The 57,671-nt window shown below is 64.2% G+C and carries 46 protein-coding genes and 1 riboswitch (1 of these 47 only partly in view); of the genes, 28 read left to right on the top strand and 18 right to left on the bottom strand.

Going from position 1 to position 57,671, the window contains the following annotated elements:
• Positions 1–337: the 5' portion of a UDP-glucose 4-epimerase GalE gene (galE, locus tag CZ375_RS06455; RefSeq protein ID WP_077598426.1), read on the bottom strand. Its footprint begins 719 nt before the window's first position; only the first 337 of its 1,056 coding nucleotides appear in the window; its start codon is at positions 335–337; the stop codon falls past the left edge of the window.
• A gap of 220 nt (positions 338–557) precedes the next feature.
• On the opposite strand from galE, the gene CZ375_RS06450 reads away from it, so the two are divergent.
• The 5 genes from CZ375_RS06450 to CZ375_RS06430 all read left to right on the top strand — a co-directional run bounded on the left by CZ375_RS06450 (position 558) and on the right by CZ375_RS06430 (position 8,230).
• Positions 558–1,256 carry an AzlC family ABC transporter permease gene (locus CZ375_RS06450; protein ID WP_200799714.1) on the top strand — a complete coding sequence of 233 codons (699 nt, stop codon included), beginning with the start codon at positions 558–560 and terminating at the stop codon, positions 1,254–1,256.
• The gene (locus tag CZ375_RS06445; protein WP_077598425.1) at positions 1,253–1,585 is read left to right on the top strand and encodes an AzlD domain-containing protein; all 333 of its coding nucleotides are present in this window, start codon (positions 1,253–1,255) and stop codon (positions 1,583–1,585) included. Before CZ375_RS06450 ends, CZ375_RS06445 begins: the two co-directional genes overlap by 4 nt.
• A 206-nt stretch (positions 1,586–1,791) precedes the next feature.
• Complete coding sequence (locus CZ375_RS06440) at positions 1,792–2,388, top strand: TlpA family protein disulfide reductase (protein WP_077598424.1); 597 nt, start codon at positions 1,792–1,794, stop codon at positions 2,386–2,388.
• Positions 2,389–2,423: 35 nt separating this feature from the next.
• A complete protein-coding gene (locus tag CZ375_RS06435; RefSeq protein ID WP_077598423.1) occupies positions 2,424–3,257 on the top strand; it encodes a CPBP family intramembrane glutamic endopeptidase in 834 nt (277 codons plus the stop codon).
• A 155-nt stretch (positions 3,258–3,412) separates the two neighbouring features.
• The gene (locus CZ375_RS06430; protein WP_077598422.1) at positions 3,413–8,230 is read left to right on the top strand and encodes a SpaA isopeptide-forming pilin-related protein; all 4,818 of its coding nucleotides are present in this window, start codon (positions 3,413–3,415) and stop codon (positions 8,228–8,230) included.
• Between the two features lie 137 nt (positions 8,231–8,367).
• Here CZ375_RS06430 and CZ375_RS06425 read toward each other — a convergent pair whose 3' ends face one another.
• Positions 8,368–9,276 carry a 4Fe-4S binding protein gene (locus CZ375_RS06425; RefSeq protein ID WP_077598792.1) on the bottom strand — a complete coding sequence of 303 codons (909 nt, stop codon included), beginning with the start codon at positions 9,274–9,276 and terminating at the stop codon, positions 8,368–8,370.
• A gap of 9 nt (positions 9,277–9,285) precedes the next feature.
• Positions 9,286–9,456, bottom strand: a complete 171-nt coding sequence (locus CZ375_RS06420) for a CD1871A family CXXC motif-containing protein (protein ID WP_077598421.1) — start codon at positions 9,454–9,456, stop codon at positions 9,286–9,288.
• Positions 9,457–9,587: 131 nt separating this feature from the next.
• Here CZ375_RS06420 and CZ375_RS06415 point away from each other — a divergent pair, with 131 nt between their 5' ends.
• Both CZ375_RS06415 and CZ375_RS06410 read left to right on the top strand, forming a co-directional pair.
• Positions 9,588–10,268 (top strand): response regulator transcription factor, encoded by a 681-nt coding sequence (locus CZ375_RS06415; RefSeq protein ID WP_077598420.1) that lies wholly within the window; start codon positions 9,588–9,590, stop codon positions 10,266–10,268.
• A complete protein-coding gene (locus tag CZ375_RS06410) occupies positions 10,265–11,368 on the top strand; it encodes a sensor histidine kinase (RefSeq protein ID WP_077598419.1) in 1,104 nt (367 codons plus the stop codon). Before CZ375_RS06415 ends, CZ375_RS06410 begins: the two co-directional genes overlap by 4 nt.
• 45 nt (positions 11,369–11,413) lie before the next feature.
• On the opposite strand, the gene CZ375_RS06405 is transcribed toward CZ375_RS06410, so the two are convergent.
• Positions 11,414–15,142, bottom strand: a complete 3,729-nt coding sequence (locus CZ375_RS06405) for a phosphoribosylformylglycinamidine synthase (protein WP_077598418.1) — start codon at positions 15,140–15,142, stop codon at positions 11,414–11,416.
• Positions 15,143–15,328: 186 nt separating this feature from the next.
• Between CZ375_RS06405 and CZ375_RS06400 the strand changes: the two genes are divergently transcribed.
• Positions 15,329–16,675, top strand: coding sequence for a transglutaminase-like domain-containing protein (locus CZ375_RS06400; protein WP_077598417.1), 1,347 nt, complete (start codon positions 15,329–15,331; stop codon positions 16,673–16,675).
• 13 nt (positions 16,676–16,688) lie between these two features.
• Here the strand turns inward: CZ375_RS06400 and CZ375_RS06395 are convergent, their stop codons facing one another.
• The 3 genes from CZ375_RS06395 to CZ375_RS06385 are packed head-to-tail and all read right to left on the bottom strand — an operon-like array spanning position 16,689 to position 19,874.
• Entirely contained in the window at positions 16,689–17,492 is an 804-nt protein-coding gene (locus CZ375_RS06395) for an energy-coupling factor transporter transmembrane component T family protein (RefSeq protein WP_077598416.1), read from the bottom strand.
• Positions 17,492–19,276: an ABC transporter ATP-binding protein gene (locus CZ375_RS06390; protein WP_077598415.1), complete on the bottom strand. Its 1,785-nt coding sequence runs from the start codon at positions 19,274–19,276 to the stop codon at positions 17,492–17,494. The genes CZ375_RS06395 and CZ375_RS06390 overlap by 1 nt, the downstream gene beginning before the upstream one ends.
• 13 nt (positions 19,277–19,289) lie before the next feature.
• Complete coding sequence (locus CZ375_RS06385; protein ID WP_077598414.1) at positions 19,290–19,874, bottom strand: ECF transporter S component; 585 nt, start codon at positions 19,872–19,874, stop codon at positions 19,290–19,292.
• 4 nt (positions 19,875–19,878) lie between these two features.
• Positions 19,879–20,021: riboswitch (FMN riboswitch) on the bottom strand.
• Positions 20,022–20,198: 177 nt separating this feature from the next.
• On the opposite strand from CZ375_RS06385, the gene murB reads away from it, so the two are divergent.
• Positions 20,199–21,119 (top strand): UDP-N-acetylmuramate dehydrogenase, encoded by a 921-nt coding sequence (gene murB / locus CZ375_RS06380; RefSeq protein WP_077598413.1) that lies wholly within the window; start codon positions 20,199–20,201, stop codon positions 21,117–21,119.
• Between the two features lie 85 nt (positions 21,120–21,204).
• On the opposite strand, the gene CZ375_RS06375 is transcribed toward murB, so the two are convergent.
• From CZ375_RS06375 to CZ375_RS06360, 4 genes are all read right to left on the bottom strand, one after another.
• Positions 21,205–22,569, bottom strand: a complete 1,365-nt coding sequence (locus tag CZ375_RS06375) for a PFL family protein (protein WP_077598412.1) — start codon at positions 22,567–22,569, stop codon at positions 21,205–21,207.
• Between the two features lie 138 nt (positions 22,570–22,707).
• Complete coding sequence (locus CZ375_RS06370) at positions 22,708–23,058, bottom strand: cupin domain-containing protein (protein WP_077598411.1); 351 nt, start codon at positions 23,056–23,058, stop codon at positions 22,708–22,710.
• A gap of 57 nt (positions 23,059–23,115) precedes the next feature.
• Complete coding sequence (gene lsrK / locus CZ375_RS06365) at positions 23,116–24,687, bottom strand: autoinducer-2 kinase (RefSeq protein ID WP_234966909.1); 1,572 nt, start codon at positions 24,685–24,687, stop codon at positions 23,116–23,118.
• A gap of 19 nt (positions 24,688–24,706) precedes the next feature.
• Positions 24,707–25,621: a sugar-binding transcriptional regulator gene (locus tag CZ375_RS06360; RefSeq protein WP_077598410.1), complete on the bottom strand. Its 915-nt coding sequence runs from the start codon at positions 25,619–25,621 to the stop codon at positions 24,707–24,709.
• A gap of 422 nt (positions 25,622–26,043) precedes the next feature.
• Between CZ375_RS06360 and CZ375_RS06355 the strand changes: the two genes are divergently transcribed.
• The 6 genes from CZ375_RS06355 (at position 26,044) to CZ375_RS06330 (ending at position 34,675) form a co-directional block, all read left to right on the top strand.
• Complete coding sequence (locus CZ375_RS06355) at positions 26,044–27,621, top strand: sugar ABC transporter ATP-binding protein (protein ID WP_234966908.1); 1,578 nt, start codon at positions 26,044–26,046, stop codon at positions 27,619–27,621.
• Positions 27,621–28,664, top strand: coding sequence for an ABC transporter permease (locus tag CZ375_RS06350; protein WP_077598409.1), 1,044 nt, complete (start codon positions 27,621–27,623; stop codon positions 28,662–28,664). The genes CZ375_RS06355 and CZ375_RS06350 overlap by 1 nt, the downstream gene beginning before the upstream one ends.
• Entirely contained in the window at positions 28,665–29,708 is a 1,044-nt protein-coding gene (locus tag CZ375_RS06345) for an ABC transporter permease (RefSeq protein WP_097677390.1), read from the top strand.
• A 29-nt stretch (positions 29,709–29,737) separates the two neighbouring features.
• Positions 29,738–30,862, top strand: a complete 1,125-nt coding sequence (locus CZ375_RS06340) for a substrate-binding domain-containing protein (RefSeq protein WP_077598408.1) — start codon at positions 29,738–29,740, stop codon at positions 30,860–30,862.
• A gap of 75 nt (positions 30,863–30,937) precedes the next feature.
• Positions 30,938–31,819: a 3-hydroxy-5-phosphonooxypentane-2,4-dione thiolase gene (gene lsrF, locus CZ375_RS06335; RefSeq protein ID WP_077598407.1), complete on the top strand. Its 882-nt coding sequence runs from the start codon at positions 30,938–30,940 to the stop codon at positions 31,817–31,819.
• A 345-nt stretch (positions 31,820–32,164) separates the two neighbouring features.
• The gene (locus tag CZ375_RS06330; protein ID WP_077598406.1) at positions 32,165–34,675 is read left to right on the top strand and encodes a phosphoketolase family protein; all 2,511 of its coding nucleotides are present in this window, start codon (positions 32,165–32,167) and stop codon (positions 34,673–34,675) included.
• Positions 34,676–34,773: 98 nt separating this feature from the next.
• Here the strand turns inward: CZ375_RS06330 and CZ375_RS06325 are convergent, their stop codons facing one another.
• Positions 34,774–36,297: an isopeptide-forming domain-containing fimbrial protein gene (locus tag CZ375_RS06325; RefSeq protein ID WP_077598405.1), complete on the bottom strand. Its 1,524-nt coding sequence runs from the start codon at positions 36,295–36,297 to the stop codon at positions 34,774–34,776.
• A gap of 241 nt (positions 36,298–36,538) precedes the next feature.
• On the opposite strand from CZ375_RS06325, the gene CZ375_RS06320 reads away from it, so the two are divergent.
• The gene (locus tag CZ375_RS06320; RefSeq protein ID WP_143803088.1) at positions 36,539–37,660 is read left to right on the top strand and encodes a hypothetical protein; all 1,122 of its coding nucleotides are present in this window, start codon (positions 36,539–36,541) and stop codon (positions 37,658–37,660) included.
• A gap of 267 nt (positions 37,661–37,927) precedes the next feature.
• Here CZ375_RS06320 and CZ375_RS06315 read toward each other — a convergent pair whose 3' ends face one another.
• Complete coding sequence (locus tag CZ375_RS06315; RefSeq protein WP_077598403.1) at positions 37,928–39,088, bottom strand: toxic anion resistance protein; 1,161 nt, start codon at positions 39,086–39,088, stop codon at positions 37,928–37,930.
• Between the two features lie 149 nt (positions 39,089–39,237).
• Between CZ375_RS06315 and CZ375_RS06310 the strand changes: the two genes are divergently transcribed.
• The 8 genes from CZ375_RS06310 (at position 39,238) to CZ375_RS06275 (ending at position 46,503) form a co-directional block, all read left to right on the top strand.
• Complete coding sequence (locus tag CZ375_RS06310; RefSeq protein ID WP_159438387.1) at positions 39,238–40,104, top strand: DegV family protein; 867 nt, start codon at positions 39,238–39,240, stop codon at positions 40,102–40,104.
• A 2-nt stretch (positions 40,105–40,106) separates the two neighbouring features.
• The gene (locus CZ375_RS06305; protein ID WP_077598401.1) at positions 40,107–40,781 is read left to right on the top strand and encodes a phosphoribosylanthranilate isomerase; all 675 of its coding nucleotides are present in this window, start codon (positions 40,107–40,109) and stop codon (positions 40,779–40,781) included.
• A gap of 2 nt (positions 40,782–40,783) precedes the next feature.
• Positions 40,784–41,839, top strand: coding sequence for a Gfo/Idh/MocA family protein (locus tag CZ375_RS06300; protein ID WP_077598400.1), 1,056 nt, complete (start codon positions 40,784–40,786; stop codon positions 41,837–41,839).
• A 145-nt stretch (positions 41,840–41,984) separates the two neighbouring features.
• Complete coding sequence (locus CZ375_RS06295; RefSeq protein ID WP_200799711.1) at positions 41,985–42,614, top strand: GTP pyrophosphokinase; 630 nt, start codon at positions 41,985–41,987, stop codon at positions 42,612–42,614.
• Positions 42,611–43,309: a response regulator transcription factor gene (locus CZ375_RS06290; protein ID WP_077598399.1), complete on the top strand. Its 699-nt coding sequence runs from the start codon at positions 42,611–42,613 to the stop codon at positions 43,307–43,309. The genes CZ375_RS06295 and CZ375_RS06290 overlap by 4 nt, the downstream gene beginning before the upstream one ends.
• Before the next feature lie 8 nt (positions 43,310–43,317).
• Entirely contained in the window at positions 43,318–44,550 is a 1,233-nt protein-coding gene (locus tag CZ375_RS06285; RefSeq protein WP_077598398.1) for a sensor histidine kinase, read from the top strand.
• Between the two features lie 27 nt (positions 44,551–44,577).
• Positions 44,578–45,156 carry a xanthine phosphoribosyltransferase gene (locus CZ375_RS06280; protein WP_077598787.1) on the top strand — a complete coding sequence of 193 codons (579 nt, stop codon included), beginning with the start codon at positions 44,578–44,580 and terminating at the stop codon, positions 45,154–45,156.
• 327 nt (positions 45,157–45,483) lie between these two features.
• The gene (locus CZ375_RS06275; RefSeq protein ID WP_143803086.1) at positions 45,484–46,503 is read left to right on the top strand and encodes a hypothetical protein; all 1,020 of its coding nucleotides are present in this window, start codon (positions 45,484–45,486) and stop codon (positions 46,501–46,503) included.
• Between the two features lie 220 nt (positions 46,504–46,723).
• On the opposite strand, the gene CZ375_RS06270 is transcribed toward CZ375_RS06275, so the two are convergent.
• Complete coding sequence (locus tag CZ375_RS06270) at positions 46,724–48,394, bottom strand: OPT/YSL family transporter (protein ID WP_077598396.1); 1,671 nt, start codon at positions 48,392–48,394, stop codon at positions 46,724–46,726.
• 153 nt (positions 48,395–48,547) lie between these two features.
• Here CZ375_RS06270 and CZ375_RS06265 point away from each other — a divergent pair, with 153 nt between their 5' ends.
• On the top strand, positions 48,548–49,411 hold the full coding sequence (locus CZ375_RS06265) for a type III pantothenate kinase (protein WP_077598395.1): 864 nt from the start codon (positions 48,548–48,550) through the stop codon (positions 49,409–49,411).
• A gap of 23 nt (positions 49,412–49,434) precedes the next feature.
• On the opposite strand, the gene nrdG is transcribed toward CZ375_RS06265, so the two are convergent.
• Together nrdG and nrdD are read right to left on the bottom strand one after the other, a co-directional pair.
• Entirely contained in the window at positions 49,435–49,992 is a 558-nt protein-coding gene (nrdG, locus tag CZ375_RS06260) for an anaerobic ribonucleoside-triphosphate reductase activating protein (protein ID WP_077598786.1), read from the bottom strand.
• A gap of 147 nt (positions 49,993–50,139) precedes the next feature.
• Positions 50,140–52,362, bottom strand: coding sequence for an anaerobic ribonucleoside-triphosphate reductase (gene nrdD / locus CZ375_RS06255; protein WP_077598394.1), 2,223 nt, complete (start codon positions 52,360–52,362; stop codon positions 50,140–50,142).
• 374 nt (positions 52,363–52,736) lie between these two features.
• On the opposite strand from nrdD, the gene CZ375_RS06250 reads away from it, so the two are divergent.
• Genes CZ375_RS06250 through CZ375_RS06240 form a run of 3 tightly spaced genes read left to right on the top strand, consistent with a single transcriptional unit; the run spans position 52,737 to position 54,714 of the window.
• Positions 52,737–53,315 carry a sugar O-acetyltransferase gene (locus CZ375_RS06250; protein ID WP_200799710.1) on the top strand — a complete coding sequence of 193 codons (579 nt, stop codon included), beginning with the start codon at positions 52,737–52,739 and terminating at the stop codon, positions 53,313–53,315.
• Complete coding sequence (gene msrA / locus CZ375_RS06245) at positions 53,312–53,875, top strand: peptide-methionine (S)-S-oxide reductase MsrA (RefSeq protein ID WP_077598393.1); 564 nt, start codon at positions 53,312–53,314, stop codon at positions 53,873–53,875. The genes CZ375_RS06250 and msrA overlap by 4 nt, the downstream gene beginning before the upstream one ends.
• Before the next feature lie 44 nt (positions 53,876–53,919).
• Complete coding sequence (locus CZ375_RS06240; RefSeq protein ID WP_077598392.1) at positions 53,920–54,714, top strand: Cof-type HAD-IIB family hydrolase; 795 nt, start codon at positions 53,920–53,922, stop codon at positions 54,712–54,714.
• A 21-nt stretch (positions 54,715–54,735) separates the two neighbouring features.
• Here CZ375_RS06240 and CZ375_RS06235 read toward each other — a convergent pair whose 3' ends face one another.
• Positions 54,736–56,628, bottom strand: a complete 1,893-nt coding sequence (locus CZ375_RS06235) for a heavy metal translocating P-type ATPase (protein WP_077598391.1) — start codon at positions 56,626–56,628, stop codon at positions 54,736–54,738.
• A gap of 157 nt (positions 56,629–56,785) precedes the next feature.
• Positions 56,786–57,671 (bottom strand): glycoside hydrolase family 25 protein (locus CZ375_RS06230; protein ID WP_159438386.1); only part of this gene is annotated, 886 nt, incomplete at its 5' end.

The following is a 57,671-nucleotide window of genomic DNA, read 5'->3' as shown; positions in this document are numbered from 1 at the left end:
TGTTGCCGTAGTACTCGATGGGCTTCTTGACGGACTCGCCCACGGCCTTGTAGCCGGCGAAGTGGATCACAGCGTCTATCTGGTTGTCGTCGAAGATCGCCTCGAGGGCGTCTCGGTCTCCGACGTCCGCGCGGTAGAAGGAGAGGCGCGCCGCACGCTCCTCGCCCACGATGGCGTCGATGCGGTCGAGGACCTTCTCGGAGGCGTTGGAGAGGTCGTCCACGATGACGACCTGATAGTCCTTCTCGAGCAGCTCCACGACGGTGTGGCTGCCGATGAAGCCGGCACCGCCGGTGACGAGGATGCAGCTGTCCTGGGGGTCCCTCTTCTGGCTCATATCTGCTCCTTGCTGTCGCCTGGCATGGCCCAAAACGGGCGCATGGCTCTCGGAAGTATACATGGGACGGATGTGTGGGGCGTGACGGGGCCTCTCTGCCGTGGGAAGGGGCTCCAGGCGAACGCCGCGAGAAGACATCGCGCGCCGCCCTTCCGTCCGTCGCCCATACGCGCTAGTCTAGCTGACGTCGTCGAACTCACGCCAAGGGGGGGAGCCGCCCGTGGGCCCACATGCCCTTTCGGCCCTGCGCCGTGCGCTGCCGCATGCCATGCCGGTCATGTTCGCATACCTGGCCATTGGCATTCCCTGCGGCGTGCTCGAGGCGCAGATCGGCTTCGGGGCCCCGCTCGCCTTCCTCTGCTCCGTGACGTTCTATTCCGGCGCGGGCCAGTTCATGCTGCCGCAGATGCTGCTCGCAGGCATGCCCATGGCATCCACGCTGGCCAGCATCGTCTTGGTGAGCACGCGCCAGATGCTCTACTCGGCGGGCGTCGCACCCTACGTCGCCGAGGGCGCCGCCCCAACCAACTTCCTCTTCGCCGCGACCATGACCGACGAGTCCTTCGGCGTCAACCTGGACTGCTTCGCGCACGAGGCTGGCTGGTCCGCACGAGACGCCCTTGCCCTCAACGTCTGCTGCATGCTCAGCTGGGCGACGGCAAATGCCGTCGGGGTCGTCGTGGGCGGGCTCGTGAGCATGCCCGTGACCATCATGTCGTTCTCTATGACCTCGATTTTCATCTGCCTGATGGTGGGCCAGCTCAAGGCTCGGCCAAGCCGTGTGGCGGCCCTGGTCTCGGTGGGAGCCGTCTTCGCCTGCAAGCTTCTGGGGCTTGCGGGCGTGGCCGTGCTGGTTGGTTCGGTCTGCGGCGTGCTGGCAGGCCTTCTCGCGCAGGCGAGAGGGGAGGTGCGCGCATGACCCTGGAGGCAGGCACGCTCGCCCTGGTGCTGACGGTTCTGTTTGCGGCCATCCTCGTGTTTCGCGTGGCCCCGCTCTTCCTGCTGCGCGGCAGGTCCCTCTCGCCGCGCGTGAGCGACGCGCTGGGGCTCATCCCTGCCGCTGCGTTCGCGGCCCTTGTGGCAAACGACCTGCTCGCTCCCTCGGAGATGGCCACCCAGCCCCTCATGTTCGCGCTGCGGCTGACGGCCGCCGCAGTGGTGGCGCTCGTGGCGAGGAAGACGGGGTCGCTGGTGTGGAGCGCCGTGGCGGGCATGCTCGCCTACGCGTTGCTCAGCCTGCTGGCATAGCGCGACTCCGGGGGCAAAGCCACGGGGCCCTTGGGCCCCACATGGTCGAATTCGGGAGAAATCCAGCGGACGGGGCCTCGGAAGCCATGTCATTTCCGCGCTTAACGGGGTCTTAACACCTTTGCTGCTGTACTGGTCCCGCACTAGAGATTAGGGCATGCCGCCCGTGGCGGACGATGCCGTAGGGTTCGAGAAGGGACCAGACAATGAAGATCGGCAACAAGGCAATGGCAGCAGTTTTCGGCACCGTCCTGGTGATGGGCCTTGCGGGCTGCGGCGCAGCGGGCGCAGGACAGGGGGGGACCACCACCGCCGCCGAGGTCGCGGCGCCCCAGGCCGCCCTCAAGGATGGGGACAAGTTCCCCAGCTTCAAGGCTACCGACATCGCCACCGGGAAGTCCGTTGACGAGAGCGTCTTCAAGCAGAACAAGGTCACCGTCGTCTCCTACTGGTTCAACGGGTGCTCGGCGTGCGTTAACGAGATGCCCATCCTCGAGCAGCTGAACAAGCAGCTCAAGGACAAGGGCGTGGGCGTCCTTGGCGTGAACGCCGAGGGGGACAGTGCTGCCGAGGAGGCCAAGGGGATCCTCTCCAAGCAGGGCGTGACCTACAGCAACCTCATGATCGACCCCAGCTCCGAGGGCGCTAAGGTCGGAAACGGAATCATGGCCTTCCCCACCACCTTCCTGGTCGACCAGAACGGCAACGTCATCGGCGAGCCCATGCAGGGCGGAATCGGCCAGCTTGAGGGCAGCGAGCTCCTCCAGCGCGTGAACGACGCCCTCGCCAAGAGCCAGGCATAGGTGCCGAGAAGCCAAAGGGAAGAAGGGATGGCCTCGTGAAGAAGCTACTTCATGCACTTCCGCCACTGGCCGTGGCGATCGTATCGTTCCTCGCATCGTCCATTCTCCCGTATGCGTTCGGCATGCTGATATACCTGGCGCTTGGGCAGCTGGGAGTGCGCTTCGAGCTCGAATACACGGATCTGGCATCCTATGTCGGCCAGATTCTGGTGTTTGGCGTCATCTACCACCTGATGGTGCGTGGCAAGCTTGGGCCCAGGATGGACGTCTCCCTCGGCAAGGGCGCCGCGTCCGCCGCGGTACTGGGCCTTGGCGTGAGCGGGATCTCCTATCTCTGGCTCGTCCTTGCGAAGAACGCCCTTTCGGGCATCGACTTCATTGCCGAGAGCCTGAAGATCATGGAGAAGGGCAACGAGTCGCTCACCATGGGGATCCTGCCCCTCTCGGTCCTCACCGTCTGCGTGCTCGGCCCCATCATGGAGGAGCTGCTCTTCCGTGGGATCATATGCGGCTGCCTGGAGCGGGTCACCAAGGTGTCGTGGGTTCCCGTCGTCGTCTCGGGCCTGCTGTTCGGCATCTGGAACCGCCTGTTCGTGCAGGGCGTCTCCGCCGCAGCGATGGGCATCATCCTTGCCCTCGTGTACCACAAGACCCACGACCTGCGCTGGCCCATCCTGATCCACATCGTGAGCAACGCCTTCCGCATGCTGTCGGTCATTCCCGCATTCGCCGCGCTCGCGCCCATCCCTGACATATTCACCGTGGCCATGATCGTGCCCTCGGCTTACGTCCTGTACAAGATGGTGAGGGGCGGGGATTCCGACGTCCGGCCAGACGCCCGCCACCGAGGCGTGCCCGAGGCCGCATAAGGAAGACGCTGCCGGACATTGCGTGGCACGAGATCCCGCACCCCATGGGGTGCGGGATTTTTTTCGAGGCTCGAGCCCGTGCGGCGCGCACCTTGCGTGTGTGGTTTTGGTGTATACTATCCTTAAAATAAGCTAACTATATTTTGGGGATACCAATGTCACAGGCAAAACGATTCTTTGCGGTAATGCTTGCCCTGTCACTTACCCTACAGCTTGCTCCCCAGGCAGGTATTGCCAGGGCGGAAGGTCAGCCAAGTGCTGTTGCTGCTGCGGAGCAACCTGCAGGGGAGGGGTCTTCTCTAGCCTCGCAGGCAGATGAGGACAAGGCCGCAAGCACGCTGGCGGCAAGCGAGCCAGCTGAAACGGCAGACCCTCAGGCTGCACCAAAGGCAGCGAATCCTGCAAGTCAGGCAGTTATCGAGTCAACCCTTGTCTCCAGCGATGGCAATACGGTCTATGGGACCCTGTCCGATCCCAAGGCAACCCTTTCCCTTGCAAAGGGCACAAGGTTCAAGCTGCGCGTTCATGCCGTGTTCCCCTCTGCAACGGAGAAATCCATCGAGGTTGCCTTGCCCTATGGCATGCAATGGGACACCGACTTCGCGTTTGACAAAACCCAAGGGTGGGTTGGCGAGCTTCAGGCTGATGGCGTCGTTGCGCCAAGTCAGCAGACCGACGCGGACAAGAAGCCCGCAAGCGTATATGGGATTGGTTCTGCGGGTGCGCTTACCTTGCGTTTCCAAGACACTACGCAAGAGGTTACGTTTGACCTTCCCATGGGCGTCGCCTTTGGATTCGATACGGGACTCACCCATATCCCCAATGCCATTGCGGTGACACAAAACTACATCGAGCCCGGGACTGCCGCCACGGCGTCAAAGATTGCCACGGATATCAAGGTTACTAACCTAGACACGCTTGGCTTCATTGGGCTCGGAGGTAACTATGCCAACCTTCTCAACAAGGCAGGCAACCTGGAGGTTGGCCTGGACTCTTCCACCGGTCATGATGTCGCTTGGGTGGCATCTCTGAGTGGGGTTAATCATGAGCGTCGCATGCTCGAAGACTACTTCTACGCCATGCTGGCACCCGAGAAGGCGGAGTATCTGGGACGCTACTCAAAGGAGGGCAACAGCGGCGTCAAAGAGGCCGACCTCAAGGTTCTTGGCCCAGGCGAGAGACTTACCCTAAGCACCGGGGAAGAGTATGCCGTTCCCGCAGGCAAAAAGCTGTATGTATGGAGCCGCTCAGACAACAGCACCATCCCCGTCAGCGGTTATGAAGGCGCCTTCAATCCCATGTGGCGCTTCCCCCAGGCGGATTTTCCTGTGGGCAGCGTGGCAGAAATAAGCCAGATAGACGTTGGGGTGAAGTACTACAACCCGTATGGTCCTAGCTCTTACATGCCGTATGACGCGCAGCGGCTCAGGACCATGCGCTATGAGATCGTCGAGCCCAAAGAAGACGTGTATGTCAACACCACCATGTATGGTAGCGGTGAGGACTGGCCTCTGTGGGAGGGCTATATTACAGATAATGAGGTCTACCTCGGCGCTCCAGGGTTTGAACATACACAGGAGCGTACCCTTGGGTACTTCACGGTTGGCAATCGTGGTACTGCAGATAGCCGAAAGAAGACCATTCTTATTGACTATGATGTAAACGACACCAAGATTGCCGGTGTCACCGCCCAATCCCTGCCTTTTATCTCTCGTGCCAAGGCAGACGGAACGCAGCCCACAAAAATAAGTGATTTTAAGGTGACGCTCTGGAACAGCAAGACTGGGGAAACCTCAAGCTACACTCTGGATGCCGCTGCCCTTAAGCAGCGCTTTCGCGTAGAAGACGTGTTAGGCAAGCATATAGATGGCATGTACCTCAAGCACATCGAGTACAAGATAGACACCATTCCCGCAAAAACAGCTTTTACGGCTTATGAGACAGATTGGAGTGGTACGAGCAACGCCGGATTTGAGGGCAAGGTCGAGGATGCTTCATTTGGGTTTTATGGGCAGGTGCTCACCAATGAGGTGCGCGAGAAGGGCAAGTGGGGTGATGACCCCAGCCTGTTCAAGACCCGCATTCGCATAGAGAACACGGGTGACGAAGAGCCAAATTGGCACCATCGTAACCAGAAAACCTGGGACTTTAATGATGGTAAGGGCGAGGTGGTCCTCAAATACCCCGGACGGTCGGCAGATCATGTAACTATCGGAGATACTTTTACCGCGTTTACCGGGAAAAGCTTCATCCAAGGTCATGGACCTACAACGGGTTGGCATGAAGGAACCGCTTATCCCCTGTCGTTGGTTTTGGGCGAGCAAAAAAGAGGTCAATTTTTTGACTATTTCACCCCAACGTGGGATGGTTCAAGCCGTGGTATCCAGAGCTATAAGGCAATCTACGTAGTAAGTCCGTACGGAAGTGATATGTCGCTTTCTGTGGCATATAGATCTCTTTTGAGTAAAGAGTATTGGGGAGTGGCAGGAAAGTGGGATGATTACACCAACCTTGCCAAGCAGCCAGACATCTATGAGGTGCCAGCATCCGACGCGCTGAAGGCAGAGTACCCTCAGGCCCGTGTGTATAAGCTTGATTTTTCAAAATTTACTTCTGCAGATGATTTTTATGACATGCGCACTTTTGGTCCCAGCGTAGCATGGCGGGAAGGAGCAAAAGTAGTCCCCTATGCTATTAACCCTTCTTACTGGGCCTATACGGGTGGTAGTTCGATTGTTATGAACTATGCTTCTGATCCAGAAAAAGATCAGCCTGGCGGTATTTGGGCTCAACTTATTTGGTATGAGTTTGATACCGCAACCAAAGAAGACTTAGTTTATGGCAGCGGTTTTGCTGACGATAAGTGGGACCTCAATGGCAATGGCAGCACAACTGACAAAATCGGTCGTCCCATGGGCTCCCTGGAGATTAAGGCGCCTACGGACCTTGTCGTGAAGTCCTCCGCAAAGATGGCAACGCAGCCGGACTCCCAATACATTACCTACGACGGCCTCTCAAAGACGCTCATCGGCGCTAACAGCACGGTGGATTATCGCCTGGTTGCAAGCAACCCCACAAAGACTGACGCCAACGGATTCATTACCTATTGGCCAGTGCCCAAGAAGGGACAAGACTGGGGTCGGGCAATCCAACCCAACGGGGCGTTTCAGTTTGACATGTTCTTGAACGGTGGCCTTAAGAGCGCGTTACCCGCTGGTTACACCATCTCCTACGCAAGGAACGCCACGCCCACCAGCCAAGCGCTTGACTGGGGCAGTTTTGAGTGGACTGACGAGGACAACACTTCCGCATGGACGCAGCAGGATTGGGATGCGGTAAACTTCGTGCGCATCTCCTCCCCAGCAAGTGGCGTGTTCGGTGCGGGCAGCCGCCAGGAGTTCAAGTTCAACCTCGCCTTGCGCGACGTCTCCAAAGAGGACTTCGAGAAGAAGCTCATTGACGTGTATACACCTACCTATTTGCGCGACCTTGGCTCTGGTAAGGGCTATCGTTACGGACAGCCCGTTGCCATGACACCAACCCCTGGCGTGCTTGGGGGCGTGGCGTGGGTAGACGCCAACTACGATGGCAGGATTGACAAGAGCGAAGCGGCCGATGTCATTTCCGGCATGAAGATCGAGCTCTATGATGCCCGCAATAAGCTGGTGGATACTGCAACAACCGACGCAAGCGGCTCGTATGTGTTCAGGGGCCTCAAGGACTGGTCCTCCAATGCTGACGGCACGCTTGATGCGTATACCGTAAAGGCATACAACCCTACCGATCCCACCTCCACGGACATGGGTACTTTTGTGCGCTTCTCACCCACGAAGAATGACATGGCCATGACTGCCGCCGATGGCCAGTCGTCCGCATCGGTGCAAGGGGTAACCATAGAGTCCGCTAATGCCATGGCGCTCAACATAGGCCTCACGCGGGTAACAAGGGTGGATGTCGAGAAGGTCTGGGTGGAAGGCAAGAACGCAGACGGCACCGAAGGTGGCACCATCAGCCATGACGCGCTCAATGTTGAGCTGCTTGCCGATGGCGCGGCAGCCAAAGACATCGATGCGCAGGCAGTGCCCGCGGCCAATCTCTCAAGCATGGGCGAAACACCATGGAAGGGAACGTACGGCAACCTGCTGGCAAACAGCCCTTCTGCTGGCGTGCCCATAACGTACACCGTCAAGGAAACGAACGTTCCTGAGGGATATGTTGCCTCCTATGCGTACAGACAGCAGGATGACAGGGATGCGCAGGGTAAGGTAGTTGGCTCTCATACCGTCGCAACCGTCACCAACACTCGTATCCACGGCACCATCAAGGTGTCCAAGGTAGACAAGGCAGATGCCACCAAGCCTTTGCCGAACACGGGCTTTGAGCTGAGGCTCGATGGCAAGAAGGTGCGCGAGGGGGTCACTGATGACTCTGGCGTGCTTTCGTTTGCCGACGTGCCGTATGGTACGTATGAGGTTGTGGAGACTGCCGCGCCAACAGGCTATGTGCTTGATGCGACCCCACATGAGGTAACCATTGCCACGCAGGGCCAAGTTGCCTCTCTGACGGTGGGCGACGAGCAGATCAAGGGCTCGGTTTTGGTGTCCAAGGTTGATGCCCAAAACGAGGGCAAGGCTCTTCCTGGCGCCGAGTTTGAGCTCAGGCAAGACAACAAGGTTGTTGCAAGGGGCACAACGGGTTCCGATGGCACCTTGAGCTTTGCCGGCGTCGCGTATGGTACCTATGAGCTGGTGGAGACCAGGGCACCTGAGGGATATGAGATTAATCGGACGTCCTCGTCCGTGAAGATCGAAGAGCATGGCGCCGTGGTCAGGCTTGTGGTGAAGGACGTCGCCAAGGTGAGCGCTCTCCCCAGGACAGGGGACCGCAATGGTGGCGTTGGCGCGTTGCTGCTCGGAGCAGTGGCGCTCACGGTGACAGGAGGGGCGCTGCTCAAGAAGCGCGGGCAAAGGTAAGGCGCATTGGTTGTGCCGCCCAGCCAACAAGAGGGCCTGACCCCTGAGACGTTCAGGGGTCAGGCCCTTTGCTTTTCAGGGATTGAGCCGGTGCCGTGCGTATGCGCGCGGCATATGAAGCCACCCCCTCTCCCGTCCTATGGCCGCTGCGTGGAAGGCTCCTCCGCCTTCGAGAGCTTGCGCTCGGCCTCGATCAGCCGGATGTCGATGGCGTGGACGGGGCAGGCCCTCAGGCATTCGCCGCAGCGTATGCACTCCAGGTGCGAGGAGTCCTTGGTTATGTCCACGTCCATCTTGCAGGTGCGTGCGCACCTTCCGCACGAAACGCAGGCCTCCTTGTCAACGTGGTACTGCAGGACCGAGACCTTGTTGAACAGCGAGTAGAACGCGCCAAGGGGGCAGATCCACTTGCAGAACGGCCGGTAGAACATGATGCTCAAAAGGACGACAGTCACCAGGATGCTGAACTTCATGGTGAAGAGCTTGCCGAGGGCGGCACGGATGCCGGAGCTGGCAAGGGAGAGGGGAATGGCCCCCTCCAGGATGCCCTGGGGGCAGACGTACTTGCAGAAGTAGGGGCTGGCAAGCCCGGCATTGTTGTTGAGCAGGGCGGGAAGCGCCCACACCATGACGATCAGGATCGCGTACTTGACGTAGCGCAGGGGCTTGAGTCGCTTGGTGCTGAGCTTCTTGGGAAACGGGATCTTGTGGAGAAGGTCCTGGAACCACCCGAAGGGGCAGAGGAAGCCGCATACGAACCTTCCCAGGATGACCCCTATGAAGATGAGGATTCCCGTGATGTAGTAGGAGAAGCTGAACTTAGATGACCCCACGACCGCCTGGAACGAGCCGATGGGGCATGCGCCGGTTGCGGCCGGGCAGGAGTAGCAGTTGAGCCCAGGGACGCAGGCGGCCTTCGCCTGGCCCGTGTAGATGGTGCCGGATAGGAAGTTCGGCAGATGGGGGTTGGTGAGGAACGTGGCAAGGGCCTGCACGGCCCCGCGCCTCTTGATGAGGCCGGCAAACTTCGACGGAGATCTCTTCATGCTGCCCACCTATCCAATCCCCACGCATTCCATGCACAGCTTGACGGCCTTTGAGAACACGGTCTCGACCTCCCCGCGCCACGCCCCGTAGCAGACGAACGCGACGGAGAGCAGCAGCAGCGCCAGGCTCGCCCATCTCCTTGACCCCTTGAGGGCGACTATTGAGAATCCTTTTTCCATGTGGCATACCTCCCCTTCCGTGCCAGTACAGCAGGCTGGGCGTTAAGTCCGCATTAAGTGCAGGAGAGGCTGGTATCCTTTCAGAGGGAAATCGTCGTGGCACCCTGGTTGGCGAAGGAGGTCCTCCCAACATGAAGATCCTGGTCGTCGAGGACGAGCGCGACCTGCTCGAGTCCATAGGAGAGGGCCTCGAGCTCGATGGCTACTACGTAGACCTGTGCGACAACGGCACCGATGCCCTCGCAGCCGCCGAGGTCGAGCCGTACGACCTCATCCTGCTCGACCTCAACCTCCCGGGCATGGACGGCCTGGACGTCCTCTCCGCCCTGAGGGGGCAGCTCTCCCAGAGCAAGGTTCTGGTCCTCTCCGCCCGGTCCAGCATCTCGGAGAGGGTCGCCGGCCTCGATGCGGGCGCCGACGACTATCTGGTCAAGCCCTTCGCCTTCGAGGAGCTGGAGGCGCGCGTCAGGGGACTCCTGCGCCGTGAGTACAGGCAGGGGGGCAGCGTGATCCTGAGGGGGGACCTGTCATTCGACACCGTCTCCCGCACCCTGCGCGCCAAGGGCGATCCCATCGCGCTCACGAAGAAGGAGACGGCGATCGTCGAGTACCTCCTGCGAAACTCCGAGAGGGCCGTGAGCAGCGAGGAGCTTCTCGAGCACGCCTGGGACAGCAACGTGGACCTGTTCAGCAACTCGGTGAGGGTCCACATACATGCCCTGCGCAAGAAGCTTGGGGCAAGGCTTGGCTACGACCCCATAGGCAACAGGGTCGGCGAGGGGTACTTCCTGCGGGAAGGGGAGGAGTCATGAGCACGCGTCTGGGATTCCGCTCCATCAGGACCCAGCTGACGGCGCTTGTGGTGGCCCTCATCGTGGCCAACTGCGTCATCCTGGTCCTCCTCGTGAACCACTCGACGTCGCTCACGCTGGACACGGCAGAGATCCAGCTTGCGGGCCAGAGCAACCTCTCCATCGTCTTCGACGTCGAGGGAATCAAGAACGCCATCCTCACCGACACCCTGACCTATCTTGCCGTGGTGCTCGTCCTGGGCGGCCTCGTCGCGTACGTGCTGGTGGGAAGGTACACGAGGCCCATCAGCAGGCTTGCCGCCCGCATGCGCCAGACGGGACCAGAGTCCCTTTCGGAGCGCATGGAGCCCGTGGGGCGCGGAGAGGAGATAGAGGACCTGGTCAGGTCATTCAACCAGATGACCGAGCAGCTCGACGAGGCGTTTGCCGCGCAGGGGCGCTTTGCCGCCAGCGCCGCGCACGAGCTGAGGACCCCGCTTGCCGTGCTGCAGACGAAGATCGACGTGTTCCGCAAGAAGCCCAGGACCAAGGAGGAGTACGACGCTCTGGTCGAGATGGTGGGTGCCAACACGAGGAGGCTCTCTCTCGTGGTGGGGGACCTGCTTGAGCTGACGGAGACCGGTGACCTCCCCGACAGCTCCCCCGTCCCCCTCCATGCCCTCCTGGGCGGCGTCTGCGAGGGACTCGAGCCCCTCGCAGAGCAACGGGGGGTCTCGCTCGTGCTGGAGGGTGCCACTCAGGGCTGCGACGACCTGAGGGTCATGGGCAACGCGGCCCTGCTCCACCGGGCGTTCTCCAACCTTGTGGAGAACGCCATCCGCTACAACCGCGAGGGAGGCAGCGTGGCCCTGGCCCTTTCGCATCGTGGCGGGAAGGTCGTGGTGACAGTTGCCGACACGGGGGAGGGGATAGCTCCCGACCAGCGTGACCTGGTGTTCGATCCGTTCTACAGGGTGAACAAGTCCCGATCGAGGGCCTTCGGGGGGGCAGGCATAGGCCTCTCCCTGGTCAGGAGCATACTCGTCCGCCACGGAGCGAGCGTTCACATCGAGGACAACGAGCCCCGGGGGACGGTGTTCGTCGTTACATTCCCCGAGTGAGTGGGGCAGGACGGCGCAGCTACCGCGCCACCCTGCCCTAGCCCCCTACTCGAAATAGGCCACGCCACCCTCGAAGAGGGGCTGGAACATGTTGCCGGGCACGTTCTTGAAGGTGCCCGCGGTGCTGCGCTCGCTGTGGCCCATCTTGCCGAGCACGCGGCCGTCGGGGCTGGAGATGCCCTCCACGCACCAGACGGATCCGTTGGGGTTCACGTCCAGGCCCATGCTGGCGCAACCGTCCTCGCCCACGTACTGCGTGGCAATCTGGCCGGTTGCCGCCATCTGCGAGAGGAGCTCCTCGCTGGCAACGAAGCGGCCCTCCCCGTGGCTGATGGCAACGGTGTGCACGTCTCCCACCTGGCACTTTGACAGCCAGGGAGAGAGGTTCGAGGACACGCGGGTGCGCACCAGGCGGCTCTGGTGACGGCCGATGCGGTTGAAGGTGAGGGTGGGGCAGCTCTCGTCCATGGGCCGGATGTCCCCGAAGGGAACCAGCCCAAGCTTGACCAGCGCCTGGAAGCCGTTGCAGATTCCCAGCATGAGGCCATCGCGTCCCTGCAGCAGCTCGCGCACCGCCTCCGTGACGGCGGGGGCGCGGAAGAAGGCCGTGATGAACTTCGCCGAGCCGTCGGGCTCGTCGCCGCCAGAGAACCCTCCGGGGATCATGACGATCTGCGAGCGGCCGATCTCGTCAACCAGGTCTTGGGTGCTCTGGGCCACGGCCTCGGGCGTCAGGTTGTTGATGACGAGGGTGCTGACGTCGGCTCCGGTGCGCTCGAAGGCGCGGGCGCTGTCGTACTCGCAGTTGTTGCCCGGGAACACGGGAATCACCACGCGCGGCCGGGCCAGCCTCACGAGGGGAGCCGGGCGAGAGATGCCCTGCCTGGCGGCGTCGAAGCTCAGCAGGCCGACCTGCTCGCCACCGGAGCGGTAGGGGAAGACGGGCTCCATCCTCGCCTCCCACAGCTCCTGCAGCTCCGCGAGCTCGATCCTCTCGCCCGCAAGCTCAAGCTGGTAGCCCTCGGTGCTGCGCCCCAGCCGGCGCACGTGGCAGCCGCTGGTGCTGGTGGGGGGCTCCGCGCCATCTGCCAGCTCCACCACGAAGCTGCCGTAGGCCAGGCGGAAGAGCTCGTCTGCCGTGACGTTGGCGTCGAGGCTCATTCCCAGCTGGTTGCCCAGGCACATCTTGAAGAGGGCCTCCGCGGCGCACCCGTAGCCGGGCGTGCTGACGGCCAGGCAGCCGCCCTGTCGGATGAGCGCCTCCACCTGGTCGAGCACCTCGAGCAGGCTCGCCGCCTCAGGGGTGACGTCATCCTCTCGATAGCTGGGGGCAAGCTCCACCAGGAGGTGGCCAGCCCCCTTGAGCTCAGGACTTGTCACGTCTGCCACCTTGCCCACGGCGCAGGCGAAGGAGATTAGGGTGGGGGGCACGTCCAGGTCCTCGAAGGAGCCGGACATGGAGTCCTTGCCACCTATGGCGCCCACGCCCAGGTCGCGCTGGGCCATGAGGGCGCCCAGCACGGCGGCCACGGGCTTGCCCCAGCGCTCGGGCACGTCGCGCAGCTTCTCGAAGTACTCCTGGAAGCTGAGGTACGCCTTGCGGTGCTCGAAGCCTGCGGCCACGAGCTTGCAGACGCTCTCGACCACCGAGAGGTACGCGCCCGTGTACTGGTTGGCGCTCATCAGGTAGGGGTTGAAGCCCCAGGCCATGCCCGAGCAGCTGGTGGTCTCGCCGAGCACGGGCAGCTTTGCGGCCATGGCCAGGGCGGGTGTCAGCTGGGTCTTGCCGCCGAAGGGCATGAGCACCGTGGCCGCGCCGATGGTGGAGTCGAAGCGCTCCGAGAGGCCTTTGTTGGAGGCGACGTTCTCGTCGGTGACCAGGGAGCGCAGGCGCTCGGCAAGCGTCGCGCCCTCCCAGCTGGGCTGCCAGGACTCCTGTGGCAGCACATGCACGTCCTGGTGCTTGGGGGCTCCGTTGGAGTCTAGGAAAGCGCGGCTCACGTCCACGATGTCCCTTCCGCACCAGCTCATGCGCAGGCGGGGTTCGGCGGTGACCTCCGCCACCACCGTGGCCTCGAGGTTCTCCTCGCGGGCGTAGCCCAGGAACTCCTCCACGTCCCCTGGCGCCAGGGCCACGGCCATGCGCTCCTGGGACTCGCTGATGGCAAGCTCGGTGCCGTCCAGGCCCTCGTACTTCTTGGGGATGAGGTCGAGGTCGATGGAGAGGCCGTCGGCCAGCTCGCCGATGGCAACGCTCACGCCGCCGGCGCCGAAGTCGTTGCAGCGCTTGATGATGCGACAGGCGTCCTCGCGGCGGAAGAGGCGCTGGAGCTTGCGCTCCACGGGGGCGTTGCCCTTCTGGACCTCCGCGCCGTCCTTCTCGAGGGACTCCACGTTGTGTGCCTTGGAAGATCCCGTCGCGCCGCCGATGCCGTCGCGACCGGTGCGGCCTCCCAGCAGCACGACCCTGTCGCCGGGGGCGGGGCACTCGCGCCTGACGTGGCTGGCCGGTGTGGCCCCCACGACCGCGCCCACCTCCATGCGCTTGGCGGCGTATCCCGGGTGGTAGAGCTCGCTCACCTGGCCGGTGGCAAGCCCGATTTGGTTGCCGTAGGAGGAGTAGCCCGCGGCGGCCGTGGTGACCAGCTTGCGCTGGGGTAGCTTGCCCTCCATGGTCTGACCCACGCCCGCCAGGGGGTCTGCCGCGCCAGTGACGCGCATGGCCTGGTACACGTAGCTGCGGCCGGAGAGCGGGTCCCTGATGGCACCGCCGATGCAGGTGGCCGCGCCACCGAAGGGCTCTATCTCGGTGGGGTGGTTGTGGGTCTCGTTCTTGAAGAGGAAGAGCCAGTCCTCGTCGTGGCCGTCCACGTCGACCTTCACCTTCACGGTGCAGGCGTTGATCTCATCTGACTCGTCGAGCCCCGTGAGGGTCCCCTGGCCCTTGAGCCACCTGGCGCCAATGGTGCCCATGTCCATGAGGCAGAGGGGCCTCTCGTCGCGGCCCAGCTCGTGGCGCATCTCGAGGTAGGTCTCGAAGGCCCGCCTCACGTCCGCGTCGTCTATGGTCACGTTCTCCAGGCGCGTGCCAAAGGTGGTGTGGCGGCAGTGGTCGGACCAGTAGGTGTCGATCATCTTGAGCTCGGTGATGGTGGGGCAGCGGCCCTCCTCGCCGAAGTACTGCTGGCAGAAGCTGATGTCCGCCAGGTCCATGGCAAGGCCGCGCTCGTCGATGAGGGCCTGCAGGCCCTTCGCGTCCAGGGAAAGAAAGCCCGAGAGGGTCTCCACCATCTCGGGCTCGGGGTAGCTCATCTTGAGGGTCTCGCGCTCCGCGAGGGAAGCCTCGCGCGCCTCCACGGGGTTGATCACGTAGCGCTTGATGGCGTCCACGTCTGCCTGGCTGAGCTCGCCCTCGAGGTAGTAGAGCTTGGCCGAGAGGACGCGGGGCCTCTCGCCCTGGCTGATGAGCTGCACGCACTCGCTTGCCGAGTCGGCCCTCTGGTCAAACTGGCCGGGCAGGAATTCCACGGCAAAGAGGGCGGCCCCGTTGGCCTCGGGAAGCTCGAAGCTGACACGGTCCGACTGCGGCTCGCTGAAGACGGTGGGCACGCAGCTCTCGAAGAGCTCCTGGCTGATGCCTTCCACGTCGTAGCGGTTCACCAGGCGAAGTCCGGTGAGGGACGAGATTCCCAGAATGCCGCGCAGCTCCACCTCCAGCTGGCGCGCCTCGACATCGAACCCGGGCTTCTTCTCTACGTACACGCGTGAGACCATGGGCGGTTGTCCCTTTCCTGAGCTGGGGCTTGGCTGTGTGGGGGCGCCATCGTGGCGCACAGCCACATGATATGCCGCCCTGGCGTCTATTGGCCGTTGCCTTTGTGTGGCGAAAAGAGAAATACATGTAGGGGGCGTTTGCCGGACACGCTATGCTCTTGCAGAGGTTCCATCGAGGGAGGTCGCATGGCATTCAACGAGAACAGGGACTTTGCGCGCCTGAGGGACGGCCTTCCCGCCGAGCTCGAGCGCCTGCGCCTTGCCGGGGAGTTCGAGCGAGCGGTCTCGCTCATCGACCGCATGCTTGATGAGGGCGTCCAGCCCACCCTTGCGCCCGTGCTGCGCGCGGAGCGCGCCCGCATGCTGCGCACCCCCATGGAATACTGTGTCACCAGGGAGAACGTGCTTGAGGGCATCCGGGCCGAGGTGCCTGAGTTCTCGGAGGAGGACCTGGAGCGCCTCATCGAGCGCCGTCGCATCGACTGGCGCTTCGTCAACGGCGAGCAGCGCTTTCTGCGGGGCTTCCTGCGCTCGCTGCGCCTGTACGCCCAGGAGGTCCCGGGGCTTGCCGCGTCCGAGGACCCAGACCGGGCGGAGCGCGCGGAGCTTCTGGACGGGATGCGCGAGAGGGGAGGCGCCTCTCGGCTGATAACGCTGCGCGCCAGCATCAGCGCCAAGGAGGCGGTGACCCCCGAGCAGCGGGTGCGCGCGTGGCTGCCGATCCCTGCCGCCTGCGCGCAGCAGTCGCAGATAGAGATCCTGGACGCCACCGCGGCGGCCATGGTCGCTCCCGAGGACGCCCCGCAGCGCACCATCTCCTGGTCCGTGCGCGGCTGCTCCCGCTTCGAGGTCAGCTACCGCTTTCGCGTGGACGTGCCCTACCGCGCCTCGCAGGACATCCGCTGCGAGGGCCTGCAACCCACCTTCGACCTGGGAGAGGAGGAGCCGCACATCGTCTTCACGCCCTACCTGCGGCTGCTGGCGGCACGCATCACGGGCGGCCTCACCTCTCCGCTTGAGAAGGCACGGTCCATCTACGACTGGGTCACGCAGAACGTCGACTACCGTTTTCAGCCGCCGTACCTGCTGCTCGATTGCATCCCTGACAACGTTGCAAAGTCCCTGCGCGCGGACTGCGGGCTCTTTGCCCTCCTGTTCGTGACGCTCTGCCGCATCAGCGGCATCCCTGCGCGCTGGCAGAGCGGTCTGGTGGTCAGGCCCAGTCATGTGGGCTGCCACGACTGGGCCCAGTTCTACATCGAGCCCGAGGGCTGGCTCTGGGCGGACTGCTCCTTCGGCTCTTCCGCGCGCCGCGAGGGGGACGAGGGCCGCCGCGAGTTCTACTTCGGCAACGTAGACCCCTGGCGCATGGTGGCCAACTCCGCCTTCTTCGCGCCCTTCGTCCCCGAGGACGAGGAGCTGCGCGAGGACCCCTTCGACAACCAGCTGGGCGAGATGAGCGTGGACGGCAGGGGGCTTGACCGCTACGGCATGGACCGCACCGTCGAGCTGGTGGAGATGCGCGAGGCCTAGGTGCCGCTCCTGGCTAGAGGGCATGCCCCAGGAGGATGAGGGCAAAGATCCAGGAGGCGACCACCGCAAGCGCCAGCCAGTCTCGTCCCGTCATGCGCAGCGGGTGCCAGTGACTGCGGCCAGCGCCGCCTGCGTAGCAGCGGGCGTCGAGCGCGCGCGAGAGCCCCTCGGCATGGTGTATGGAGCTGGCCAGAAGCGCCACCAGCACAGGCACCACCGAACGCAGCCTGCGGGCGGGCGAGCCTTCGCCCAGGGCCGCCCCGCGCATTGACTGGGCGTCCAGGATGGCCTGCGTCTCGTCCGCCAGCGTGGGGATGAAGCGCAGCATCAGGGAGAAGACCATGGCAAGCTCGTGCCCGGGGAGCCCCAGCCTGGCAAGCGGTTCCAAGAAGGCGTCGAAGGCGTCCGTGAGCTGCATGGGCGTGGTGGTGAGCAGCAGTATCGCCATGGCCATGACGGCAACCACCAGACGCATGCTGAAGATGAGCGCCGCATGCACGCCAGCCGTGGTGACGGTGAGGAACCGCCAGCTCAGCAGCGTCTCGCCACCTCTCACGAAGAGCAGGTTGAAGAGGGAGAGGACCAGAAGCACCGCCACCAGCGGGCGTATCGAGGCGATGACCTTGCGCGCGGGAAGCTGGGCCAGCGCCGTGGCGGCGAGTGCGCCCGCAAGCCCAAACGCCAGCTGAGGCGGCGTGCCTATGAAGAAGACCGCGAGGGTGCAGGCCAGCGAGCAGGCAAGCTTGGTGCGCGGGTCGAGGCGGTGCACCAGGGAGCCTCCGGGGTAGTACTGCCCCAGGGTGAGTCTCAGTGCCATCAGCGCACCTCCCCGGCCTGGCAGGCACGTGCGATGGCACGTGCCAGCCCCTCGGCGGTCAGAGGGAGGGCCTGCAGGTTGACGCCCCTGTCTCGCAGGGCAAGTGCCCAGGCGAGCGGTGTGGGGAGCCCCAGGCCGGCGTCGTGCAGCGCGTCCTCGTTCTCTGCGCAGAAGATGTCCTCGGGTCGCCCCTCGGCCAGCACGCGCGTACGGTCCAGCACGAAGACGCGGTCTGCCAGCGCCGCACCGTCCATGGAGTGGGTTACCTGCACGATGGTGCAGCCGCGCCCCTTGATGCGCCCGAGCAGCTCCGCCACCCTCTCTCGCCCGAGCGGGTCGAGGCCCGCCATGGGCTCGTCCAGGACGAGCAGCTCGGGCTGCATGGCAAGGATGCCCGCGATGGCGCACATGCGTTGCTGACCGCCGGAGAGCTCGAAGGGGGAGCATCCCTCCTTGCCGAGAAGCCCCACCAGCTCGAGCGCCCGCTGGCATCTTCTCTCTACCTCGTCTGCGGGAAGACCCAGGTTGGTGGGCCCAAAGGCAACGTCCAGCGCCACGGTCTCGGCAAAGAGCTGCCGCTCGGGGTGCTGCATCACGTAGCCCACGCGACCGCGCAGCAGCCGGCGCTCCCTGCGCCTGGCGGTGTTGACGCCCAGCACGCGGACGCTTCCGGAGTCAGGCAGCTCGAGGCCACAGACGAGACGCAGCAGCGTGGACTTGCCCGAGCCGGTCTGCCCCACTATCGCCAGGCTGTCCCCCGCGGCGATGCACAGAGAGACGTCCTCGAGGGCTCGCCTTGCCTGGGCGGACCTGCGGTCTTCCTGGTAGGAGTAGCAGACCTCCCTGAGCTCGACGGCAAGGGGCCTCTCGTCGGCAGCGGCGGCACGAGGCGGGGCCTCCTCCCGGCCGCCCGCGCCCCGCTTGGGGCCCACGCCCTCGGCGAGGTGGGAGATGGCCTGCGCAAGCTCCTCCTCGTCCGTGGTCCAGGGAACGCCCAGCCCCAGCTCCTGCAGCCGTCCCGCGAGCCGGGCCGCAAAGGGCTCGTGCAGGCCCAGGGACCTGAGCTCCCCTGAGTGCGAGAAGACCTCGGCCGGCGTGCCCGAGAGCGCCACCCTGCCCGCGCGCATCACGATGACGCGGTCTGCTGCCAGGGCCTCCTCCATGAAGTGGGTGATGTGGACAACGGTGGTGCCGCTCTCCTTGAGCCGTGCCATGACCCTCATGACGGACCTGCGCCCGCGCACGTCGAGAAGGGCCCCGGGCTCGTCCAGCACCAGCACGCGCGGGTGCATGGCAAGGGCGCCCGCAATGGCGACGCGCTGCTTCTGCCCGCCCGAGAGGCGCGTGGGATCCGCCTTCGCAAATTCCCCCATGGCGGTGCGCCTGAGCTCCTGCTCTACGCGCTGGCCTATCTCCTGGGGGGTGACGCCCAGGTTCTCGGGGCCAAAGGCGACGTCCTCCTCCACCACGGAGGTGACTATCTGGTCGTCGGGGTTCTGGAAGACCAGGCCCAGCCTGCGCCTCGCCCTGCCGTAGGCGGCGAAGTCCACCTTCCCGCCGGCGAGGACCCTCTCGCCCAGCAGGGTCACGTCTCCCTCGTCGGGCGCCAGAAGGCCGCAGAGCACGCTGGCCAGCGTGGACTTGCCAGATCCGTTTGCGCCCAGGATGCAGAGGCGCTCCCCCTCCGCAACGGTGAGGCTCACGTCGTCAAGCGCGCGCACGTCTCCCTCGTAGACGAGGGAGACGTGCGAGAGCTCTGCCACCAAGGGGGTGCCCATGGGCATGGCCGGCGACGCGCTAGTTGCCCAGCGCCTTGGTGACCGGCTTGTAGACAAGGGCGCACACCACGCAGTTGATGCCGATCTTGAGCAGGTTGAAGGGGAGCAGGGCGGGGACGATGAGCGCCGCCACGTCCGCCACGGGCATGCCCGTGTAGAGGGGGGTGATGATGAGGTTGCCCACCATGCAGGCGGCCAGGCAGACCACGGCCCCCACCACCATGGCGAGGATGGCGCCCGATTGGGTTGTCTTGCGCTGGTAGATGAGTGAGGCGGGCATGACAAGCGAGAAGGTGGCCAGCACGGCCATTATCACGCCGTAGACGCCGGACGAGGTTGCGAAGTGCACCAGGTAGGGAAGGATCGAGACGACCGCCGCGGTTGCGGGGCCGAAGACGAAGCCGGCGACCAGGGCAACGATGCCCGAGGGGTCGTACTTGAGCCACGCGACGCCGGGCAGGATGGGAAACTCCAGGAAGAGCGTGGCGATGGCGGCCACGGCGCAGAAGAGGGCCGTGACGGCGATGCGCTTCGTTGACCAGCCGTTGGCCTGGTCTGTGGTGGAGTGGATGTCGTGACGCGCGGATGATGATGCCTGTGCCATGGTGGCCCCGTTTCTTCCGTCCGGACTGTTACCGTTGGTCCTGGAATCCCACCAGGTCAGCCGCGATCTGCGGCGCGCGGACTTGGCGGGTCCCCCATGGCCCGCGTCACCGCCAGTGGGGATTTGCACCCCGCCCCGAAACTGATACTCAAAATATAGCACTTGGGCGCGGGCAGGGAGCGTAAGGGGCAAAAATACTTGGGCATGGGGACAGGGGAGGGCTGCCTCGCCTGAGGCTGATATACTTAGCGGCCGAAGCGATCCGTGAGGCTGGCGAGGGGCCAGCCGCGTTGCGCCTCGGCGCGAGGGGAGAGTGACCTGGGCATGTCCGGCAGTGCCGACCACTTACGTGAGCTGACCTGGAGTCTGAGGACCATCGTGGGCGAGGACAACGTCCGCGAGATGGAGCCCATGAGCGAGCACACCACCTTCAGGATCGGTGGCCCCGCAGACCTTTTCGTGACGCCTGACGACGTCGAGGAGGTCGCCGACATCGTCCGCGCGTGCAAGGACGCCCAGACGCCGTACTTCCCCCTGGGCTGCGGAAGCGACCTGCTCGTTGCCGACGAGGGGTACCGTGGCGTGATCGTCTCGATGTCGGACGGCCTGGTGAACGTGGGCGTTGACGGCGAGGAGATGAGCTGCCAGGCGGGAGTTCCCCTGCGCGAGGCATCCGAGATGGCCTGCGAGCTGGGACTTTCTGGCCTGGAGTTTGCCTGTGGCATACCTGGTTCGGTTGGCGGCGCCTGCTTCATGAACGCCGGCGCCTACGACGGCTGCATGGCCGACGTCCTGCGGTCCGTGCGTTGCCTCATGCCGGACGGCAGCGTGCAGACCCTGGGCGTGGGCGAGCTCGACCTGGGCTATCGCAAGAGCCGCGTGCGTGACGAGGGCCTGGTGGTGCTTTCGGCGACCTTCTCCCTGCGCGAGGCCGACCCCGCGGGCATCCGCGCCAAGATGGACGACCTCACCCAGCGCCGGGAGGAGAAGCAGCCCCTGGAGCATCCCAGCGCCGGCTCCACCTTCAAGAGGCCTGAGGGGCACTTTGCCGGCAAGCTCATCACGGACGCGGGGCTCAAGGGGTACCAGAGTGGGGGCGCGGCAGTCTCCACCAAGCACGCGGGCTTCGTGGTCAACCTGGGCGAGGCCACCGCAGCCGATGTCCATGCCGTCATCGAGCACGTGCAGGACGAGGTGGAGCGCCAGTTTGGCGTCCGCCTCGAGCCAGAGGTGCGCTTCCTGTAGGCCCGCCTTCCCGGGGATAGGAAATCGGCCGCCTGGCGTGGGGGTTCCCAGCGCCGGGCGGCCGCTCGCCCCCTGTGGCAGGGACTTAGTTCTTCAGAGAGTTCAGGGGCGCCGGGAACTGGCCGCCTCGGTGTGCCAGGACGCTTCCCGCAAACGCGTTCACGGGCATGACGGGTGCCGAGCCAAAGAGCCCGCCAAAGTCAAGGATGTCCCCCTCGCTGCGCCCGATTGCCGGAATGAGGCGCACGGCCGTGGTCTTGGCGTTGATCACGCCTATGGCCATCTCGTCGGCGATGATGCCGGCGATGGTCTCCACGGGCGTGTCTCCGGGGATGGCGATCATGTCAAGGCCCACGGAGCACACGCAGGTCATGGCCTCGAGCTTCTCGAGGGAGAGGGCCCCGTCCCGCGCGGCGCGGATCATGCCCGCGTCCTCCGAGACGGGGATGAAGGCGCCGGAAAGCCCGCCCACGCTGGAGCTGGCCATGACCCCGCCCTTCTTCACCGCGTCGTTGAGCAGCGCCAGCGCACAGGTGGTGCCAGGGCCACCGCACTCGCCAACGCCGATGATCTCCAGGATTTTGGCCACGGAGTCGCCGGCGGCGGGCGTGGGTGCCAGGCTCAGGTCAACTATGCCCTTCTGGGCGCCAAGCCTGCGCGCCGCCTCGCGGCTCATGAGCTCCCCGGCGCGGGTGATCTTGAAGGCGGTCTGCTTTATCTTCTCGGCAACCTCGGTGAGGTCTGCGTCCTGGGGAAGCTGCTCCAGGGAGGCGGCCATGACGCCAGGGCCGGATACGCCCACGTTGAGCACGGCGTCACCCTCCCCGCCGCCGTGGATGGCGCCGGCCATGAAGGGCGAGTCCTCCACCATGTTGGCGAACACGACGAGCTTGGCCGCGCCGTAGCAGTCGATGTCGGTGGTCAGGCGCGCGGCGTCGATCATCTTCTGGGCCATGAGCAGCACGGCGTCCATGTTGATACCGGCGCGCAGGCTTGCCACGTTGACGCTGGAGCAGACGCGCTCCGTGGAGGCGAGGGCCTCGGGGATGGAGTTGATGAGACGACGGTCGGCGGAGCCCATGCCCTTCTGCACCAGGGCGGAGAAGCCGCCCATGAAGTCTATGCCCAGGCTCTCGGCCGCGCGGTTCATGGCGCGGGCAATGGGGGAGAGGTCCTCGTCGGGGCAGGCCGCGGCTATCTGCGCTATGGGCGTGACCGAGACGCGCTTGTTGGCAATGGGGATGCCGTACTCCCGCTCCAGGCCCTGGGCCGTGGGCACGAGGCGCTCTGCCGTGCGCGTGATGCGGTCGTAGATCTTGGTGCACATGCGACCCATGTCCTCGTCGGCGCAGCCGAAGAGCGAGATGCCCATGGTGATGGTGCGCAGGTCGAGGTTCTGCTGGGAGACCATGCTCAGGGTCTCGGCGACTTCTTCGGGCGTGATGGCCATGGAGTGGTCCCTCTCGTCTGGGGCGCCCAGCGCCCAAGCTAATGCTGGCTCTCCATCTTAGCGGCAAGCGCGCCGGACATGTGGCAAAAGGGCCTCCCGCCCAAGGCGGAAGGCCCTCGCGAGCGTTGCGACCGTCGCCTAGTAGACGGGGTTTTCCGCCTCGACCTTGTCAACCTCCTGGTAGGGGGCAAGCGTCGAGACCATCTTCACCACCTGGTCGTAGGGGTTGCGCACGTAGTGGACCTCGCTGGGCTCGATGTGGATGAAGTCTCCCTCGGAGAGCGTGTGCAACACGCCGTCAACAACGATGTCCACCTTGCCGGTGAGGATGAAGAAGTTCTCCTCCATCACGTTGTGGAAGTGGGCCTGGAAGTCCTGGCCCGGCTGGAACTGCACCAGGGCGTAGTTCATGCGCGGGCCCTTCATGAGGTACTTGGGCCCGGAGTCGCCAAATCGGTACTCGAAGTCGTTCTCGTTGACGATAAACATTGGCGTTGTCCCTTCTGATATGCCGCGATGCCGCGTGACGGCCTTCCTGCCCCGGCACTAGATGCCCGGGGCCCTCCACATTCCCTTGGTGACGCCCTCCTCGCTGAGGCGGAGCTGCTCCGCGTAAAGCCTGCGCCAGCTGGCATAGAGCTTGTCGTAGACGGCGCGGTTCTGCTCGTTGGGCGTGTAGCTCCGGTCCCACTTGACCACCCGGTGCGCGCCCTCGGCGATGCTGGGGTAGATGCCCACGCCGTAGCCGGCGAGCACCGCAGCTCCCAGTGCCGTTGCCTCCTTGACCTGCGGGACCTTGACCGCCTTGCCGCACACGTCCGCCACGATCTGCGCCCAGAGCGGGCTCTTTGAGGCCCCGCCGGCGAAGATGAGCTCGTCAGGCTCGTTGCCCGTCGCCTCGCGCACCAGGTCGATGTGGCCGCGCACGAGAAGCGCCGTGTTCTCCAGGATGGCCCGGTAGAAGCAGTACTTGTCGAAGCGCTCGGGGTCCAGCTCGAAGTTGGTGAAGGTGGGGCTGGCATGGGTCCAGTGGATGAAGTTCATCACGTCGCTGAAGCAGCAGAGCATGCCATGGCTGCCGGCGGGGACCTTCGCGGCCCTCTCGTTCATGAGGTCGTACACGTCCCTGCCAAGGGCTGCCGCCTCGGCCTTCTCGGCCTGGCAGAAGCCGTCCCGGTACCAGCGCATGACCAGTCCCGGCTTGAAGGCCAGGGCCTCGTACTGCCAGACCTCGGGGATGGCGTGGCAGTTGACGCGCACGCGGCAGTCCGGGTCGGTGGCGGCGCTGGCGGTGTTGAACTCGTACTGCCAGAAGCTGCCCCCAAAGACGCCCGCCTGCCCCGGCTCGCAGGCGTCGATTCCGATCATGCCCAGCTGGCAGTCTCCGCCGCCCACGATCACGGGCGTGCCCTCGGCAAGGCCGGTCTGCTCGGAGCCCCAGGCGCTGACCTCCCCCGCGCGCGAGCCGCACTCGAGCACGGGGCCAAAGATGTCGGCCTTGAGGCCGCAGCGCTGTGAGATGCTGGGGTCCCAGTCGCGCCTCTCCAGGCTCATCATCCCCGTGGTGCTGCCGTTGCTGGGCTCCACCGCAAGGACGCCGGTCAGCTTGTAGATGAGCCAGTCGTTGAACATGCCCACGCGCGCGCAGCGCTCGTAGACCTCGGGCATCTTGCTCTTCACCCAGAGGAGGCGGGGCAGCGCCCCCAGGGCGTAGGTCTGGCCGCTCTCGCGGTAGATCTCGCGCTCCAGCTCGGGGTTCATCCTGATGAGCTCCCCCACCTCGTCGGTGCTGCGGGCGTCAACGTTGGCGCAGGCCCAGATCTCCTCGCCACTCTCGTCATAGAGGACGATGCCCTCGCGCATGCAGGTGGTGGAGACCCCCGCGATGTCTCTGGGGTCCACCTCGGACCTCTCTATGACCTCCCGCACGCAGCTGCGGGCGAGGTCCCAGTTGTGTGCCCAGTCAAAGTCCATGCTCCCCGGCCAGCGGGGGTCCTCCCGGTGCTCCCACTCTCTCTGGGCGACGGCAACCTGGTCGCCCTCTGTCGAGAACAGGACGGCGCGCACGCTGCCCGTTCCCGCGTCCATTGCCAGCAGGTACCTCTCCAATGCCATCATCCCCTAGCTCGTGTGTCCGTCAGTCTCCAAGCAGGCCCAGCGCAGTCTGCTCGTCAGTTATGAGCACGTTGAGGTAGTCATGCGCCAGCGCCGCGCGAAGCACGGCGACCTTCGCGGCTCCTCCGGCGACCCCCACCACGTTCTTCATGGAGCAGAGGCTCTCCAGGCTGGTGCTCACCGACCTGTCGTCGATGCTGGTGGGGATGACCTCGCCCCTGCTGTCTATGAAGTGGTTGAGGATGTCCCCCACGCAGCCCTCCATGCGCAGGAGGGCCAGGTCGTTGGCGTCGATGATCCCGTTGCGCATGGTGGTGGCATCCTCGGTGAGGCTGCCCAGGCTCATCACGCTCATGTCCGCCAGGGCCGTCATCCGGCTGATGCTCTGGATGGAGGGCTCCCTCATCAGGGCCTCCTTGAGCTCCACCGAAGAGAGCGTGAGCGGGGTGGGCGTGAGGTAGAGCTTCATGTTCAGCGAGCCCAGAGGCACCTTGGGCAGGTAGTAGCTCACGCCGCCGGTGAGGCTCACCACGCTGAAGTCCTTGCGGCCGCTGTTGGCCAGGTGGCTGAGGGTGAGGCCCATGGTGTCGCCGTAGCCGATGTTGAGGTAGCCGTTGGGCTTGAGGTGATAGGTGACATACATCGACGCGGCCCGTGCGATGCTGTCGAGAAGCGACGACTCGTCAACGGGGGTGGGGACCACCATGGCGTCGTCGAGGCCGAAGCCCTCTATGAGCCTTCTCTCCACGTCCATGCGGACCTGGTCTTCCTCCCGGAAGCTGAAGCGGATGATCCCGCCTTGGCGGGCCTCGTCCAGCAGGCGGATGACCTTGGCGCGCGAGATGCCCATGAGAGACGAGATCTCTTGCTGCGTGTAGCTCTCCATGTAGTAGTACCAGGCAGCCTTGAGAGTGAGAGAGTACTCGGACTCAGACAAGATGCTCGCCTCCCAGCTAAGAGAAATTGGAACAAATGTCCAATGACATGACAGTAGTTCATAAACAGATATACAACCACAGCGGGGGCATGTCAATTTCAACTCGTGCGAGTGGAAGCTGACCTCGGCGTGGAAATATCAAGGAAAGATTAACAAAAAAGCAGTTAGAAGACATGAAACAAATATAGTCCAAGTCGTGTCTGGGGCCTTTTGGGCGAAAGTCGAAACTAGGCTGCCTTCGTTGTGCTACAAATCAAACGATAGAACAAACGTCATTTGTTGAAACAATTTGCCACTCGTTGACGCTTTGCTACCGCTCGTGTCACAAGCGGTGGCCGGCCGGGCGCGTGCGTTTTATCGTCCTGTTTGGGGGATGGGCCCTGGGGGGCCAGTCCCTCTCGTCACAAGGGAAGGGAGGCCACGTGGAAGCTGCCGGCAGTCAGCAAGACGCTGCGAAGCAGGATGGGTCGGGAATCAGCTATCAGGTTCCCAACACGCTGCTTTCGGTGCAGAACATCTACAAGTCCTTCGGCTCCAACGCGGTGCTCAAGGGCATCAGCCTCGACCTCTGCAAGGGCCAGGTGCTGGCGCTCATCGGAGGGAACGGAGCGGGCAAGTCCACTCTGATGAAGATCATCATGGGCATCTACTCCGCGGACAGGGGAGAGATTACCATCGCGGGCGAGAAGGTGGACATCTCCAACCCCAAGGCCGCCCTGGCGCACAGCATCTACATGGTGCCGCAGGAGCCCATGCTCTTCCCCAACATGACCGTGCGCGAGAACATAGTCATCGGCTTCGACGAGGGTGCCTCGGAGCTCGAGAGCCGCCTCAGGTCCGTCATGGACGAGATTGGCTGGTCGCTCGACCTCGACCGCAAGGCGTCCACCCTCTCCATCGCCGAGCAGGGCATGGTGGAGATCCTGCGCGGCCTCATGCGCAACCCTAAGGTGCTCATCCTCGACGAGCCTACCTCCGCCCTCACCTTCGACGAGGTCCAGAGCCTTCTGGCCTGCGTCCAGGAGCTGCAGAACAAGGGCATAGGCATCATCTACATCACCCACCGCCTGGCCGAGGTCTTCGAGATCGGCACCACGGTGGCCATACTGCGTGATGGCATCGTCACCACGCAGGGAAACGTCTTCGAGTTCACCCGTGACGACCTCGTGCGCGGCCTGCTCCCGGCGGATGCCAGCCTGTCCTCCGGCAAGGCCAGGGGCGCCGCGCGAAAGATCGACTATTCCCAGGATCCCGTCCTCAAGGTTCAGGGCTTCTGCGGCTACGGCTTCTCGGACATCAGCTTTGACATCTATCCCGGGGAGATCGTGGGCCTGGCGGGAGTCGTTGGCGCCGGCCGCACCGAGATGGCAACCACCATCTTTGGCATGGACAAGGCCCTGGGCGGCAGCGTGCTTCTCAACGGTCAGGACATCACCGGCCGCAAGACCCGCCAGGTCATATCCATGGGTCTCAACTACGTTCCCGAGGACCGCTTCAACGACGGCCTCTACCGCATCCGCGGGGTCGCGGAGAACACCACCAGCGCGCTGCTCTCCAGCAGCCGCATGGGCAGGCTCTTCCTCAACGCCAAGGAGGAGGAGAGGGTCTCCCAGAGCTACGTGGACCGCTTCCGCACCAAGGTGACGGGGCTTGACCAGGAGGTTGGCGGACTCTCGGGCGGAAACCAGCAGAAGATCGTCATCGGCCGCGCCTTCTCCACCTCCCCCAAGGTGGTCATCCTCGACGAGCCCACCCGCGGCATCGACGCAGCGGCCCGTGGGGACGTCTACGCGGTCCTGCAGGAGCTCAGGGACACGGGCGTGTCCATCCTGCTCATCTCCTCCGACATGGAGGAGGTCGTCGAGCTCTCCGACCGCGCGCTGGTCATGTACCAGGGCCGCATTGTCCAGGAGTTCGAGAGGGACCAGATAGTCCAGGAGAACCTGACCGCGGCGGCGTTTGGCGTGTATCAGGCAGAAGCGAAGGCGGTGACCGAGTAATGGGACGCATCAAGAACCTTCTCCATGCGCGCAGCATGAGCAGCCTCGTGTTCCTGGTCATCCTCTTCTTGGTGGTTGGCCTGATCAACCCGGCGTTCCTGACGCCCTCCAACGTCTCCGCCTGCTTCAACACCTCGGTGGTCTACACCCTGGTTGCCGTGGGCATGGCCTTCACGCTCTTCATCGGAGAGATCGACGTCTCCGTTGGCGCAAACCTCGGCCTGGTTGCCGCGGTCGTGGGCAGCATGCTGCGCGATGGCCAGTCCCTGGGCCTGGCCATCATCGTGGGCGTCGTCATCGGTGCCCTGATCGGCCTCATCAACGCCTGGGGCGTGGCCATCATGAAGGCGCCCTCGCTGATCTTCACCCTGGGCGTCAACGGCGTCCTGCGCGGCATCATCTACGTCTACACCAATGGTGCCTGGGTTGAGAACCTGCCCAAGGGCTTCAAGGACTTCTCGTCCGTGACCGCCGTCGGTGACCTGACCGTCTACTACTGCGCAACCCTTGTCCTGGTCGCCGTGGTCCACTTCCTGCTCACCAAGACCAAGCGTGGGCGCTACTTCCACGCCGTGGGAGACAACGCGCAGGGCGCTACCCTCGTCGGCCTGCCCACGCGCAGCACCACGATCCTCGCTTACGTCATCTGCGGCGTCATGGCCGCCGTCGGGGGCATCATCTTCTGCAGCCGCATCGGCTTCGTCACCCCCGCCAGCGGCAACGGCTACGAGATGAAGGCCATCGCGGCCTGCGTTCTGGGCGGCATCAGCCTCCTGGGAGGCGTGGGTTCCGTCGTGGGGTCCGCCATCGGTGCCGTCATCATGGCCTCGATCAGCTACCTGCTGGTCTTCATGGGCTTCTCGTCCAACTACGACAACGCCATCACCGGCATCATCCTCATCGTCATCGTCGTGGTGGATGCGCTCCTGCAGCGTCGGGCCATCGTCAAGAACCGTCACGCCCGCCTTGCCGCCCGCGTCTCCTCCGGCACGGAGGCTGCCACGGCCGCGGAGGGTAAGGACCAGGAAGGAGGCGAGGCATAGATGTCGCGCATCAAGCAGCTTCTCACCAGGGGCCAGGCAAGCTGGAACCTCATCCTCATCGGTCTGCTCGTGCTCGAGTTCGTGGTGTTCGGCGCGGCCAACCCCAAGTTCCTGCGCCCCGCCCTGCTCTTCACCAGCATCAACGACAACCTGCCCGTGTTCATGATCGCGCTTTTCGTCACCCTGGTCATGGTCACCGGAGGCATCGACATCCAGGTGGCGTCCCTCGTGGGCCTCACGTCCATCACCATTGGCGTCGCCTGGCAGGACTTTGGCTTCTCCATCTGGGCGGCGGTCGCCCTAGCTGTGGCGATCTGCATCGTCTGCGGCGCCTTCTCGGGCTTCCTGATAGCGTACTGCGGGGTGCAGGCCATGGTGGTCACCCTGGGCGGCAGCTTCCTCTACTCGGGGATCGCCCTGCTCGTCTCCACGCTCTCGAGCACGGAGAGCTACCAGGGCATCGGAGGCTTCCCCGACGAGTTCAAGTTCATCGCCAGCCACCAGGTGCTTGGGGCCGTTCCCTTCCAGCTGCTCATCTACGTGGCCCTGTTTGCCATCGCCTTTGTCCTGCTGCACAAGACCAAGTACGGTCGCAAGGTGATCCTCACCGGCGTGAACGCCCAGGCCGCGGAGTACTCCGGCATCAACAGCAGGCTGGTGATCATGTCGACCTACGTGCTGAGCGCCGCCGCGGCGTCTATTGCCGGCATCGTGCTCACGGCATATCTTGGCACGGCCAAGTCTGACCTGGGCGGCGGCCTCACCATGGACATCATCACCGCGGTGGTTCTGGGAGGCACCCTCTCCACGGGTGGCAAGGGGTCCATCATCGGAACGGCGCTCGCGTCCTTTGCCATCGCCTTCCTCAAGTTTGGTCTGCCGCTTTGCTTCAAGGTGGGCACCCAGTACCTGAACATCCCGGTGGGAATCCTGCTCGTCGCCGTCATCGTTGGGCGTTCTGCGGCTAGTAACACGGGCTTCGTGCCTATGCTACGGGCGCTGTTTGCAAGCAAGGTGGGCCATGGCCCCAATGTCAAGGCCTAGAACAGGCCAGGGAAGATGGAGGTTGCGCTATGAAGAACGTGTCTCGTCGTAGTTTCCTGAAGGTTATGGGTGCTTCGGCAACGGTTGCCGGCCTTGGCCTAGTGGGCTGTGGCGGCAAGCAGGAGGAGGCTCCCGCAGCTGGTGGCGAGGCTGCCACCGCAGGCGACATCAAGGGCAAGACCGTCGCGTTCATCCCCAAGGTGACCGGCAACGCATTCTTCGAGTCCGCCAACAACGGCGCCCAGGAGAAGGCAAAGGACTGGGGCATCACCGTCGACTACATCGGTGACGCCACCGCCTCCGTGTCCGCCCAGGTCTCCGTCATCAACCAGGCTGTCGCCAACGGCGTGGACGCCATCTGCATCTCCACGGTCGACGCGGGCGGCGTCTCCGACGCGCTCAAGAAGGCCACGGACGCCGGCATCGTCGTCGCCACCTGGGACTCCGACGCCAACCCCGAGGACCGTACCCTCATGGTCTCCCAGGGCACGCCCGAGATTCTCGGCCAGATGCTGATCGATATGTCCATCGACGGCCTCAAGCAGCGCGGCAAGGACCCCGAGAAGGACGAGATCACCTACGTCTGGCACTACTCCCAGGCCACCGTCACCGACCAGAACTCCTGGCAGGTTGCCGCCGAGAAGATCATCAAGGAGAAGCACGCCAACTGGAAGAACGTCCACGAGAACTACTACTCCAACCAGGATGCCGAGCAGGCCATCACCATCGGAGAGGCCGTCCTCGACGCCTTCCCCGAGATCGACCTGATCATCTGCAACGACTCCACCGCTCTTCCCGGACAGCTCCAGGCCGCTGAGAACAAGGGCTACGACCAGTCCAAGATCACCATCACGGGCTTCGCGTCCCCCATGTCCATCAAGTCCTACTGCGAGCACGGCACCATCCACAACTGGGGCCTTTGGGACTGCGGCGTCCAGGGTGCCATGGGCTGCTATGTGGCTGCCTATCTCGCCGCCGGCAACGAGGTCAAGGTGGGCGACACCATCGACATCCCCGGCATCGGCAAGGCCGAGGTCGAGCCCAACGACAGCATCTCCCAGGGCGCAAAGACCGGCGACAAGAACAACGGCGTCGTCCTGCTTCCCGAGCGTCTGGTCTTCACCAAGGAGAACATGAACAACTACTCCTTCTAAGCTCGGTTCTACAAGTGGGCGGTGCCGCGGGACTGCCGTGGCACCGCCCTGTTTTCGCCATGAGAAAGGAACGCTATGGCTGATCTGGACGGACTCAAGGTCGCAAAGGACTATCACGTGGACGTGCCCTTTGCCAACAACGAGGGCTTCTATGTCAAGGGCGCCAACAACCTTGACTGGGGCATGAAGAAGCACCTCTCGAACATCTTTGACCCCAAGAGCGGCAACACCGTCATGCTTGCCTTTGACCACGGCTACTTCATGGGCTCCACGGCAGGCCTCGAGAGGCTCGACCTCCTCCTGCCGACGCTCGCCCCCCATGTGGACGTGTTCATGGGCACGCGCGGCGCCATCCGCAGCTGCGTCGCCCCCGAGCTTGCCAAGGGCGTCGCCCTGCGCGTGAGCTCCGGCTCCTCCATGCTGCAGGCGGACCTCAGCCATGAGGTCGTCGCCGTTGACATCGAGGACGCCATCCGCATGAACGCGGACTGCATGGCCTCCCAGGTCTTCATCGGCGGCGACGGCCAGCTCTCCAGCATCGACAACCTCAGCCAGGTCATCAATGCCGGCATGCGCTACAGCATCCCCACCCTGGGCGTCTGCGCCGTGGGCAAGGACATGGAGCGCACGGGCCGCTACTTCAAGCTCGCCACGCGCATCATCGCCGAGATGGGCTGCCAGCTTGTGAAGACCTACGACTGCGAGGACTTCGAGGAGGTCGTGGCCGCCTGCCCCGTGCCCATCGTCGTCGCCGGCGGCAAGAAGATCGCCGAGCGCGACGCCCTGCACATGGCCTATAGCGTCATCCAGAAGGGCGCCCGCGGCGTTGACATGGGCCGCAACATCTTCCAGAGCGTAAACCCCGTCGAGATGGCCCAGGCCGTGCGCATGATCGTGCACGAGGGCGCCACCGACGCCGAGGCATGGGAGTTCTTCCAGGACGTCGCCAGGCACTAGCACACACGGCGCAAGCCGACTTCTTCCCTTCCGGGGCGGTTCCTTCCCTTGCCGCCCCCTGCCGCCGCGGGCCCTCCACGTCCCGCGGCGGCATCCTTTTGCGCATCGGTGGGCAGGGAGTTCCTGGTCAGATGTGCCCTCCTCGCCCGCCCACTGCGGAAACGCCCATGCGCCATACGCCTCCGTGCGAGAAGCAAATGAATTTCTCTGCATGAAAATCGACTTCTGTTTACTCTTTTGGCTTTAAATGGAGCAAAATGAGGGAGCTCATTTTTGCAATCAGGTCAAGAGCGTGTTGAGCAAACGGTCGCACTCTCTGATGAACGGTAGTAGAAAGGGAAGTAAATGGCAGAAGATCTGGGTACTCCCTGGAAGAAGCTCGATGCCCCCGTGCCCGAAGAGGAGGTTGCCTGGGTAGACAAGTACTGGCGCGCGGCAAACTACATGTCAGTCGGGCAGATCTACCTTCGCAGCAACCCCCTCATGCGCTCCGACTTCGCTGACGAGAAGACCGGGGAGCTGCGCGACTTCGGCCGTGCGGACGTCAAGCACCGCCTTGTGGGCCACTGGGGCACCACGCCCGGTATCAACTTCCTGATGGGGCACGTCAACCGCTTCATTCACGATCACGGCCAGAACGTCGTGTTCTTCATGGGGCCGGGCCACGGTGGGCCCGCCGGCACCGCGCAGTCCCTGCTCGACGGCACCTACCGCGAGCGCTACCCGCAGATCACTGACGACGAGGCGGGCCTGCAGAAGTTCTTCCGTCAGTTCTCCTATCCCGGCGGCATCCCCAGCCACTTCGCGCCCGAGACACCTGGCTCCATCCACGAGGGCGGCGAGCTGGGCTACACCCTGAGCCACGCCTACGGCTCCGTGCTCAACAACCCCAGCCTGCTGGCCTTTGCCGTGGTGGGCGACGGCGAGGCGGAGACGGGGCCGCTTGCCACCTCCTGGCAGACCAACAAGCTCATGAACCCGCTCACCGACGGCATCGTCCTGCCGGTCCTGCACCTCAACGGCTACAAGATCGCCAACCCCACCATCCTCGCGCGCATCTCCGACGAGGAGCGCAACGAGTTCTTCCGTGGCATGGGATATCACCCCTACACCTTCGTGGCCGGCTTTGACGACGAGCCCGTAATCTCCATCCACCGTCGCTTCGCGGCCCTTCTCGAGCAGGTCTTCAACGAGATCTGCGACATCAAGTGGCGCGCCCTCGCCGGCGAGACCGAGCGTCCGGCGTACCCCATGATCGTGTTCAAGACGCCCAAGGGCTGGTCGTGCCCCAAGTTCATCGACGGCAAGAAGACCGAGGACAGCTGGCGCGCGCACCAGGTGCCGCTGGTCTCGGCGAAGGACACCCACGAGCACTTCCGCGTGCTGCGCAGCTGGCTGCGCTCTTACAGGCCCCATGAGCTCTGGGACGAGAACGGCTCGCTGCGACCCGAGGTCACCGAGTTCATGCCCCAGGGGGAGCTGCGCCTGGGCGCCAACCCCAACGCCAACGGAGGCCTCCTGCGCGAGGACCTCGAGCTGCCGGACATCCACGCCTACGAGATCCCCGTCAACGAGAAGGGCCACGGCTTCGGCACCACCGAGGCCAGCCGTGTCTTCGGCGACTACACGCGCGACGTCATGAAGCTCAACCTCACCAAGTTCCGCGTCTTCGGCCCTGACGAGACGGCCTCCAACCGCCTGCAGGCCGCCTACTCTCTCACGGACAAGCAGTGGAACGCCGGCCACAACGCGGACCCCGAGAACGACATCCACATGAGCTCCTCGGGTTCTGTCATCGAGCAGCTCTCCGAGCACCAGTGCGAGGGCCTTCTCGAGGGCTTCCTGCTCACTGGCCGCCACGGCGTCTGGTCCAGCTACGAGAGCTTCATCCACGTGGTTGACTCCATGGTCAACCAGCATGCCAAGTGGCTCGAGGCAACCGTGCGCCACATCCCCTGGAGGGCGCCCATCGCCTCCCTCAACATCCTGCTCACCAGCCACGTCTGGCGTCAGGACCACAACGGCTTCTCCCACCAGGACCCCGGCTTCGTGGACGTGCTGCTGAACAAGAACTTCCACAACGATCACGTGGTCAAGATGTACTATCCCGCCGACGCCAACATGCTGCTGGCCGTGGGCGAGAGGTGCTACCAGTCCACCAACAAGATCAACGCCATCTTTGCGGGCAAGCAGCCCTCTCCCACCTTCCAGAGCATCGACGAGGCCAAGGCCGAGCTCGCCGAGGGCGTGGCCGAGTGGGAGTGGGCGGGCAACGTCAAGGCGGGGCAGAGGCCCGATTTGGTCCTCGCCTCCTGCGGCGACGTTCCCACCCTGGAGCTGCTGGCCGCCTCTGACGCCCTGCAGGACCTGGGGCTCAAGGTGAAGTTCGTCAACGTCGTGGACCTGCTGAGCATCCAGAACGCCAGCGAGAACGACGAGGCCGTCTCCGACGAGCGCTTCGCCGAGCTCTTCGGCACGGACGTGCCCGTGCTCTTCGCCTTCCACGCCTACGCGCACAGCATCCATGGCCTGATCTTCGACCGTCCGGGCCACGACAACTTCCACGTTCACGGCTACATGGAGGAGGGCTCCACCACCACGCCCTACGACATGCTGCGCCTGAACGAGATGGACCGCTGGGCCCTCGCGGCGCATGCCCTGGAGCTTGTGGACGCCGGCAAGTGGGCCGACAAGATCTCCGAGTGGCGCGCATTCCGCGACGAGGCGTTCCAGTTTGCCTGCGACAACGGCTACGACCACCCTCGCTTCACCGAGTGGGTGTGGCGTGACGTCCTGGAGGCCCAGGACAACAGCGCCGCCGCCATGTCTTCAACCGGCGGCGACAACGACGAGTAGCCTGCGGGCCCCGTTTCGCCCCGTGCGAGCGCATGAGTGAGGGGCTCCCCCGGCAGATGCCGGGGGAGCCCCTGTCTTTGCCTCTGATCACCTGAGGGCTAGCCTCGGCTCCTCCTGCCCCTCAGCCGCAGGCCGAGGCCCAGAGACCCGGCACCGGCTCCTAGGAAAAGAGTGCCGGTAACAGGGCCGAGGTCGCCCGTTCGGGGAAGCGCCGACTTTGGTGCGCCTGGCTTGGGTGTGGTGGGCGTCGGAGGTGTGGGAGGGGGTGTAAGCGTGTTGGTGAAGGCGGCAACGGCCGTCTCGCCGGCCACGAGCCTGCCCTCTGCCCCCTCGGAGGACGTAACGAAGCCGTCCTGGTTCGCACGGAGCTCCTCCACTTTGTAGTTGATGCCGACGGGAAGCCCCTTGGCCTCTGCCGACTGGCCCGAGGCCAAGGAGAGGCGAGCGACACCGTTCTCGAAGGCCATGTCGCCGTAGCTTCCGCTCACGTCCTTGTCGTCCAGGGTAACGACGAAGTCGAACTTCTGGTTCGCGATGGCTGTGGGGTCTGTCGCAACGATCGTCTTCGTCACTTTGAGCGCGCTCGTCGGCTTGGGGTGAACTACCACCTTGGAGCGACTCTCGTGGGAGTTCACGACCAGGACGCCGACGTTGGGGATGTCACTCTGCACGCCCTTGCTCATGACCGCATTGATTACCAGCTTGAGGTCGTGGCTCTTGCCTTCGCCGAACAGCTCGTTCGTGGCGAGGGAACGGATTCCCTTGGGAGTGAGGGAGGCTAGCACGCGCGTGCCGCCCTCCTCGGCAGAGACGGTGATTGCCGCTAGGTCGCCTGGGGTCTGGGCGCCGGAGCCGGCCTCCCAGCTGGTGACGGTGGAGCCATCCAGCAGGAGGGTGGCGCTTTGCACCTTGAGGCGGGCGTCGAGGAGGTCGGACAGCTCGACCTTCTCGTATGCGATGGACAGGTGCAGGTTCGTGGGGTCATACTCGCAGTTATAGGCGGCTGCTGGGGGAAGGACGCTTGCGAGCTTGAAGCTCAGCGCGTCTCCGGCCTCGGCCGTCACCTCTGGGCCGCCGTCCACGGTCTTCTTGACCTCGGGCTTCTCGCCGAAGTAGAGCTTAAAGGGCGTCTTTCCCATCAGGTAGTTGACGCCGGGGAGGCTCGCGTCAGGGGTTCCCGCGTTACCCTGCAGCCCGTCGACGAGTACCCATCCCTCGTCGGTGACGCTCACCTCGTAGCTATCGCCTGTCTTGTAGAGGTGGTGGACGGCCATGTACCCGTTGGGCACCTGCTCAACCTTCATGGTGTATGTGGATCCCCAGGCGAGGCCCTCGAAGACCAGCCGTCCTTCGAAGTAATCTAGGGTGGCCGAGGTCTTGGTGGTCGTGTTCCCGTGTGCGTCGGTCAGGGAGACGACCACGCCGTTGAGTCCTTCCGTAGAGGGCATGCTCGGGGTGTTGCCCGTGGCGGGCACGCACTGGAGGACGAGGGCCGATGTCCTCGCGCTTTCGTCCCAGTAGGGTGCCGCGTCCGCCGCCAGTGCGGGACGGGCCTGCAGGCTGGCCGTAATCATCAATGCCAACAGCGAGAGCAGGCCCGCGCGGGCCATCCAACGCCTCATGTTCGATTCCTCCGCTTCGTCGTTGGTGTGCCATGAACCCCTCCTGTATACCATGAGCACGCAGCGAGGCAAGACATCGCCAGGTGGCGGGCTGGTAGTCGTACCAAGACCGAGGGGTCGGCGTGTCTGCTTCGCCCATTGGTCTGTGTTTTTGGACGGTGCCCTGTCGCAGGTCACCGAATGCCTCGCACTCGTTGTCCCAGACCGTATACTTGTCCTGTCATACATGAGGAGGGCACGCGTGGCATCGATGGGCAACAAGGACTTCAACGACCTGGACGACCTCGGGCGCATGCTCGAGCGCAAGGGCACGGACGTGGCGAGGCAGGTGGGAGACGCCATCTCCAAGGTTGACTTCGCGGGCATATCAAGCTCCATCGAGAGGGCCGCGAAGAGCGCGGCGCGCGAGCTGGGCCTCATGAGCCATGCCCCCTCTCCCTACGTCATCTGCGACCAGAGCCTGAAGAAGCACAGCACGGGCAACTACGTGGGTGCCTTCTTCCTGGGATACATCGGCCTGTCCATGCTGCCGGCATCCTGCACCGCGATGGGGGACGCGGGGCTCCCGGGGTTCGTTCCCATGATCGCCCTCTCGGCGCTCTTCTTGCGCATGGGGTGGAAGCAGCTGGTCAAGGCCCGCGGCTCCAGGCAGCTTTCCGATGCCGTGACGCGCGTCTCGGGAGCCCTGGGAGGTGCCCAGAGCATTTCCCTGTCCGAGCTTGCCGTCCGCGTGGAGATGAGCATGGACCGCTTGCGCCCCCAGCTTCAGGCGGCCATAGCAAAGGGGCTCATTCCCGAAGGGCATTTGTCGTCCCCCCTGGGGACCGAGACGCTCTACCTCACGGATGCGGCCTATCGCGAGGCCTGCCGGCAGAGGGAGCTCCAGCCCCAGCCCCAGGAGCCGGCTCAGGGCGAGCTGCCCGCGGACGCGCGGGAGGCGCTTGACGCGTTTGCCAGCTTCGCCACCGGCATCCAGCAGGTGCGTCTGCGCATCGTGGACGATGGCGTGCGGTCGTCGCTTGACGGGATCGTGCTCAGGGTGAGGGGGCTCTCCAGCTATCTGGCGTCGCATCCCGCCTGCGCCCCCCAGCTGCGGCGCGTGGTGAGCTACTACCTGCCCCAGACCACCAAGCTGGCGGAGTCCTTTGCCCAGCTGGAGGAGAGCGGCTCGGCGGGCGGCAACGTCGCCACCATCAAGGACGAGCTGCGCGAGGCGCTGGACATGGTGGACGACGGGCTCACCAAGGCCCTGGACAACCTGCTTGCGGAGCAATCCTGGGACATAGCGGGCGACATCAAGGTGATGCGCACCATGCTCGAGCAGGACGGCCTTGCCGAGGGGGACGACACCCTCAGGCCCTAGCGGCTGAAACCCTTGTTCCCACCCGGCTTGTGGCTGCGCCCTGGTGGGTCAATGCCTGCCACAAGGCGCTCCAACGCCCCAAACCTTGCGTTTGCCCACCTGTGGGGGCTCCTCGGGTAGGTAGACGTGCATATTTTGCCCCGCATGGGCCGAGAGTTGCGAGTTCGCCCACCGCCAGGGCGCCTGGAGGTGGGCGAACCGGTGAAAATGTGCCTCCGGAGGCCGAAAGTGGCGTCTCTGTCCACCCGAGGCGAGCCCCAGCGTCCCCTAATGCTGGGAGGCTGCCAGCAGCTTGGCCTTCAGCTCCCCCTCGATCTTGCCCAGCTCGGCCTCGGCCAGGCGGCGCCTCTCGCGGCCCTCGGCCTGGATGCGCGACACCTCGTCCAGGGTTGAGATGAGCTGCTCGTTGGTGTGGCGCAGGGTGTCCAGGTCAACCACGCCACGCTCCGCCTCCTTGGCGGACTCGACGGTGGCCACCTTGAGCCTGTCGGCGTTCTTGCGAAGCAGCTCGTTGGTCATCTCGGACACCTCGCGCTGGGCGCGGGCGGCCTGGTTGGCGTGCTCGACGCCCAGGGCAAGCACCATCTGGTTCTTCCACAGGGGGATGGTGTTTACCACGGTGGACTGGATCTTCTCGGCCATGACGGCGTCCGACGCCTGAACCATGCGGATCTGCGGGGCCGTCTGCAGGGCCACCTGGCGCGTGAGCTCAAGATCAAAGATGCGCTTCTCGAAGCGGTCGCACTTCTGTGCCAGGTCGCGTGCAAGCTGGGCGTCCTCGGCAAGTCCGCTCGCCTGGGCCTTTGCCTGCAGCTGCGCCAGCTCCCCCGCCCTGACCAGCGAGAGCTTCTCGCGGCCGGCGGCAACGTACATGGTGAGCTCCTTGAAGTAGGCCTCGTTCAGGGCATAGAGCTGGTCGAGCATGGAGATGTCCTTGAGCAGCGTGCGCTGGTGCCCCTCGAGCACGTCGGAGATGGAGCGCACGTTCTTCTCGACCTCGGTGTAGCGCGTCTTGAGCGACTCTAGGTTGTTCTTCGCCCTGTTGAAGAGGCCGAGGATGCCGCCCTCCTTCTGGTCCGGGTCAAAGTTCCTGAGGGTCACCACCAGCTTGTTGATGTCCTCGCCGACCTCTCCCAGGTCGCGCCCGCGCACGCCGGCCAGCGCGCGCTCGGAGAACTCCGACACCTTGCGCTGGGAGCCCACGCCGAAGGCAAGAACGCCAGCGGTGTTGGTGATGTCGATCTTCTCGACGAAGGCCGAGACCTTCTCGCGTTCCTGTGGCGTGAGGGAGGAGGTGATGTCGTCCTCCTCGCCGGCGTCGGGGATGACCGTCAGCTCGGGCGCTGCGGGAGCCTCCTCGCCAAACTCCAACTCCACCTCAGGTGCCACCGGAATCTCCATATCAAAGTCCCGCTCGACGTCCGACATGCGTCCTCCTCCATAGATGACCTGCCAGCTGTTTGCTGAGAAGATTCTATCGCAGCGCTCCGCGATGCATATTCGTGCGCAATCCCGTGTTTGCTATGCTTGTGTGCACACCTGTCCCAGCTCTTCAGACACGAGACGACGGGAGAGAGATGTCCAGCTACGTCATTGTCACCGAGTCAGGCTCTGACATCCACGAGCAGACCGCGCGGCGCCATGGGCTCACCATCGTGCCCATGCACGTGAACTTCGGGGATGAGTCGCGCGAGGACGACAGCTTCCCTTCGGAGGAGCTGTTCGAGCACTATCGCGCGACGGGCCGCCTGCCCCAGACGGCCGGCTGCTCGCCCCAGGACTTCATTGACGCGTTCGATGCCATCCACGGTGCCCAGCCCAGCGCCCACATCATCTACCTGGCCTACTCTGCCGCCACCACCATCTCGTTCAAGAGTGCTCATCTGGCAGCCGAGGGCCGCGACTACATCACCATGATTGACACCAAGGCGGTCTCGGGTGGCCTCAGGCTCATCGTCACCAACCTGGCACGCCAGATAGAGCTCGAGCCGGACATGCCCCTCGAGCAGGTCAAGGGCTTCGTGGCAGACCAGGTGGAGCGCCTGCGCTTCGTCTTCATCCCCGGCGGCCTCGACTACCTGCGCGCGGGCGGCAGGCTCTCGAACATCGCGTTCCTGGGCGCAACGCTGCTGCGCATCAAGCCCGTGGTGGAGGTCGTGGACGGCAGGCTTGTCGCCACCAAGAAGCGGCGCGGCCCCATGCTCAAGTGCGTGGGCCAGACGGTGGAGGAGCTCCTGGGCCGGGAGGAGCTTGACCTCTCGCGCGTGAACCTCACCTACACCGAGGGAGACGAGCCGGACCGCGTCACGCGCGTGCTGGTGGAGACGCTGCTGCGCCGTGCCGGCGTCCAGGAGGTCGAGTGGGTCAAGTCCGGCTGCGTCATTGCCAGCCATGCGGGGCCGGGCGCCTTTGGCATGGCGGTCCTCGCCGCAAGGGCCGACTAGACATGCTGGGGCGCAGGATCACCACCATCGTCACGCACGACGTGCTGTTCAGCAGCGAGCCCTTCACCCGCGTCAAGCTCTGCGGCATGCACAGCGAGCAGGACATCACCACGGTCAACGAGGTCAGGCCTGACCTCTGCGGCTTTGTGGTCAACTGGCCAAGCTCCCACAGGCATGTGGACCGAGACCAGCTGTGGCGTCTGGTCTCGAGGCTCGACCCCACCATCCCCGCGGTTGGCGTCTTCAAGGACCAGCCCCTGGGATACGTGTCCGAGCTAGCGGACGAAATCCTGGACGTGGTGGAGCTGCGCGGCAGCGAGGGCAACCCCTACATCACCTTCCTGCGCGAGCTGGTTGACATTCCCATCCTGCAGGTCATTCGCATGGAGGGTCCCGAGGACGTGGAGCGTGTCGCCCAGAGCAAGGCCGACCTCGTGCTGGTGGACAGCCGTCCCCTGGTGCGCGGCGAGCTCGACTGGTCCGTGCTCGAGGGCGTCTCTCGTCCCTACATGCTGGGCGGAGGCCTCACGCCAGAGAACGTGGCCCAGGTCATCGAGGACGTGCGGCCCTGGGGAGTGGACCTGAGCTCCGGCGTCGAGACGGGCGGGGAGAACGATCCGGATAAGATGCGCGCGACCGTTGCCGCAGTGCGCGGCGCGCAACTGCGAGAGGAGTAACGATGAGGGAGCTTCGCTTTGCGACCATTGGCTCCAGCGCCATCACCGAGCGATTCGTGGACGCGCTGGCGCAGACCGAGGGTGCCGCGTATGCGGCGGCGTACTCGCGCGACCTCGAGAGGGCGCGCGCCTTTGGGGGGCCACGCGGTGCCAGCGCCTTCTTCGACTCCCTGGATGAGCTGGCCTCCAGCGACTCCGTAGATGCCGTCTATGTTGCCTCGCCCAACGCACTGCATGCGCCGCAGGCGCGCCAGATGCTCTCCGCGGGCAAGCACGTGCTGGTCGAGAAGGCCTTTGCGTCCAACGAGCGTGAGGCGCAAGGCGTGTTCGAGCTTGCCCGGGATTCTGGCGTGGTGTGCCTCGAGGCCATGCGCAACCTCTACACGCAGGGCTTTGCCAACATCCGCTCAAGCCTTCCCAGGCTGGGCACGCCTAGCCAGGCGAGCTTCCGCTTCGGCAAGGTCACCTCTCGCATCGCCCGCCTCCAGGCGGGGGAGTACGTGAGCCAGTTCGACCCAAGGCTCTCCGAGGGCGCGCTCATGGACATCGGCGTCTACTCGGTGGAACCGGCGGTGGCGCTCTTCGGCAGGCCGCGGCGCGTGTGCGCAAGCGCGGTCACCCTGCGTCCCAACTGGTGCGAGGACGAGCGCTACTCCTGCATAGACCTGGGGGGCTGCCTGATCCTTGAGTACGACGGCCTGGTGGTGGACGTCAACTACAGCAAGCTGGCGGACGATCTGCTGGAGTCCCAGGTCGCGGGTGATGCCGGCACGCTGCACTGGGGCGAGCCCTCCGCCCCGCGCGACGTCACTCTCAACCCGCACGAGGACAAGGGCATGATCTATGGGGACATCGCTGGCGCGGGCCAGCTCATCAAGGCGGATGACCCCCAGAACGACATGCGCTGCGAGCTGGAGCTCTTCGTGGCCGCCGTGCGTGGTGACGCCGACGCCCTGGCGCGCGTGGCAGATGCCGAGAGGACCACGCTGGGCGCCCTTTCCGTGATGGACGAGGCCCGTGTCCAAATTGGCGTGCGCTTCCCTGCGGACGAGGAGTAGGGCCTCCCGGCCGCCCACCTTCGGTTGGCCCACCTCCCATCGCGTGCCGTCTGGCCTGGCGATTTCTGAAGCTTGCGTCGCGGGCGAATCGCGCCCGTGCGGCTTGGGTATCTACTTGGGGAGTCCCCGATTCGAGGAGCCGCACATGACCGAAGCCACGATGCCAGAGCCTCCCGCAGATGACGCCATCTTTGGCGGCCGGTTGCCGGCGCTGCGAGACGCGCTTGCGCAGCTCCTAGCCAGCATCGAGTCCATTCGCCACGAGCTGCGAGAGACGCGCGGAGAAGATCCCGTGGAGCATTGCCTGGGCCGCATCAAGACCGCTGGGAGCCTGCGCGAAAAGTGCCTGCGCAAGGGAGTCGAGCCCACGGCGGAGGCGGCCTTCCGACACATCACCGACATTGTGGGCGTGCGCGTGGTCTGCGCCTTCCTGGACGACGTCTACCTCGTGCGCGACCGCATCGCGGCGCTGCCGGGCATGGTCATAGAGGAGGAGACGGACTACATCCGTCACGTCAAGCCAAACGGATACCGCAGCTACCACATGGTGGTGAGCCTCGATGGCGGCCCGAGGGCAGAGGTCCAGCTCAGGACCATCTCCATGGACACCTGGGCCGCCCTCGAGCATCAGATCAAGTACAAGCGCGACCTCAAGGGAGACCTCGAGCTCATCACCAGCGAGCTCAAGCGCTGCGCGGACGAGCTGGCATCCACGGACCTCTCGATGCAGACCATCCGCAATATGATCAGCGCGGGCGAGGAGGCGCAGCAATGAGGCTTCTGGTGGCAGACGACACGCGCGACCTCAACCGTGCCCTCACGGCACTGCTCGAGAGGAGCGGCTACGAGGTGGTCTCGGCCTTCGACGGGCAGGAGGCGGTAGATCGCGTGCTCGGCGAGAGCTTCGACGGCATAATCCTGGACATCATGATGCCGCGCAAGGACGGCCTCAGCGCCCTGCGAGAGCTGCGCGAGCGCGGCATAGAGACGCCCGTTCTGCTCCTGACCGCAAAGTCCCAGGTAGATGATCGCGTACGTGGTCTTGACGCAGGAGCTGATGACTACCTGCCAAAGCCCTTCGCCCTGAAGGAGCTGCTTGCCCGCGTGCGCGCCATGACCAAGAGGCGAGCCGACTCAGGGCCGTCCGAGCTGCGCTTTGGCGACATCCGCCTCGACCTCGGCAGCTCGGAGCTCTCTGCCGAGAACAGCGTGCGCCTCTCGGTGAAGGAGCTCGAGCTCCTGCGCCTGCTCATGATGAACGCCGATCGGCCCCTGGGTCCCGCCTTCATCCTGGGGCAGGTGTGGGGCGAGGACGGGCAGACGGGCCCCGACGTCCTGGAGCTCTATCTCTCCTACCTGCGTTCCAAGCTGGACTCCGTGGCGTCTGACGTGCGCATCGAGGGCTCGGACGAGGAGGGCTGGTGCCTGCGCTCCAGGCCGGCCCTTGGCCCTGACCCGGACAAGGCGTAGGGGGCGTCATGGGTGCCCGTGCCATACAGCGCCTGCGCATCAAGATCGTTGCCATCATGCTGGCGGCGTTCTTCGTGGTCATGCTCCTCATCGCGCTGCTCGTGAACGGTGCCTACATCGGGCTTGCTCATGCCCGCATGGGCTCGCTGCTCGACGCCATCGTTCAAAACGATGGCGAGCTCCCGGACGAGAAGGCAAACGACTCCCTGCCCTCGACGTATCGGGCTGTGCGCTATTTCCTGGTGACGCTCGACGAGAGCGGCCGCATGGTGGACTTCGATGGGACCTACGACGATGCGGTGACGCCCATGCAGGCGGAGGTGCTGGCGCGTGAGGTCTCCTCGTCCTTCCTCCGCCTGGGGTCTGTGGGCAACTACTACTACAAGCAGGTGGGGCTCTCGGACGGCGGCTCCGTCCTGGCCTTTGTGGATGGGTCGGTTGAGCTGGGGGAGGGCAGGGAGGTCCTCTCGCTGACCCTGCTCTTCCTGGGCGGGGGCCTGCTCATCGCGTTCGTTCTGGTGCTCTTCCTCTCTCGTCGTGCGATTCGCCCAGAGATCGAGGCGGCCCGACGGCAAAGCGAGTTCGTCACCAACGCGAGCCATGAGCTCAAGACGCCGCTCGCCGTCATCCGGGCAAACACGGAGCTCATGGAGACCCTCCAGGGCAGCAGCGAGTGGACCTCCTCCACCTTGAGGCAGGTGGACTACCTCGACGGCCTTGTGAAGAACCTGGTGGAGATAGCCCGCGCGGACGAGAGGGACGACGACTCCGTGCAGGAGCAGGACGTCTCGGCCGTGGTGGCCGATGTCATCGAGCCCTACGAGGCGGTGGCGCAGAGCCGCGGCATAGGCCTCGAGCGGTCGCTGCAGCCTGGCGTCGTCGCGCTGGCTGACGAGGGGCGCCTGAGGCAGCTGGTGCGTCTCTTGGTGGACAACGCCGCCAAGTACTGTGACGAGGGTGGCCGCATCAAGGTGGCCGTCACGGGCGTCAGGAGGGCCGCCATCTCGGGCCCGCGCCGCCGCGGGGCGAGGATCGTGGTCTCCAATAGCTACGCCGCGGGCGCCAACCAGGACTACAGTCGCCTCTTTGAGCGCTTCTACCGCGCGGACCAGGCCCACAGCAACCAGTCAGGCTATGGCATAGGCCTCTCCATCGCCCAGAGGATCTGTGAGCAATACGAGGGAAGCATTCGCGTGGCCTGGAGGGACGGAATCATCAGCTTTAGCTGTATCCTGTTCTGACGGTGACCAAGAGGGATGGGGGAGTGCGTGAGGCTTCTGGAAGATCGAATCAGGCATGACGGCACGGTCAAGAGCGACCAGGTTCTCAAGGTTGACTCCTTCCTCAACCATCAGATCGACCTTGGCCTCCTGCGGACCATGGCGCATCAGTGGTGCGAGGACTTCAAGGACGCTCCCATCAATAAGGTGCTCACCATCGAGGCGAGCGGCATAGCCATCGCCGCCGTCGTTGCCGAGGAGTTTGGCGTTCCCGTCGTGTTTGCCAAGAAGAGCCAGAGCGTGAACCTGGATGGTACCGTGTATGCCACCCAGATCACCTCCTTCACGCATGGCCGCGTGTATGACGTGATCGTCTCCACCAAGTTCCTTGGCAAAGACGATCACGTGCTGATCGTGGATGACTTCATGGCAAACGGATGCGCCATGGAAGGCCTGCTAGAGATCTGCCAGGCCGCAGGCGCAAAGGTGGAAGGCATTGGCATAGCCGTGGAGAAGGGCTTCCAACCTGGTGGCGACAGGCTGCGCGAGAGGGGCTATCGCGTGGATTCCCTGGCCATCATCGAATCCATGGACCCCGTCACCGGCCAGATTACCTTCCGTCCCTAGGCCCATCTTCTCTCGACCTCACGTGCCCCCCAGTCCATTACGGAGAGAACCCTGTCACCTGGCGGCATGATTGAGGCCCCATGCAGTTGTTATTTCTTAATTTGCCCACGGACCCTGTCTCTTTATGACAGGGTCCGTGGGCTTTGTGCTGTCAGGGTTATTTTTTAATAAAATAGATAAAAAATTTTTAAATTGCAGCTAACTTGCAGTATAGTTATATATTTAATGCATAGGCATACTGATAAAACACGTAATTACCTTGATTAACTTCTGTTCAGCTGTGACCATCGCGCCCATAGGGGGGGACGACGTGATGGGAGATGGCTCATGGCAGTGATTTTTTCTCATGGAAGCTCGCTTGAGCTTCTTCGGGGAGTACCGCCTCAGCTGAAAATCGCAAAAAGGCTAGAGAGCGAACTTGAGATAGAAAAGTGCTCGACGGTCCTTCGTCCTACAAGTGGCTCCTGCTCGTATCAGGGCGTATCTTGCGTCTCTGCACCCTTTCATGTTCTTGTTGGAGATGCCGTGCGCCGCAGCCGCTCTGACCTTGTAAGGACGCATTCCCTCTCGACCCCTTTGATACCTAAGGACGTTCTGATGGAGTTGGGAGAGGGTCAGTATTTCTGTGGTTCCGAGCTCACGTTCATCCAGATTGCCGCAAATCACAGTCTTTGTGCCACCGTTGTTTTGGGCTACGAGCTCTGCGGCTGCTACTCCCATTTTCCAAAGATGGTCTCGGGTTTCTACGGCCGCCCGGCACTGACCAGCGTTGATCGGTTGAGGAAGACAATCGATCTGTTTCCCAGGATGCGAGGTACGCATAAGGCTCGGGAGGCCTTGAAGTGGGTGAAAGACGGGAGCGCATCTCCCATGGAGACTATCGTGGCATGCGCTTTGACGCTTCCCGCATCAATGGGAGGTGCGGGGTTTTTACATGCGACATTGAACCATGAGGTGACCCTTGACCCAATTGCCGCGGCCCTGGCGGGGCGCAAGACCTGCCGTGTTGACCTTGCCTGGCCGGAGTTCCGTGTAGGCCTTGAGTATGACAGCGAGGCTTTTCATAAGAACCCAACCTCTGACCTGGCGAGAAGGGAAGCTCTTTCTCACATGGGGTACCAGATAGTGACACTTGATCTTGCGAGGATCGGATACTTCCCAGAGCTGAAGAAGGTCATATCCTTCCTGGGGAGCGTGCTGCCCCAGCGGCATGGTGGCTGTGCCAGGGATTCTGACCTGAAGGGACTGCTGCGCCGACTGAGAAGGGCAACGAGGATGGGGGTTGGTCTTGAGAACACGCTCTTTCCCGTGAACGTGCCCCATGGGCTATTGGACATTCACGTTTAAAGAACGGCTTGCCCAGAAATCGTGTCGATGAGTGTCAGGGTATGTTTGCTTATCTCTTCTCACCACGATAAAAGTTAGCCAGACCCTGTCGGTGGGTGACAGGGTCTGGCTACAGGCTTGGGCGCATGCCATGCGGTGACAGGATATTTAGGCCAAATGGGAGTTATTAGCCAAAATCGGGTGAAATCATGTCAGGAGAAGACAGGATTTGTCCGCCTCCCTACGCGCCGAGGAAGATGGAGAGGAACGCCACCACAACACCCATGATGGACTCGCCACCAAGGACGCCAGACGCCAGGACCAGCCCCCTCTCCTGGGACTCGTCGGGTCCCTCGCCCCTTCTGGCACAGGCCCTGTCATAGGCGAGCTTGGCAAGCGCTCCCAAGGAGGCGGTGAGCGTCATGAAGAAGGGCAGGTAGACGCCCAGGCCTATCATCATGGACGGGATCTTGGCAAAGTAGAGGCCAATGCCTGCGGCCAGCCCTATCGCAAAGCCCCACACGCTGGGGATGCCAGACACCATGGTGGCGACAACGGAGGCCTGCGCAGAGACGAAGGTCCTGTCTGGCCCAAAGGCGTCGGGTCCGTAGGCGCTCACCAGAACCACCATGACGCCAGCGGCAACGAGGGCGCCCAGCACGCCGCCAATGGCCTGTCCAAGCCACTGGGCTCGAGCATCGGTGCCCAGGATGTGGCCGGCCTTGAAGTCGTTCATCACGTCTCCGGCAAGGCCGCAGGCAACGGCAACCACACCGGCAATGAAGAAGAGCTGAACCTGGGGCGTCTTGGACATCGCGGAGACGATCAGCAGCACGATGAGACCGAAGATCTCCATGGGGTCTATGCCGGTCTGGCCGCAGGACTGCGCGCTCATGATGGTGGTCACAAAGGTGAGCAGCACCACGGAGACGGCGGAAACGGGCGCGACGCCCAGGCCCAGGCAGACGAGGACTGCGATGGTGGCAGTGGCCAGGCCCAGGATGCCCGCGTCAAGGCGCAGGCTACCGCTGACGAGAGAGACGGCCATGCCCTCCTCGGAGCCGGTCACGTCCCCGCCGAGCCCTCGCACGATGACAGCGGCCTTGGGCAGGATGTCCTTGATGACCACGGCGATGCCGGAGCCCATCATGAGTCCCATTCCCAGGCTCTTGACGATGCCCTGGCCCGTGGCAACGTCCCACCAGCCCAGGCTGCCCGCGCCCCAGATGAGGCCAAAGTTGGCAAGCACGCCGCCGGCAAGCCAGAAGGCCACGGCTGCACCACCCACGAGGAATCCCACGGACAGCATCATGGGGGAGTTGTACACGCCAAAGCTCACCCCTGGGACGGGAAGCTGCAACAGCATCGGGGGAATCAGGTGCAGGAGGTCCCTCAGCACGCTGTAGGCGGCGGCGACGCCCATCGAGCCAAAGAGCTGCCGCCCGGTCTTGCCACCAGCCTCCGTGGCGCGCAAGGTCTCTGCGGCGGCGCGACCCGTGGGGAACTCAAGCTCGGAGTCAACGATGAAGTGGTGGTGGATGAAGGCGGTGCATACCAGGCCGAGGCCGGTGCCCGCGAGGGCCACGACGAAGATCTGCAGCCAGCCAACCTGGTCCGCGAGTCCCAGCATCCAGGCTCCGGGAATGGTGAAGGCAAGGCCCCCGGCAACCATGGCCCCGGCGGACATGATGGTGTGGGTCACGTTGGCCTCGTTGAGCGAGGCGTTGCCCAGGAGCTTCAGGAAGAAGAGGGAGATGACGGCCGCAAAGATGATGGGCCAGGGAAGCGCTCCCAGCTTCAAGGCGGTGTAGATGGAGGATGCGGTGATGACGGCGCAGCCGAGGCAGCCGATGATCACTCCGCGCAGCGTGAGCTGCCCGCGCCACGAGGCGCGCCTTGGTGAGTTGTCCATTGTGTGCTCCTTTGCGTATATCCGCTTCCCCTGCTGCCCCTGCCTTGGCGTGGGGCGAGAAGTCGGGTTACTGGGATGTCTGCCGAGAGGGACGGTCGCGGCAAACTTGCTAGAGTGTAGCGCAGAGCAAGCGTTTGGGGACTAGGGACAGCCATGCAAGCAGATGCCTTCGAGAAAAGACCCTCCGTCGCGGAACGCGACTCGTTCGTCCTGTGCGTGGACGTGGGCAACAGCCGGAGCTCGTTTGGCCTGTTCGCCTGGGACGCGGGCGCGCAGGACGAGCCTCTGGCCCGCTGGGAGTCCAGCACGTTGGCCCAGCTCACCTCAGACGACGCACGGCTCTCGCTGCTGCAGGTCCTCTCGCTGATGGGGTCAGACCTCGGGCTTCGGGCGGGGGAGCTGAGACGCCCTCGTGCGGCCATTCTCTCGTGCGTGGTGCCGAGCCTCGTTGAGGTCTGGGTGCAGGCGCTTTCGCGCGTGTGCGAGAGGAGGCCCCTGGTGGTGGGGCCGGGCCTCAAGACAGGCCTCAAGATGCGGTATCGCGACCCTGCCGAGATAGGCTCCGACCGCATAGCCGACGCCCTCGCCGCCAGAGAGCGCTATGGCGCGCCCGTCATTGCCCTTGACCTGGGCACCACGCTCAACGTGGAGGCAGTGGGGGAAGACGGCTCCTTCCTTGGCGGCATCATAGCCCCGGGGCTTGACATGGGCGCCCGGGCCCTGAGCCAGGACGCTGCCCGCCTGCCCGTGGTTGAGCTGGGGAGGCCCGGTGCGGTCATAGGCCGCTCCACCAGGGAGGCCATGCTCTCGGGCATCGTGCTGGGCGAGGTTGCCCGCATGGAGGGCCTTGTCGCCCGCGTCCAGGCGGAGCTGGGGCAGGTGGCGCCCGTGGTCATCACGGGAACGAGGGCCGATGAGCTGGCGGAGCTCGTCTCCTTCGAGGCAAAGGCGGACGCCAACCTCACCTTCAGGGGGCTGCACCAGCTTTTCCTGCAAAACGAGAGGCCCGCACGCTAACGCGCCCGGGGCAAGGCCCGTTCCTACAACCCGTGCGACGAGAAGAGCGGATCGTCCTGCCAGGGCACCACGCCGCCTTCGGGCGACTCCAGCGTCGCCGGGACGTCTATGAGCCGCTGGTTGCTCGATCCTCGGAAGCGCAGCGTGATGTCGTGCAGGTCCTGCACGAAGGGGCCGTCGACGAGCACGTCCAGGGTGTCCAGGATGCGGTCCGTGATCTCCCCCAGGTTCCAGGCGCCGCCTGGTGCCAACTGCTCCCAGGTGTGTCCCGAGTACATCCAGATGCTCTTGCCATCGCCATAGTGCTCGCGCACGCGCTCGAGGAAGCCCACCAGTCCCTGCTGGTTCTCGGGCTCCATGGGCTCTCCCCCCAGGATGGAGAGCCCATCTACGTAGGGGGCCTCAAGGGACGACAGGACCTTCTCCTCCACCCCCTCGGTGAAGGGCTCACCTGACGAGAAGTCCCAGGCAACCTCGTTGAAGCAGTGGGGGCAGTGGAGACGGCATCCCGAGACGAACAGCGTGGTGCGCACGCCCACGCCGTTCGCGATGTCGAAGTACTTGATGTTGGAGTAGTTCATGCCCTCTCCGTCCACCGCCCTGTGCTGCCCCTGTGGATGGGCTCGCGCCGGACCCAGCCCATGAGGTCCGGCGCGAGTTCTGAGCGCGAAGGCGCGAGGCTGCCCGAGTGAGGGGCCTCATGAGCTGGGTCCCTGCCGAGCGTGCTCCTACAGGTGCAGCACGCGGTCCTTTATCTCTTCCGTGCGGCCCTGGTTCCAGAACTGGGTGCCAATGTAGCCGCAGGTGCGACGGGCGACGTTCATCTTCGATTGGTCGTGGTTGTGGCAGTGCGGGCACTCCCAGACCAGCTTGCCGTCGTCCTCCACGATCTGAATCTCCCCGTCGTAGCCGCAGACCTGGCAGTAGTCGCTCTTGGTGTTGAGCTCCGCGTACATGATGTGGTCGTAGATGTACTGCATGAGGCGAAGCACGGCCTCCAGGTTGTCCTGCATGTTGGGCACCTCCACGTAGGAGATGGCTCCTCCCGGGGAGAGCCTCTGGAACTCGCTCTCGAACTGCAGCTTGGTGAAGGCGTCGATCTCCTCGCGGACGTTCACGTGGTAGGAGTTGGTGATGTAGCCGTGGTCGGTGATGCCCCTCACGTTGCCGAAGCGCTTCTGCAGGCACCTGGAGAACTTGTAGGTGGTGGACTCCAGGGGCGTGCCGTAGAGGGAGTAGTCGATGTCCTCGGCGGCCTTCCACTCGGCGCACTTGTCGTTCATGCGCTGCATGACGGCGAGGGCAAAGGGCGTGGCCTCCTTGTCGGTGTGGCTGTGGCCCGTCATGTGCTTCACGCACTCGTAGAGCCCGGCATACCCAAGGCTGATGGTGGAGTATCCGCCATAGAGCAGCTTGTCGATGGGCTCGCCCTTCTTGAGGCGGGCGAGGGCCCCGTACTGCCACAGGATGGGGGCGGCGTCGGAGAGCGTCCCCCTGAGGCGGTCGTGCCTGCAGCGAAGGGCCTTGTGGCAGAGCTCGAGCCTCTCGTCGAAGATCTCCCAGAACCTGTCCTCGTCCTGACCGGAGGACAGTGCCACGTCAGGCAGGTTGATGGTCACGACGCCCTGGTTGAAGCGGCCGTAGTACTTGGGCTTGCCAGGCTCGTAGTTGCCGGCGTTGGCCACGTTGCCGTAGCCGCCCTCGGAGCGGTCGGGCGTGAGGAAGGAGCGGCAGCCCATGCAGGTGTAGACGTCGCCGTTGCCCTCGGTCTCGCCCGTCGAGAGCTTGTACTCCCTCATCTTCTTCTCGGAGATGTAGTCCGGGACCATGCGCTTGGCGGTGCACTTGGCGGCAAGCTTGGTGAGGTAGAAGTACTCGCTGTCCTCGCGGATGTTGTCATCCTCGAGCACGTAGATGAGCTTGGGGAAGGCGGGGGTGATCCAGACGCCTTCCTCGTTCTTCACGCCCTGGTAGCGCTGGCGCAGCATCTCCTCGACACAGAGGGCGAGGTCGTGCTTCTCCTGAGGGCTTCTAGCCTCGTTGAGGTACATGAACACGGTGATGAAGGGGGCCTGCCCGTTGGTGGTCATGAGCGTGACCACCTGGTACTGGATGGTCTGGACGCCACGGGCGACCTCCTCGCGCAGCCTCCTCTCGACCAGGACGTCGATCTTCTCCTGGCCGGGATTTGCCCCTATGGCCTCCATCTCCGCGAACACCTGGCGGCGGATCTTCTTGCGGCTGACGTCCACGAAGGGGGCAAGGTGGGCAAGCGAGATGGACTGGCCGCCGTACTGGGTGGAGGCGACCTGGGCGATTATCTGCGTGGCAATGTTGCAGGCGGTCGAGAAGCTGTGGGGCTTCTCGATCATGGTACCGCTGATAACGGTGCCGTTCTGGAGCATGTCCTCCAGGTTCACGAGGTCGCAGTTGTGCATGTGCTGGGCGTAGTAGTCCGCGTCGTGGAAGTGGATGATGCCCTCGTTGTGGGCGGCAACCACGTCAGGGGGGAGCAGCTCCCGCATGGCGAGGTCCTTGGAGACCTCTCCGGCCATGTAGTCGCGCTGGACACTGACCACGGTGGGGTTCTTGTTGGAGTTCTCCTGCTTGACCTCCTCGTTGTTGGACTCGATGAGGGACAGGATCTTGTCGTCCGTGGTGTTCTTCTGGCGCCTGCGGCTCTGCACGTAGCGGTAGATGATGTACTTTCGGGCCACGGAGAAGCGGTCGAGGGCCATGATCTGGTCCTCGACGAGGTCCTGGACCTCCTCGACGGTGACGGTGTGGCCAGCGGCCTTGCAGGCGTCCTCGACGTTGGCCGAGGCAAAGCGGACCTCGCGCTCGGTCAGGCGCTCGTCCTCGCCAACCTCTGCGTTGGCCGCCGAGATGGCATTGACGATCTTCTGAAGATCGAACTGAACCTCTGAACCATTGCGCTTGATGATCTTCACGGCGATCCCTCTGTCTGGCCCGTCCTGCTGGACTCGCTGCAGGAATGTTTACGTGGAACCTATCATGCCACAAGTTCTTGGGGCAAAACCATAAGTTAACCACCAGATATAGTTGATAAGTCTGTTCAAAGCTTGTTGAGAAGCATTAAGCCGCAGGTAGAAAATGCGCGTTCTGACTGTCATTACTATTGTGTCCGGGGGTCCGCTCGGTGAACGGCCGCCGAGGCACGCAAAGTCCCAGTTGGCGCCTGAAAACAGATATGTAGGAATTGTGTGTTCGTGTATGGGTATGACGAGGGAGACGCGCTTTTCGTCCTGGCGGGACAGGGCTACCCTGTTGTTGACAAGTGGAAATGCCACGAGGGGAGACGGGCATGCCGGTGCCGAGCGAGAGGCAGAGGATGCTCCAGGGCCTTTTGTACAACGCCGAAAGCGACGCGGAGCTGGTCTCGGAGCGCGCTCATGCGGCCGAGCTCTGCTTTGAGCTGAACCACACGCGCCCCTCGGAGGCGCAGGCGCGCCAGAAGATCCTCCTCCAGCTGCTGGGACGTCATGGCAGGCAGCTCGAGATCCTCTCGGACTTTCACTGCGACTATGGCTACAACATAGAGGTGGGAGAGAACTTCTACATGAACTACGGCGGGGTCATCCTTGACTGCGCCACGGTGAGCTTTGGCGACAACGTCCTGGTGGGCCCCAATTGCGGCTTCTACACCGCGGCGCATCCGCTTGACGCGAGGAGGCGCGGCGCGGGACTCGAGCTTGCCCTCCCCATCAGCGTTGGGGACGACGTGTGGCTCGGCGGGGGAGTGAGCGTGCTGCCGGGCGTCAGCATCGGCAGCGGCACCGTCGTGGGCGCGGGCAGCGTGGTCACGCATGATCTGCCCGCGGGAGTCATCGCCGTTGGCAACCCCTGCCGCGTGCTGCGGCGCATTGACGAGGAGGAGCTATGAGCAGCGCTTCGGAACCGGTCTGCGGGAGCATCTACCTGGCAGGTGGCTGCTTCTGGGGAATAGAGCACCTGATGAAGGCCCTGCCGGGCGTCACCGACACCTGCTGCGGCTATGCGAACGGGACGCGCGACCCCCAGGGGGACGCCGACTACCGCACGGTCTGCACGGGCGAGACGGGCTTTCGCGAGACGGTCCGCGTTGACTTCGATCCCTGGGTCACCTCCGTGGACGCCCTGCTCTACGCGCTGTTCCAGGTGATAGACCCGGAGCTTCGAAACCAGCAGGGCAACGACGTGGGAAGCCAGTACCAGGCTGGCGTGTACTGGAGGGCGCAGGACAAGTCCATTGCCGCCTCTGTGGAGCGCATCTGCGGGATGGAGCGCTCGCGCCACCCGGGCTTTGCCGTGGAGGTGAAGCCGCTTGAGAACTTCTACCCTGCCGAGGAGTACCATCAGGACTATCTGGACAAGAACCCCGACGGCTACTGTCACGTTCCCCGGGCCACCATTGCCCGGCTCGCCCAGATGGAGTACGACCCGAGCTACTACGAGGAGGCCTAGCGGGCGCGTGTCGCGGCGGGCCCACAGTCACCAGGAGTCAATCGATGTCATCAATATGGAGCACCCCCGCACCCGTCAAGGCGGCGTTCTTTGACGTGGACGGGACCCTTCTCTCCTTCAAGGACCACCGCATCCCCGAGACGGCCCTCGTGGCCCTCACCGAGCTGGGAAAGAGGGGTGTGAAGTGCTTTCTTGCAACAGGTCGCGCCCCCTATCAGGTGGATGAGGTTCCCGTGGACAGCTTCGAGGCCTTCATCCTCTTCAACGGCCAGCTCTGCCTGACGCGCGACGAGGTCTTCCACGACGAGTGCTTGGACAAGGGCGATGTTGCGGCGGTGGTGGAGCAGGTCAGGTCAGGACTCTACAACTGCGTCTTCATGGAGCGTGGCCGCTGCTACGCGAGCGGCCACGACGACGGCGTTCGTGCCATCGAGCAGGCAAGCGGCTCCGTCTTCCCGGACGGCGACATAGGGGAGGCCCTGGAGAACGACGTCTACCAGCTCAACATCTACCTGGGCCCTGGGCAGACGGGCATTGCCAAGGAGGCGGCGAGCCACTGCAAGTTCACGCGCTGGTCTCCGCACTTCGTGGACGTGTTTCCCCAGTACGGCGGCAAGCACGCTGCCGTGAGGCGCATGCTCGAGCGCTACGGAATCGCCCCCGAGGAGGCGGTCGCCTTCGGCGACGGCGGCAACGACCTTGCCATGTTCGGCGTGGTGGGCACCTCCGTAGCCATGGGCAACGGGAACCCCGAGGTCAAGGAGCAGGCAGACTACGTCACCGATGACGTGGACTCAGGCGGCATCTACAACGCCTGCTTCAGGCTGGGCCTCCTCTAGGGGCGAGGGGCACAAGCCCGCTCAGCGCATGGCGCGTGCCGCGTTGAGCACGCAGAGCACCATGACGCCCGTGTCCCCGAACACGGCAAGCCACATGGGCGCGACGCCCAGGGCCGCAAGCGCCAGGATGGCGGCCTTCACGGCAATGGCGAGGGCTATGTTCTGGCGCGCTATGGACAGGGTGCGGCGGGAGATGCCGATGGCCTCGGCAAGCCGGGAGGGCTTGTCGTCCATGAGGACCACGTCTGCCGCCTCGATGGCGGCGTCAGATCCCATGGCACCCATGGCGATTCCCACGTCGGCCCTGGCCAGAACGGGCGCGTCGTTGATGCCGTCTCCCACGAAGGCGAGGCTGCCCCTCTTGCCGCTGCCATGCGCCTCCGCGAGCAGGCGCTCCACGTGGCCCAGCTTGTCTGCGGGCAGCAGGTCCGCATGGTGTTCGCCCAGCCCCAGCCTGCGGGCAATGTCTGCTGCCACCTTCTCCTGGTCTCCGGTGAGCATGACAGTGCGCTTGACGCCGATGGCGTGAAGCGCCGAGATGGCACGCTGGGCGTCCTCCTTCACCTGGTCCGCCACCACGATGTGTCCCGCATACTGGCCGTCGAGGGCAACGTGCACGATGGTCCCCGCGTGCGAGCAGGGCTTGAACCCACAGCCGATGTCGTCCATCAGGCGCTCGTTGCCGACGGCAACCTCCTGCCCGTTGACCGTTGCCTTGATGCCCCTTCCGGCAAGCTCCTGGATGCCGGAGACCTCGCAGCCGTCATCCGCGCTTCCGTAGGCGTCGCGCAGCGCGCTGGCGATGGGGTGGGTCGAGAGGCTCTCGACGTGAGCGGCAAGGTGGAGCAGCTCCTCCTCGTCGATGAGCGAGGGATGCACCGCCTCGACGGCAAAGCTCCCGCGCGTGAGGGTGCCCGTCTTGTCGAAGGCGATCACCGTGGCGTTCGCCAGCGCCTCAAGGTGGTTGGAGCCCTTGATGAGGATTCCGCGTCTCGACGCGCCGCCGATCCCGCCGAAGAAGGTCAGGGGGACGCTGATGACGAGGGCACAGGGGCAGGAGACGACCAGGAAGGTGAGGGCGCGGATCAGCCATCCCGAGAAGCTGGCCATGAAGTCACCGCTCAGGATGGGCGGGACAACGGCCAGGACCAAAGCGGCGTAGACCACGATGGGGGTGTAGACGTGCGCGAAGCGGCGGATGAGGCTCTCGCTGCGGGACTTGCTCTTGTTGGCACCCTCTACCATGTCCAGGATGCGAGAGGCGGTCGACTCTCCAAACTCCTTGGTAACGCGCACCCTCAGCACGCCTGACTCGTTGACGCAGCCGCTGATGACGTCGCTGCCCACCCGAACGTCACGAGGCGCGCTCTCGCCCGTGAGGGCAACGGTGTCGAGGCTGGAGCTGCCCTCGATGACCGTGCCGTCGAGGGCGACCCTGTCTCCGGGACGCAGGACCACGACGTCCCCCACGTGGACCTCGCCGGGGCTGACCACCTCGAGCGAGCCGTCGCGCTCGAGGCGGGCGCTGTCTGGCCTGATGTCCATGAGCTGGGTGACGGAGCGGCGGGTGCGGTCTGACGCGACGTCCTCGAAGAGCTCCCCCACCTGGAAGAAGAGCATGACGAACACGGCCTCGGCAAACTGCTCGGTCCCACCGGGGAGAAAGCCCACGACGAGCGCGCCGATGGTCGCCACGGCCATGAGGAAGTCCTCGTCGAAGGCCTCTCCCTCCCGCAGGCACTCGAGCGCCTCGAGGAGCACGTCATAGCCTGCCACGAGATAGGCAGGGAGGAACAGCAGCAGCTCCTGCCAGAGGGCGGGCGCCAGGCCCCGCCTCAGGAGCACGGCCACCACCAACAGTGCCGCAGACGTGATGATGCGGGCCAGCTTGACCCGGTTCTCCCTCTCCTCCATGGAACCTCTCCCGTCTTGGACGTAGCCCCAACCGTCCCGTTTCCCTCATGACTTAATATATGAGCAATTACTCATAATATATGGTGAGACTATAGGATTCAAGACCTTTTGCTGTCAAGGGAATTTGTCCGAACGGTGCTGGCACGCTGGGCTGCGACTATCCCTGCACACCCTCCGCGGCATTGGGGGTACCATCCGCCTCGGTGATAACCTGGGTGAGGTCGAGGTCGAGGTCAACCGTGCCCCTGATGCCGTCAACCTCGCCCTTGGTGGTGTACTGCCAGAGGCCGAAGCGCAGGTCCATGGTGGGACGGTAGTCGTACTCCGCATACCAGTAGCCAAACTGGCGCAGCTGGGTGAGGTCGTACATCGAGAGATCGTACTGGTTGCCGTAGATCACGGCGCGGTAGCCGTTGGACTCGCACCGCTCGCAGAATGCCTTGGCGATCGCAGTGAACTCGCTGCTGGTCAGCTTGCCCAGGCGGTCCGTGCCGTCGGTGGCGGGCTCCATGTCAAAGGCGACGGGGTAGGCAAGATTGGCACCCGCCAGCGTCTTGGCCACGAAGTCCGCCTCCTCGCGCGCCTCCTGCACGGTTGTCGCCTGCGAGAAGAAGTAGACGCCGATGCTCAGGCCAGCCTGCTGGGCCGCGGCGAAGTTCTCCTTGAACCTGGCGTCCATCGCGATGTTCCCAGCCACGGACCCCCGGTAGCCTATGCGGATGTAGGCGAAGCTGACGCCATCCGCCTTGACCTTGGGCCAGTCGATGCTCGCGTTGTGCTCCGAGACGTCCACGCCCAGCTTGGAGATGGTCCTGCCGCGGCTGACGTAGGAGTAGTGGTTGCTCTTGATGTTGAGGAGGTCCCAGTCAAAGGGCGTCTCGTAGAGCTTGGTGCCATCCTTGACGCCCATGTCTATGCCCTGGGGCTGGATGATCTCTGGGAGCGGGCCCACGCTTGGGCCCGCATGCCTGCAGAGCGTGAGGCGCAGGGCCATGCCGAGCACGAGCAGGGCCGCCAACAGCACCGCGATCCTGACAAAGGGG

It is taken from the genome of Olsenella urininfantis (genome assembly GCF_900155635.1).
GTDB lineage: Bacteria > Actinomycetota > Coriobacteriia > Coriobacteriales > Atopobiaceae > Olsenella_G > Olsenella_G urininfantis.
This window is presented reverse-complemented; position numbering and strand designations above follow the sequence as displayed.

Bases quoted from the DNA above. Each gene is read 5' to 3' on its own strand.
- CZ375_RS06445 (WP_077598425.1), top strand. From the start codon at position 1,253: ATGACCCTGGAGGCAGGCACGCTCGCCCTGGTGCTGACGGTTCTGTTT.
- CZ375_RS06440 (WP_077598424.1), top strand. From the start codon at position 1,792: ATGAAGATCGGCAACAAGGCAATGGCAGCAGTTTTCGGCACCGTCCTG.
- CZ375_RS06430 (WP_077598422.1), top strand. From the start codon at position 3,413: ATGTCACAGGCAAAACGATTCTTTGCGGTAATGCTTGCCCTGTCACTT.
- CZ375_RS06425 (WP_077598792.1), bottom strand. From the start codon at position 9,276: ATGAAGAGATCTCCGTCGAAGTTTGCCGGCCTCATCAAGAGGCGCGGG.
- CZ375_RS06420 (WP_077598421.1), bottom strand. From the start codon at position 9,456: ATGGAAAAAGGATTCTCAATAGTCGCCCTCAAGGGGTCAAGGAGATGG.
- CZ375_RS06415 (WP_077598420.1), top strand. From the start codon at position 9,588: ATGAAGATCCTGGTCGTCGAGGACGAGCGCGACCTGCTCGAGTCCATA.
- CZ375_RS06410 (WP_077598419.1), top strand. From the start codon at position 10,265: ATGAGCACGCGTCTGGGATTCCGCTCCATCAGGACCCAGCTGACGGCG.
- CZ375_RS06405 (WP_077598418.1), bottom strand. From the start codon at position 15,142: ATGGTCTCACGCGTGTACGTAGAGAAGAAGCCCGGGTTCGATGTCGAG.
- CZ375_RS06400 (WP_077598417.1), top strand. From the start codon at position 15,329: ATGGCATTCAACGAGAACAGGGACTTTGCGCGCCTGAGGGACGGCCTT.
- CZ375_RS06395 (WP_077598416.1), bottom strand. From the start codon at position 17,492: ATGGCACTGAGACTCACCCTGGGGCAGTACTACCCCGGAGGCTCCCTG.
- CZ375_RS06390 (WP_077598415.1), bottom strand. From the start codon at position 19,276: ATGCCCATGGGCACCCCCTTGGTGGCAGAGCTCTCGCACGTCTCCCTC.
- CZ375_RS06385 (WP_077598414.1), bottom strand. From the start codon at position 19,874: ATGGCACAGGCATCATCATCCGCGCGTCACGACATCCACTCCACCACA.
- murB (WP_077598413.1), top strand. From the start codon at position 20,199: ATGTCCGGCAGTGCCGACCACTTACGTGAGCTGACCTGGAGTCTGAGG.
- CZ375_RS06375 (WP_077598412.1), bottom strand. From the start codon at position 22,569: ATGGCCATCACGCCCGAAGAAGTCGCCGAGACCCTGAGCATGGTCTCC.
- CZ375_RS06370 (WP_077598411.1), bottom strand. From the start codon at position 23,058: ATGTTTATCGTCAACGAGAACGACTTCGAGTACCGATTTGGCGACTCC.
- lsrK (WP_234966909.1), bottom strand. From the start codon at position 24,687: ATGATGGCATTGGAGAGGTACCTGCTGGCAATGGACGCGGGAACGGGC.
- CZ375_RS06350 (WP_077598409.1), top strand. From the start codon at position 27,621: ATGGGACGCATCAAGAACCTTCTCCATGCGCGCAGCATGAGCAGCCTC.
- CZ375_RS06345 (WP_097677390.1), top strand. From the start codon at position 28,665: ATGTCGCGCATCAAGCAGCTTCTCACCAGGGGCCAGGCAAGCTGGAAC.
- CZ375_RS06340 (WP_077598408.1), top strand. From the start codon at position 29,738: ATGAAGAACGTGTCTCGTCGTAGTTTCCTGAAGGTTATGGGTGCTTCG.
- lsrF (WP_077598407.1), top strand. From the start codon at position 30,938: ATGGCTGATCTGGACGGACTCAAGGTCGCAAAGGACTATCACGTGGAC.
- CZ375_RS06330 (WP_077598406.1), top strand. From the start codon at position 32,165: ATGGCAGAAGATCTGGGTACTCCCTGGAAGAAGCTCGATGCCCCCGTG.
- CZ375_RS06325 (WP_077598405.1), bottom strand. From the start codon at position 36,297: ATGAGGCGTTGGATGGCCCGCGCGGGCCTGCTCTCGCTGTTGGCATTG.
- CZ375_RS06315 (WP_077598403.1), bottom strand. From the start codon at position 39,088: ATGTCGGACGTCGAGCGGGACTTTGATATGGAGATTCCGGTGGCACCT.
- CZ375_RS06310 (WP_159438387.1), top strand. From the start codon at position 39,238: ATGTCCAGCTACGTCATTGTCACCGAGTCAGGCTCTGACATCCACGAG.
- CZ375_RS06305 (WP_077598401.1), top strand. From the start codon at position 40,107: ATGCTGGGGCGCAGGATCACCACCATCGTCACGCACGACGTGCTGTTC.
- CZ375_RS06300 (WP_077598400.1), top strand. From the start codon at position 40,784: ATGAGGGAGCTTCGCTTTGCGACCATTGGCTCCAGCGCCATCACCGAG.
- CZ375_RS06295 (WP_200799711.1), top strand. From the start codon at position 41,985: ATGACCGAAGCCACGATGCCAGAGCCTCCCGCAGATGACGCCATCTTT.
- CZ375_RS06290 (WP_077598399.1), top strand. From the start codon at position 42,611: ATGAGGCTTCTGGTGGCAGACGACACGCGCGACCTCAACCGTGCCCTC.
- CZ375_RS06285 (WP_077598398.1), top strand. From the start codon at position 43,318: ATGGGTGCCCGTGCCATACAGCGCCTGCGCATCAAGATCGTTGCCATC.
- CZ375_RS06275 (WP_143803086.1), top strand. From the start codon at position 45,484: ATGGCAGTGATTTTTTCTCATGGAAGCTCGCTTGAGCTTCTTCGGGGA.
- CZ375_RS06270 (WP_077598396.1), bottom strand. From the start codon at position 48,394: ATGGACAACTCACCAAGGCGCGCCTCGTGGCGCGGGCAGCTCACGCTG.
- CZ375_RS06265 (WP_077598395.1), top strand. From the start codon at position 48,548: ATGCAAGCAGATGCCTTCGAGAAAAGACCCTCCGTCGCGGAACGCGAC.
- nrdG (WP_077598786.1), bottom strand. From the start codon at position 49,992: ATGAACTACTCCAACATCAAGTACTTCGACATCGCGAACGGCGTGGGC.
- CZ375_RS06250 (WP_200799710.1), top strand. From the start codon at position 52,737: ATGCCGGTGCCGAGCGAGAGGCAGAGGATGCTCCAGGGCCTTTTGTAC.
- msrA (WP_077598393.1), top strand. From the start codon at position 53,312: ATGAGCAGCGCTTCGGAACCGGTCTGCGGGAGCATCTACCTGGCAGGT.
- CZ375_RS06240 (WP_077598392.1), top strand. From the start codon at position 53,920: ATGTCATCAATATGGAGCACCCCCGCACCCGTCAAGGCGGCGTTCTTT.
- CZ375_RS06235 (WP_077598391.1), bottom strand. From the start codon at position 56,628: ATGGAGGAGAGGGAGAACCGGGTCAAGCTGGCCCGCATCATCACGTCT.